Here is a 55,759-nt window from a genome sequence, read left to right on the forward strand (position 1 = left end):
GCCTTCCAGAAGAATCCGACCCTCGACCCGCGCCGAGGCGACGGTGTCGTTCATCCGGTTCAGGCAGCGCAGGAAGGTCGATTTGCCGCAGCCCGACGGCCCGATGAAGGCCGTGACCGCCCGGTCGAGGATCTCGACCGAGACATCCTTCAGCGCGTGGTTCTGACCGTAGTAGACCTGAACCCCCGTGGCCGAGATCTTGGCGGCGGTCGTCCCGGCTTCCAGTCCGGTGCGGGTCATGTCGTTCATGGCATCCATTTCCTTTACCAGCGGCGTTCGAATTTGCGGCGAAGCCAGATCGCAAGGCCGTTCATCATCACGAGGATCGCCAGAAGCACAAGGATCGCGGCCGAGGTGCGGCTGACGAAGCCGCGTTCGGGGCTGTCGGCCCAGATGAAGATCTGGGTCGGCAGGGTCGTCGCGCTTTCGAACGGTGTCGAGGGCGCGGAGGTCATGAAGGCGTTCATCCCGATCAGGAGGAGCGGCGCGGTCTCGCCGATGGCCTGGGCCATCGCGATGATCGTCCCGGTCATGATCCCGGGCATCGCCAGGGGCAGGACATGATGGAAGACCACTTGCTGGCGCGAGGCACCGACGCCAAGCGCTGCTTCACGGATCGACGGCGGCACGGCCTTCAGAGCCGCGCGGGTGGCGATGATGATCGTGGGCAACGACATCAGGGCCAGCGTCATGCCTCCGACCAGAGGCGAGCCGCGGGTCAGGCCGAACCAGTTCAGGAAGACCGACAGCGCCAAGAGGCCGAAGACGACCGAGGGCACGGCGGCAAGGTTGTTGATGTTGACTTCGATCAGGTCGCTGAAGCGGGTCTTCGGTGCGAATTCCTCAAGGTAGATGGCGGCGCCGATGCCGATGGGCAGGGCGATCGCGAAGCAGACAAGGAGGAGGTAGCCCGAACCGATGAAAGCGCCTTTAAGGCCCGCAAGCTCGGGAAAGCGCGAGTCGGGGCTGGTGAACAGGCCCCAGGAGAAGGGTGTCGAAATCCGACCCTCGGCGACGAGTTTGTCGAACGCCGCGATCTGTGCGTCAGTCACCCGGCGGTTGCCTTCAGGCGTATCGCGGTCGACGAGGCCCTTGTTCAGCTGGTCGAAAGGGTCCGAGGTGGGAACGGTTATGGTCAGCACCCCGCCGATCAGCGAAGGGTCGGCGATGACGGCGTCACGGACCAGGAACTGCGCTCCGTTCGACAGGATGGCGCCCGCCTCCTTGAGCCCGGCCTGGTCGAGATCGGGGAACATGTTGGCGATCGATGCCTGCATCACGCGCCGCCAGTTGCTGCCGAAGATGTCCGCAGAGTCGACGTTGTCAGGCGAGATCGGGACCTCGATGGTCACATGCGTCTGCGTGAACGCCTTGTAGCCGGTTGCCGTCAGCGCGACGAGCATCAGGGCCAGAAACCCCAGCGCGAGGCTGATCGAGACGAGCCCGGCGGTCTTCAGCCAGACCTCGCTTCTGCGGCGCTTGCGGATCAGCGCCTCATAGGCCGGCGCTTTCCAGTCGAACCTGGGGCGCGCTGTCGTGGGGTTGGTCATGTCCGACATGTCCGGCACCTAGTCGTACTGCTCGCGGTATTTCCGCACGATGCGGAGCGCGAGGATGTTGATGCAAAGCGTGATGAGGAAGAGGAGCGAGCCAAGCGCGAAGGCCGCCAGCGTCTTGGGGTTGTCGAATTCCGTGTCGCCGATCAACAGCGTCACGATCTGGACGGTCACGGTGGTCACGCTGTCCAGCGGGTTCAGCGTGAGCGAGGCGATGATGCCTGCGGCCATCACCACGATCATCGTCTCGCCGATGGCGCGGCTGACGGCCAGAAGGATGCCGCCGACGATCCCGGGAACGGCGGCGGGGAAGAGGATCTTCTGCATCGTCTCGCCCCGCGTCGCGCCAAGGGCGAGCGAGCCGTCCGACAGCGCGCGCGGCACGGCCGACAGGGCGTCGTCCGCGAAGGAGGAGATGAAGGGGATCAGCATGATCGCCATGCAGATGCCGGCAGCGAGCGCGGTGTTGGGCGAAATCTCCAGCCCCATGCTTGCGCCGGCGCCCCGCAGGAAAGGTGCGACCACAAGGATGGCGAAGAAGCCGTAGACGATGGTCGGCACCCCGGCCAGGACTTCCAGCGTCGGCTTGATGATGTTTCGGGCACGGGGCGAGGCGAATTCGTTCAGGTAGATCGCCGAGAACAGCCCGATCGGCACGGCGACCACAAGGGCGATCATCATGATGACGACCGAGCCGAGGATCACCGGGACGACCCCGAAGGCGCCCTGACCGGCAACCTGGTCGGCGCGGATGGCGATCTGCGGCTCCCACCGGAGGCCGAAGAGAAACTCGTTCAGCGGCACCATGCGGAAGAACTTGATGCTTTCGAACAGCAGCGACAGCACGATCCCGACGGTGGTGAAGATCGCGACGGTCGAGCAGAAGATCATCAGGCCCATGACGATCTTTTCGACGCCATGCCGGGCCCGGAAATCGGCAGAGACGCGCGACCGTGCGAAGAAGATGATGGCAAGCGACATCACCGCGATCAGGACGACGAGGGCCAGCGAGGCTGCGGCATTGCGCGCCGCCAGCGTCTCGGCGGCGGCCAGTTTCCAGTCCTCTGGCGTGCCGAAGACCTGCCCTCGCGCAATCGACTTGATTTCGGCCAGCACCAGCGAAGCGGCACCCTTGTCCAGCCCGTCCAGCACGCCGTCCGGCAGGCCCGCCATGACGCTGCGGTCAACGATCACGGGCTGAAGGATCAGCCAGCCAAGGATGACGACAAAGCCGGGAACGGCGACAAGCAGGGCAGAGTAAAGGCCATGAAAGCCAGTCAGCGAATGCATCCGGGCGCCCTGGGACTTGATCTGCAATGCGGCCTTGCGGTTCAGGACATAGCCCAGGATCACCGCGGCGAAGAGGATAAGGAAAGCAAGCCCGGTCATGTCGGCCCCTTTGCGAAAGGCTGCTGCCCGGGGCTGTCACGCCCCGGGCAGCGGTGGTCAGGTCTTACTTCTCGGGAGCGGCCATGTTCACGGCGTTGGTCAGCGCGTCCTGCACTTCCTTCAGCTTGGCGTCGTCCAGAGCGACAAGGCCACGCTCGGCCAGATAGCCACCGGCGCCCATCGCTTCTTCCGAGGCGTATTCCGCGATGAACTCGTTCAGGCCCGGAATCACGCCGCGGTGGGCGTTCTTCACGTAGAAGTAAAGCGGGCGAGAGATCGGATATTCGAACGAGGCGATCGTTTCCTGCGTGGCCTCGACGCCGTTGATCTTGACATCCTTCAGCTTGTCGAGGTTCTCGTAGAGGAACGAGTAGCCGAAGATGCCGACGGCGTTCGGGTCAGCTTCCAGGCGCTGGACGATCAGGTTGTCGTTCTCGCCCGCTTCGACGAAGGGACCATCCTGACGCATGCGCGAGCAGTCTTCCTCGACGAACTTGGCATAGTCCTCTTTCGTGGCGGTTTCCTTCAGCGACTTGGCATAGTCGGTCGCCTCGCAGCCCTTGTGCATCGCAAGTTCGACGAAGGCGTCACGGGTGCCCGAGGTGGGCGGCGGGCCGTAGGCGAGGATCGGAGTTGCGGGCAGCGCGGGGTCGACGTCCGACCACATCTTGTAGGGGTTGTCCACCAGCTTGCCGTCGACCGGAACCTTGGCGGCCAGCGCCTTGTAGACCTGCTCCAGGGTGAGGTCCCAGTCGGTGGTGTTGGCACGGCTCACGGCAATGGCCAGCCCGTCATAGCCGATCAGCGCCTCGGTGATGTCGGTCACGCCGTTCTGGACGCACAGCTCGTATTCCGACTTCTTCATCGCGCGCGAGGCGCCGGTGATATCGGGGAAGTCTGCGCCGACGCCGCCGCAGAAGATCTGCATCCCGCCGCCGGTGCCGGTCGATTCCACGATCGGCGCCGTGCCGCCCTGGTTGGCGAATTCTTCGGCAACAGCCTGGGTGTAGGGGAACACGGTCGAGGACCCGACGATGCGGATCTGGTCGCGGGCTTCAGCCATCGTGGCCGAGGCGGCAAGCGCCAGGACCGAAGCGGTGATCTTGAAGGATTTCATTGGTGCACTCCTGCATTGCGTGCGGCCATCGTTGGCAGCGTGCGACAGGCTCTAGCCCTGTGGCGTGACGCTTAGATTGCAAGTTTGTAAAAGCTGTATGACAGTTCTTGCCGCGAGCCGATCTCAGACCAGCATCATCCGCGCGATGTTTTCGGCGATCATCATGGTCGGTGCGTTGGTGTTTCCCGCGATGATCTGCGGCATCAGCGAGGCATCGACCACACGCAGGCCATCGACACCACGAACCCGGCCCTGACCATCGGTCACCGCCTGCGGATCCGTTCCCATCCGGCAGGTTCCGACCGGGTGATAGATCGTCTCGGCCCGGGCGCGGATGTCGGCTTCCAGCTGGGCATCGGTGTCAACGCCTTGTCCCGGAAGGGTTTCCCGCGCGATGTATCGTTGCAGGGCGGGGGCCTTGACGATCCGGCGGGCAATCTTGAGGCCGTTCAGCAGGGTCGGCAGGTCGTCGGGATGATCCAGGTAATTGGCGGCGATCCGGGGGGCAGCCGCCGGGTCGGGCGAGGCCAGGCTGATCCGGCCCCGGCTTTTCGGCAACAGGTCGCAGACATGCAGCGTCAGGCCATAGCCCAGCGACAACCGGCGCCCGTGGTCGTGCAGATAGGCCGGAATGAAGTGGAACTGCAGGTTCGGCCGGTCGCGGGTCAAGTCCGATGTCACAAACCCCCCGGCTTCGGCGATGTTCGAGGTGAACTCGCCGCTGCCCCTGCGCAGATAGGCCCAGCTGGCCCGCAAGGCGCGCGGCAGGAAACTGGGGGCGATGCCGATCGCGTCGCGCGTCTTCAGCGCGGCCTGCACGGTGATGTCCAGATGATCGGCCAGGTTTGCCCCGACCTCCGGCGCGTCGTGGACGACGGGAATCCCCATCGCCTGCAGGTGCGCGCCCGGCCCGATGCCCGACAGCATCAAGAGCTGCGGCGAGTTGATCGCCCCGCCGGCCAGAAGGATCTCGCCCCCCTCGCGCAGGCGGATCTCGCGGGTGGCCAGGGCGACACCAACGGCGCGCCGGTTCTCGATCAGGACGCGGTGCACCTGAGCCCCGGTCAGCAGCGTCAGGTTCGGGCGCGACAGCGCGGGCTCCAGAAAGGCGCGGGCGCTGCTGAAGCGGCGACCGTCGCGTTGGGTCACCTGATACAGCCCGACACCCGCCTGCGTGGCGCCGTTGAAGTCGGGGTTGACGGGGAACTGGCATTCCGCCCCTGCCTGCACGAAGGCAAGGCTCAGCGGATTGGGCTGGCGCAGGTTGCTCACGCTGAGCGGGCCGCCCTGTCCGTGATGGTCGTCGGCGATCGCCTGATTGTCCTCCAGGTCCTTGAAGATTGCGCGGACCCGGGGCCAGTCCCACTCCGGCCCCGCCGCCGCCGCCCAGTCGCGGTAATCCTGCGGATGCCCGCGCATGTAGATCATCGCATTGATCGAGGAGGACCCGCCCAGCACCCGGCCCCTGGGCCAGAAGAGACGACGGTTCTGCAACTGCGGTTCGGGTTCGGTCTCGTAGCCCCAGTTCAGCCAGCGCATATGCGCCAGGGCGGCAAGGCCGAAGGGCATATGGATCATCGGGTTGCGGTCCGGCGGTCCGGCCTCGATCAGGCAGACCCGGACGGCCGGATCGGCCGACAGCCTGTTGGCCAGAACGCAGCCCGCCGATCCCGCGCCGACGATGATATGGTCGAAATCGTTCATCCCAGGAACCGCTTGACCAGGCCGATCAGCCGCAGCACGCGGGGCGTGTAGGGCGGGAACAGGATCGGCAGGAGAAGGAAGCGGTTGCGCAGCACGGCGCGTTCGTGACTGAAGGCCAGGAACCCCGCGTGGCCATGCGCCGCCCCGATGCCCGAGCCGTTGACCCCGCCGAAGGGCAGGTTCAACTGGCTGTAGTGCACCAGCGTGAGGTTCACCCCGACCGCGCCCGAAGTGGTGCGCCGGGTGATCTCGGCAATACGCGCGGCGTCGCGGTCGAAGACATACAGCGCCAGCGGCTTTTCGCGCGCGTTGATCGCGTCGATCACACTGTCGATGCTGTCGAAGGAATGGATCGGCAGGATCGGGCCGAAGATCTCCTCCTGCGCAAGTCGCATGTCGGGGGTGATGCCCTCCATCAGCTGCGGACCGACAGCCTGGCCATCCTGCCCGCCGGACAGCAGCACCCTTGCCCCCTTGTCCAGCCCGTCGGCGATCAGCGCAGCCAGGCGCGCGGCGTGACCGGGCGAGACGATGCGGGTCAGATGCGGACTGGCCTCGCCGTTGCCATAGGCGCGGGCGATGCGGTTACGCAGGGCGGCGACCAGGCCCTCCTTCACCGAGACATGGACGTAAAGGTGGTCGGGCGAGATGCAGTTCTGGCCCGCGTTCAGGAACTTGCCGAAAGTGATCCAGTCGGCCGCCTGTTTCAGGTCGGCGTCCGGCCCGACGATGACCGGCGACTTGCCGCCCAGCTCCAGCGTCACCGAGGCCAGCGTTCGCGCCGCCGCCGCCATCACGATCCTGCCGACCGCAGGTGAGCCGGTGAAGAAGATGTGATCGAAGGGCAGCGCCAGCAGCTCTTCGGCCACAACCTTGTCACCCTCGACCACGGCGACCAGGTCCGGCGGGAAGGTCTCGGCAATCATCCGGGCGATCAGCGCGCTGCTGGCGGGGGTCAGTTCCGAAGGCTTGACGATGGCGGCATTGCCCGCCGCAAGGCAGGAGGCCAGCGGCCCCAGCGCCAGATGGAACGGCAGGTTCCAGGGCGCGATGATGAGACAGGTCCCGCGCGGTTGCACCTCGATCCGGCCGGATGCGCCAAGGGTTGCCAGCGTCGGCCAGACCCGGCGCGGTTTCATCCAGCGGTGCAGATGCGACCGGGCATGGCGGATTTCCTGCAGGGTGTTGAGGTAATCCATCAGGACTGCCTCTGCCTCGGGGCGTCCCAGATCCGCCCGCAGCGCCGCGATGATCGCGGTTTCGTTGCGGCGGACCATGTCGGCCAGCCGGTCCAGCGCTGCCCGACGTTCCGCCAGGCCGAAAGAGGTCCGACGGGCATCATTCCCGGCCTTCATCCGGGCAAAGATCGTCGCGGTGGCCGACTGCGCGCTCGTCATGCGGCGACATTAACTGTCCTGCCGCCAATTCCCAGAGCGACGCAACGTCAGTTCCGGTCAGGCCAGTTCGGGCAGGAAGGCAAGGCAGGCCAGCTCCAGCCCCTCGGCGTAGATCACCTCGTCCTCGTCGAAGCGGAGGGTGAACAGCCGGGCGTTGCGGTGCGGCTCGACGCAGACGAATTCGCCATCGGCCAAGCGGGCCGCCGGTATCGCGGCCACCGGGACGCCATAAAGCGCCCTGGCCCGCCAGTCGCGGATCAGAACCGGCTGGCCGGGGGACAGAAGAAGGTCCTGATCCGGCCGGTCATGGCCCATGGTCGAGGCCTTGACCCGCACGAGGTCAACCTGCTTGCGCACAACGACCGACACCGAGGTCAGCCTGCGGGCACCCGCACGGGTGACGATGCGGTCGCCGGGCGTCAGGAATTCGACCGGGATCAGCCCGTCCAGCGTGCGCACCATGGTTCCGGCCAGCATGCCCGGGGCCTGAGCTGTCCCGGCGCCGTCAGCAGAGCGAGAAAAGGGTGCGTTGGCGTCCACGGATCGTGCCTTTCCCAGTCGGTCGAACGAGTCTTGGACCCGGTTTGTGGTCGACATTCGATGCCAGTCAGGTCATTTCTGGGCAGTTGTGGCCCGATCTCGCTGTGGTTGTGGCGGGAATGGGGCGGCGGTTTTGCCTCTCGCCCCCGGATGAGGGGTTTGCTAGAAGGAACGCCGTGCGGGTGTGGCGAAATTGGCAGACGCACCAGATTTAGGTTCTGGCGCCGCAAGGCGTGGGGGTTCAAGTCCCTTCACCCGCACCAGTCGATCCCGCACCGCGGCGGGCGATTCCCCCTTACATCGGACCGAAGGCTTTGCTAGAAGCCCGCCCAACGCGCGCAAGGTCCTGCCTTGTGCCGGTGGAGTATTGCGCGAATAGCGCCCGAGACAGCTTAGGAAGGACGTCCCCCCATGCAGGTCACCGAGACCCTGAACGAAGGCCTCAAGCGCGGCTACACCATCACGGTGACGGCGGCCGAACTGGACGCGAAGGTCCAGGAAAAGCTGCTCGAGGCGCAGCCCGAGGTCGAGATCAAGGGCTTCCGCAAGGGCAAGGTCCCGCTGGCGATCCTGAAAAAGCAGTTCGGCACCCGCATCCTGGGCGATGCCATGCAGGAAGCCATCGACACCGCCATGAAGGACCATTTCGACAAGACCGGCGACCGCCCGGCGCTCCAGCCCGAGGTCAGGATGGTCGGCGGCGAGACCTGGAAAGAGGGCCAGGATGTCGTGGTCGAGATGACCTATGACGCGCTGCCTCCGATCCCGGATGTCGATGCCTCGAAGATCAAGCTGGAACGCCTGATCGTGAAGGCCGACGACAAGGCCATCGAAGAGGCGCTGGAGAACCTGGCCAAGTCGGCCAAGTCCTTCGAGGACCGCAAGAAGGGCTCGAAGGCCAAGTCGGGCGACCAGGTCGTGATCGACTTCAAGGGCTCGGTCGATGGTGAGCTGTTCGAGGGCGGCTCGGCCGAGGATTACCCGCTGGAACTGGGTTCGGGGTCCTTCATCCCCGGCTTCGAGGACCAGCTGATCGGCGCCAAGGTCGGCGACGAGGTGTCGGTGAACGTCTCCTTCCCGGACAATTACGGTGCCGCGCATCTGGCCGGGAAGTCCGCGGTCTTTGCCTGCACGGTGAAGGCGGTCAAGGAACCGAAGCCGGCCGAGATCGACGACGAGCTGGCCAAGAAGTTCGGCGTCGAGGATCTTGCCACGCTGAAGGCCCAGATCGCCGAGCGGCTTGAGGCAGAGTACAAGGGTGCCGCGCGTGCGGTCCTGAAGCGCTCGCTCCTGGATCAGCTGGACGGCATGGTCAAGTTCGACCTGCCCGCCAACCTGGTCGAGGCCGAGGCCAACCAGATCGCGCACCAGCTCTGGCACGAAGAAAATCCGCACGAGCATGGCCACAACCACGGCGACATCGAAACCACGGACGAGCACAAGAAACTGGCCGAACGCCGCGTGCGTCTGGGCCTGCTTCTCGCCGAGATCGGCCGCAAGGCCGAAGTCACCGTGACCGATGCCGAGATGACGCAGGCCGTGCTGTCCGCTGCCCGCCAGTATCCGGGGCAGGAACGCCAGTTCTTCGAATTCGTGCAGAAGAACCCGCAGATGCAGCAGCAGCTGCGTGCTCCGGTGTTCGAGAACAAGGTGGTCGATCACCTGGTGAGCCTGGCCGATGTGACCGAGAAGGAGGTCTCGAAAGAGGCCCTTCAGAAGGCCGTCGAGGCGCTGGACGAGATGTAAGGACCGGCCAAAGTCCGGCAGGGAGTATCAGGCCGCGCCTTCGGGGGCGGCCTTTTCCCTTTGCGCCTCGGCGCGGATCACCAGAAGGCCTGCGCCGATCAGCAGGGCGATGCCGCCCCAGGCGAGAAGGGTGGGAAGCTGCGCCCAGAACAGCCAGCCCCAGAGCACACCCCAGATGATGAAGCTGTATTCGAAGGGCGCCACCGAGGACGAGGGCGCAACCCGGTAGGCATAGGTCAGCAGCGACAGTCCGACCGAGGCGATGAGCCCGCAGGCCATGAACAGCAACAGGTCGCGCAGCGGCATCTCCTGCCAGCCCCGAGTCAGGAAGGCGAGCGACGGATGCGTCGCGCCCTCATGGGCCCCCGAACCGAAGACCGCCGCCAGGGCCAGGGCGCTGGCAAGGAAGGTCAGGTTCCCCCAGAAGGTCATCGCCCCCGCCGTCTCCGTCCGGCCCAGGACCCGGGTGGCAAGCTGGGTCAACGCATAGCCGAAGGCACCCAGCACCGGCAGCAGCGCGGCAGGGTCGAAGACGCGGGCGCTGGGGTTGAAGATCATCAGCATCCCCGCAAAGCCCGCCAGCAGCGCCAGCAGGTTCATCGGCCCGATGCGTTCCTTGAAGATCAGGGCGGCTGCAAGGGTGATGAACAGGGGGGCGGTGAAGAACAGGGCCACCGTGTCCGCCATCGGCATGGCGGCAAGGCCCAGGTAATAGGCCGTGTAGGCGGTGAAGTTCAGGAACCCGCGCGCCAGCATCCAGCCCCAGTTCGGCGAGGTGATCGTGGTCAGCCGCCCATCCAGCACCCGCACGATGACAAGAAGGAGGGGCACGGCGGTCAGGCTGCGGATGATCATCGCCTGATACAGCGGATAGTCCCCCGACAGCCGTTTCAGGATCACGTCCTGCAACGAAAAGACCGCGATCCCCACGACAAGGGCAAGGATACCGCGCTGGGTGGCTGACAGGTGCATGGGTGCGACGCTAGCCGGGGCAAGGGCCGTGGCTATCCCGCCCCCGACACGCGCGCGTCAAAGCGCGTCAAGCCTTGCACTGGCCGACGCAGCGGCCTTGCCCGCGACAGGGCACACCCCGTCCTGCAAAGACAAACCGCGCCCGGTTGCCCGGACGCGGCTGCCAGTTCCCCGCAGGGGACTGCTTATTCTTCGCTGGCTGCTGCGCCCATTTCGTCGAACAGCTCGGCGATCTCGAATTCGGCCTGGGCCTCCGCTTCGGCCGCCAGTTCGGCAACCGACTTGCCCGAGGCTTGCAGCTCTGCCTCTTCGACCGACCGGGCGACGTTCAGCTTGATCTTCACCGCGACGTCCGGGTGCAGACGCACTGTCACCGTGTGCAGCCCAAGGTCCTTGATCGGCTTGTCCAGCACGATCTGCGTGCGGTTGACGGTAAAGCCCGCCTGCGTCGCAGCCTCGGCCGCGTCGCGCGGCGTGACCGAGCCATAAAGCGCACCCGCGTCCGACGCCGACCGGATCACGATGAAGGTCTGGCCGTCGAGCTTGGCGCCCACGGCTTCGGCCTCTTTCCTCGTTTCCAGGTTCTGCGCTTCCAGCTGGGCCTTCTTCGCCTCGAACGACTTGATGTTGGCCTCGTTCGCGCGCAGCGCCTTGCCCTGCGGCAGCAGGAAGTTGCGGGCGTAACCGTCCTTGACGTTCACGACCTCGCCCATCTGGCCAAGTTTGGCCACGCGTTCCAGAAGGATCACTTGCATGTCCTGTGCTCCTTATTTCACGGCATAGGGCAGCAGGGCCAGGAAGCGGGCGCGCTTGATGGCCTGGGCCAGTTCACGCTGCTTCTTCGCCGAGACTGCGGTGATGCGGCTGGGCACGATCTTGCCGCGCTCGGAGATGTAGCGCTGGAGAAGACGGGTGTCCTTGTAGTCGATTGCCGGTGCGTTGTCGCCCGAGAAGGGGCAAACCTTGCGGCGGCGGAAAAACGGCTTGTTCGCCATGGTCTATTCCTTTCTCGGATCAACGACGCGGAGCGCCGAACGACGGACGCTCGCCACGATCGGCGCCACGGTCCGGGCGGTCGCCGAACGACGGGCGCTCACGGCGTTCGCCGCCGCCAAAGCCACCACGGTCGCCCCGCTCTTCGCGGTCGTCACGCTTCTGCATCTGGACCGACGGGCCTTCGGAATGCTTGTCCACCTTGATGGTCAGCACGCGCATCACGTCGTCATGCAGGCGCATCAGGCGTTCCATCTCCTGCACGGCCGCGGCGGGCGCGTCCGATTTCAGGAAGGCATAATGGCCCTTGCGGTTCTTGTTGATCTTGTAGGCCATCGTCTTGACGCCCCAGTACTCGTTCTCGACGACCTTGCCGCCGTTGTCTGCGAGGACTGTGGAGAAATGTTCGATAAGGCCTTCGGCTTGCGCGTTGGACAGGTCCTGGCGCGCAATAAAGACATGCTCGTAAAGAGGCATGCGGGCTTCCTTCGTTTCGGGGCGGCTTCATAGGACGGGCGAAACCTTTTCCGCAGCCCGTCCACGAGAGGCATCGCCGGTTCATGGATAAGCGGAAAGGATGCGGCCTTATACAGGCAATCCCCCGGGATGCAAGCACCGGCAATCCCGATCATCTCAGGGGTCCCGCACCCCGCCGATCCCGTTCGTCGCCGGCGCGGATTGCGCGTCCAACGGCAGAAGAGCGAAAGCCCCGACCGCGACACCCCACCCGTCCGGCGGGACGGCGGGTGCCCGGACGACCCTTTCACAAATTGATCGTGACCCGACGCCATGTTACGGCCCGGTGCCAGCAGAATCCGGCCAGCGGATTCGCGTCAGGGGACCAGGGTGGGAAATCGGCGGCGTGTACCGGCTTGAAGAAGAGACCGAGGATGACTGGTGGGAGGTGGAGGCCCTCCTTGACCTCTGTTTCGCCCCCGGCCGCACGGCGCTTTCGTCCTATCGCCTGCGCGAAGGCGTGCCGACGGTTGCCCCGCTTTGCCTGACGCTCCGCGACGAAGAGGGCGCGCTCGCCGCCGTGATCCGCTATTGGCCCGCGCTGATCGGCGAACATGACGTGCTGCTTCTCGGCCCGGTGGCCGTGCACCCGACGCATCAGGGCGAAGGCCTGGGGGCGCTTCTCATCAACGAAAGTCTGGCCGAGGCGCGGCGCCTGGGTTGGGAAAGGGTGATGCTGGTCGGCGACGCGCCCTATTACTCCCGGTTCGGGTTCAGAAAACTCGAGGGCGTCGAGATGCCCCCGCCCACCAACCCTGACCGGGTTCTCGGGCTGGAGCTGAAGGCCGGGGCCTGGGAGGGCGTGACCGGAAAGGTCACCAAGGCGACCTGATTGCCCCGACGGGCCTTTGCAGGGGCGGCAGACCGTCCCATATCGGTGGCATGGACCAGATCATTCCTGCCACGTCCGACCTCGCGGCCCAGGTCGCCGAACTTGCCCGCCGCTACAAGCGTGCCAACGGGCCGGTGATCCGGCTGGTCAACCGGCTTGGTTCGACGCTGGAGCACCAGCTGACCGCCTTGCCCGATCCGCTGCGCCTCCAGATCGAGCGGTTGGCCGCCCAGGCGCTTGCGGCCTCCTACGGGATCGCCGCCCGGGCCCCGGACCTGGGTGCGCGCGGGCCGATGGCGGCCGTGATTGCCAGCGGCGCTGCCGGTGGGGCAGGGGGGGTGCCGACTGCCCTGGCCGAACTGCCGGTGACGGTCACCCTGTTCCTGAACGCGATCCGGGCCGAGGCGCGCGCTGCGGGCCTTGATCCTGACGAGGACTGGGTCCGCGCCGAATGTTTGCAGGTCTTTTCGGCGGGCAGTCCGCTGGCGCAGGACGACGGGGTGAACACCTCGTTCATCGGCTCGCGCCTCGCGCTGACGGGCTCGACGGTGCAGAACCTGATCGCCTCCATCGCGCCAAGACTTGCGGCCGTGTTGGGCCAGAAGCTCGCGGCCCAGGCCGTGCCCGTCATCGGCGCAGTCTCGGGTGCTGCGCTGAATGCGGCCTTCCTGTCCTACTACCGCGAAATCGCGCGTGTCCGCTTCGGGCTGGCGCTCTTGGCCAGGGTCCACGGAACCGAAGCCGTCGAGGCCGAATTCCGCATCGCCACCACTCCGCCCAAGGTGATCCAGGCCTGACCCGGTTGCACTCTGCCCCGCCGCCTGGGTAGATGCTTCTGTCCAGGATTGGGGGGCGGCATGAGCACCGATGTCATCACACGGCTAAAGCAGATGGCGGTCGATCCGGGCCGGGTCTGGATTCAGGACGGGACCAGCTATGCTGCCCTTCTGGACGAAACCGGGCGGCTTGCCCACACGCTGCTGTCGCTTGGGCTGGGGAAGGGCGACCGGCTGTTGATGCAGGTCGAGAAGTCCGAAACGGTCCTGTCGCTCTACCTCGCCTGCCTGCGGACCGGAGTGATCTTCCTGCCGGTGAACCCGGGCTACACCGTGACCGAGACCGAACATTTCCTTAGCGATGCCGAGCCTGCGCTGGCCGTGACCGACCCGGATCGGGTCACGGGCCTTTCCGCCCTGGGCGCGCGGGTGCTGGACCTTCCGGCGCTGATCGCCCTGTCGGCCGACCAGCCCGCCGCATTTGTCGATCCCGTCCACGCGCCGGACGACCTTGCGGCGATCCTCTACACTTCGGGCACCACGGGTCGGTCGAAAGGCGTGATGCTGACGCGGGAAAACCTTGCTTCGAATGCCGAGGCGCTGGTCGGCCTGTGGCGGTTCACCGAAGCCGACGTTCTTCTGCATGCGCTGCCGGTCTTCCATACGCACGGGCTTTTCGTGGCGACGAACTGTGTCCTTTACTCCGGTGCCTCGATGATCTTCCAGCGCACATTCCAGCCCGCCTCGGTGCTGGCCGCCTTGCCGCGAGCGACGGTGATGATGGGCGTGCCGACCTTCTACACCCGCCTTCTGTCCGACCCCGGCCTGACCCGGGAGGCGACCGCGCATATGCGGCTCTTCATCTCCGGCTCCGCCCCCCTGTCGCCCGCGACCCATGCCGCGTGGCGCGAGAGGACGGGTCACGCGATCCTGGAACGCTACGGGATGACCGAGACCAACATGATCGCCTCGAACCCCTACGACGGCGCCCGTCGCGCGGGGACCGTGGGGATGCCCTTGCCGGGGGTCGAGGTGCGGATCACCGGGCCGGACGGCGCGGTGCTGCCGCAAGGCGAGGCGGGGGCGATCGAGGTGCGGGGGCCGAATGTGTTCAAGGGCTACTGGCGGCTGCCCGAGAAGACGGCCGAGGAGTTCCGGGATGGCTGGTTCGTCACCGGCGACGTCGGGGCCTTCGATGCGGAGGGCTACCTGTCGATCCTTGGCCGGGCGAAGGACCTGGTCATCACCGGGGGGCTGAATGTCTATCCCGCCGAGGTCGAGGCGGCGCTGGATGACCTTCCGGGCGTCGCAGCCAGCGCGGTGATCGGGGTGCCGCATCCCGATTTCGGCGAGGCGGTGGTGGCCTGTCTGGTGGCTGCGAAGGGGGCGGCTCTGGACGAGGGCTCGGTGCGGGCGGCGCTGCGGGACCGGCTGGCGGCCTTCAAGCTGCCGAAGCGGGTGCTAGTGCTGCCGGACCTGCCGAGGAACGCGATGGGGAAGGTCCAGAAGGCCGAGCTGCGGCGGGTGTATGCGGGACTTTTTGCCGGGACGTGAGCGGACCTGTCCGCGCGCGGTCACTTTTTGAGTCACAATGAAATCAATGGCTTGTCTGTGGGCGTTAGGGTTTCGTTAGGAATTTCCGGGCCCGGCCGCAGGCCTGACGGCAGAGCGGCGACGGTGGGGCCGGGGTATCGGGGGCGGGCACTCCTGGGCTCGTCGCGGCCTTGCAGCTGTCGCGCGCAAGCCTGGCGGCAAGCCCCTGGCCCTCGGCTCGGGACCGGATGGGCAGGGCGCCGCACCCCGAGGGGCAGGCAGACGAACGATGCGCTGGCACGGACCCGGTTCGAGGCCCGTGCCGATCGACGCCGGGCCGCACCGGACAGCCGATCCGCGTTTCGCCCGCGAACGGACAGCCCCGCGCCGGGAGCCTTCGCGTCTAGACGGTCTCTTGCGTCGCCAGCCACTCCATCAGCATCGGACGCGCGCTTTCCTCGCCCGCAGCGCGCGCGCGGTCGATTGCGGCGCGGGCCTCGGCCAGGTTCACGCGGCGCAACAGCGCCTTGACCGGGCCGATCGAGGCGGGGCGCATCGACAGGGACCGGAAGCCGATGGCGGCAAGGGCCAAAGCCTCGATCGGGCGGCCGGCATCCTCGCCGCAGAAGGACAGGGGCGTCGATGTCTCGGCGCAGCGGGCGATGATGAGCTCGAGGAAGGACAGGAACGACAGGTTCAGCGTGTCATAGCGGCGGCGGACCAGTTCGTTCTCGCGGTCGGCGGCGAAGAAGAACTGTTTCAGGTCATTGCCGCCGACGCTGACGAAATCGGTCAGCTCGAAGAAGGCCTTCGGCGCATAGGCGAGGGAGGGGGTCTCCAGCATCGCGCCGATCTCGATCCGTTCGGGGACAGGATGTCCCAGCGACTTTTCGCGGTGCAATTCGCGCAAGGTATGGCTGCGGGCCTGCTGGAACTCGCTCAGCTCGGTGATGAGCGGGAACATGATCGTCAGGGGCCGCCCCTTTGCGGCGCGGATCAGGGCCTGAAGCTGCATCCGCAGCACGCCCGGCTTGTCGAGGCCCACGCGGACCGCGCGCCAGCCCATCGCCGGGTTCGGCTCTTCGGGCGGCTTCATGTAGGGCAGAACCTTGTCCGACCCGATGTCCAGCGTGCGGAAGGCGACGCGCTTGCCCTTGGCGGCATCCATCACCCGGGCATAAAGTGCGGCAAGCTCTGCCCGTTGCGGCATCTTGGAGCGGACGAGGAACTGAAGCTCGGTGCGGAACAGCCCCACGCCTTCGGCGCCCGACCCTTCGAGACTGGGCAGATCGGCCATCAGCCCCGCGTTCATGTGCAAGGCAATGGTGGTGCCGCACAGGGTGGTCGCTGGCAGGTTGCGCAAGCTGGCGTAGCGTTTCTGCGCCTCGGCCTGCATGGCGATCTTGTCACGGAAGGCGCGGGCGACGGTTTCCTCGGGGCGCAGATGGACGATGCCCTGGTCGCCGTCGACAAGGATGTGGTCGCCGTTCAGGGCCTCGGTCACCACGCGGCTGGCGTTGATGACAAGGGGAATGGCCAGCGCCCGGGCGACGATGGCGGCGTGGCTGCCGACCGAGCCTTCCTCGAGCACGACGCCCTTCAGCTTGCGACCATAGTCCAGAAGTTCCGCCGGGCCGATGTTGCGGGCGACGAGGACCGGGTTGTCGGGCATTTCCGCCCCGGTGTCCCTGCCCTGGCCGGTCAGGATGCGCAAGAGCCGGTTCGACAGGTCGTCGAGGTCTTGCAGACGTTCGCGCAGATACTGGTCGGGGACCTGCTCCATCCGGGCGCGGGCGGCGGATTGTTCCTTTTCCACCGCCGCCTCGGCCGAGAGGCCGCGCATGATGTCTTCCTCCATCCGCCGCAGCCAGCCGCGGGAATGGGCGAACATCCGATAGGCTTCGAGAACCTGCTTCTGGTCCTTGTCAAGCTGCTGCGCCTCAAGCAGATCGTCGATGGACACGCGCAACTCGCCCACGGCGGCGCGGATGCGGTCGATCTCGGTCAGGGGGTCGTCGGCGACCGGATTGGTCACGACGACGCGCGGTTCATGCAGCCAGACCCGACCCTCGGCGGCGCCCTCCTGGCCCGAGGTGCCGCGGATCATCACCGGCTGCTTGTGCAGGGCCCGCATTGCCCCGTCGCCCGAGGTGAAGGCGCCGAGTTCGGTCATCTCGGCCAGCACCATCGCCACGACGTCCAGCGCATAGATCTCGTCATCGGAAAACTGCCGGGCGGTCCTGGACTGGACCACGAGCACGCCCAGCTTTTCGCCGACCCGCTGGATCGGCACGCCGAGGAACGAGGAATACAGCTCCTCTCCGGTCTCGGGCATGTAGCGGAAGCCCTTTTCGCTGGGGGCATCCGCGGTGTTGACCGGCTGGCCGGTGCGGGCGACGCGGCCGACCAGGCCCTCGCCCAGTTTCATGCGCGTCTGGTGGACGGCTTCCTTCTTGAGGCCCTCGGTGGCGCAAAGCTCCAGCGTCTCGGGGTCGCGGAAGAGGTAGATCGAGCAGACCTCGGTCCCCATGCTGTCGGCGATCAGATGCGTGATGCGGTCCAGCCGGTCCTGCCCCCCGCCCGAGACCGACAGCACGTCGCGCAGGCGGCGCAGAAGTTTCCGGCTGTCGCTTTCGCTGCGTTCGGGCATCAGGGCGTTCCTTCGGTCATGCCCCCTCTATAGGCGATGCAACCTTGGGTGGGGAAGGGGAATGCCGCGTCGCCCGGCAAACCCCGCTGCGGGCTGCCCGCGATCTGTGCAGATCCGCCGGTGGGGCGTCGAGGCTCAGGCCTTTTCCAGCTCGAACGTGTCGTGGAGCGCCTGGACGGCGAGTTCCATGTACTTGCGGTCGATCAGGACGCTGATCTTGATCTCGGAGGTGGTGATGACCTTGATGTTCACGTTTTCCGCCGCCAGCGCCGCGAACATCCTGGCGGCGACGCCGACCTGGGACCGCATCCCGATGCCCACGACCGAGACCTTGGCGACGTCGCTGTCGGTGACAAGCTCCGAAAAGACGAACTTGCCCGCAGCCGTGGCATCGTCGATGGCCTTCTTCGCGCGGTCCACCTGGTTGGTGGGCAGGCTGAAGGTCATGTCGGTGTAGGCGCGCTTGTCCGCGGGGTCGTCGCGTTCCGAGATGTTCTGGACGATCATGTCCACGTTGACGCCCGCATCGGCCAGCGCGCCGAAGATCGCGGCGGCGACGCCGGGGCGGTCTTCGACCTTCAGAAGCGTCATCTTCGCCTCGTCGCGGCTGTAGGCGACGCCGGACACTACTTTCGATTCCATGATTTCATCCTCGTCGCAGACCAGGGTTCCGGAGGTCTCGTCGACCTCCTCGAAGGAAGACACGACCCGCAGGCGCACCTTGTAGCGCATGGCCAGTTCGACCGACCGGGTCTGGAGGACCTTGGCGCCCAGGCTGGCCAGTTCCAGCATCTCCTCGAAGGCGATCCTGTCGAGCTTGCGCGCCTTGGCGCAGATGCGGGGGTCGGTGGTGTAGACGCCGTCGACATCGGTGTAGATGTCGCAGCGTTCGGCGCCGAAGGCGGCGGCGAAGGCGACTGCGGTGGTGTCGGACCCGCCCCGGCCGAGCGTGGTGATCCGGCCTTCGGGCGACAGGCCCTGGAAGCCCGCGACGACCGCGACCTTGAAGCCCTCGGCGAATTTCTGGTCGATGTTGTCGCGCGGGATCGAGACGAACCGTGCCTGACCGTGCGCCGAGGTGGTGTTGATCGGCACCTGCCAGCCCTGCCAGCTGCGCGCGGGGATGCCCATTTCCTGCAGGCGCAGGGCCATGAGGCCAGCCGTCACGTTCTCGCCCGACGACACCACGGCGTCATATTCGCGGGCGTCGTAGAGTTTCGAGGTCTGCTCGACCCAGCCGACAAGCTCGTTCGTCTTGCCGGACATGGCGCTGACGATGACGATGACGTCATAGCCGCGTTCGACCTCTGCGCGCACCTTCCGGGCGGCGTTCTCGATCCGCGCCAGATCGGCGACCGAGGTCCCGCCGAATTTCATCACCAGAAGCGGCATCCACCCTCTCCGCGCACTGAAGTCGCGCGGTGTTTAGGCGGGAGGCGCGGCTGGCGCAAGGGGGTGGGTAGGGTGGGCAATACTGCCCACCCTGCGTTTCGGTCACGCGCCGATCACACCGCCGTCTTCGCGGGTGATGACCAGCGTGGCCGAACGCGGCGGGGTGCCGTTGTAGTCCGGGAAGCCCGAGCCGTAATCCTTGGCAGCGAACTGTTCGGCCGAGGCATGGCCGCCCGGGTGCTGGACGTTGACGAACATCGTGGTGCCGTCCGGCGTGGTGATGACGCCGGTGATCTCCTGCCCCCAGGGACCGGTGAGGAAGCGGCGGATCTCGCCCGTCGCCGGATCGGCGGCCAGCATCATGTTCACCCCGAACGGCTCCAGCGGGCCCTTCTGGTCGGGGCCGATGTCGCCCATGTCGGTCTGGATCCAGAGCCGCGAATTCTGGTCGCACCAGATCCCGTCCGGGCAGGCGAAGGTGCTGTCATCCCCCAGCGTCTCGCCCTTGAAGGTCAGCGACTGTCGCGGCGTCCCGGCGATGACGAACAGGTCCCAGGCAAAGCCGGTCGCCGCGTGATCGTTGCCTTCGTAGCGCCAGCGCACGATCTGGCCGAAGTTGTTCTCGGCGCGGGGGTTGACCGCGTCGATCTGGGTCATGTCGCGGCGGTTGTTGTTGGTCAGCGTGAAGTAGACCTCGCCGGTCTTCGGGTCGATGGTGCCCCATTCCGGACGGTCCATCTTGGTTGCACCCGCCTTGTCCGCCGCAGCACGGGTGTTGACCAGGATGTCGGCGAGATCGGCAAAGCCGTTTTCCGGCGTCAGGCCGTTCTGGCCCGGCGCCAGCGCCAGCCATTCGCCGGTGCCGTCCTCGTTGAACCTGGCAACGTAGAGCGTGCCCTCGTCCAGCAGCGCGCCCGAGGCCGTGGCCGGGTCGTAAGGCGCCGCCGAGACGAACTTGTAGATGTATTCGAAGCGGCTGTCGTCGCCCGAGTAGCAGACGACCGGCTTGCCCGGGACGGCAGGCGCAAAGACCACGCCTTCATGGGCAAAGCGGCCGAGATGCGTGCGCTTGACCGGCACCGAGGCCGGGTCGAAGGGGTCGAACTCGACCATCCAGCCGAAGGTGTTCGGCTCATTGCGGTAGTCCTCGGCGGCGCTGGCGCCGGTCGCGGCGGCGTTGAAGCGGATGTATTCGTCCGCGCCGGATGCGGCCTTTTCCCAGCCGTAGCGCGAGGCCTTGTCCGAGACGCCGTACCGTTTGTGCTCGCGCGGCATCTCGGCGTCGGCGTTCACGAAATAGCCCGCCCAGTTCTCTTCGGCGGTCAGGTAGGTGTTCCAGGGCGTGACGCCATGGGCGCAGTTGTTCAGCGTGCCGCGGGTCCTGGTCCCATCGGGGCTGAACTTGGTCACGAGATGCGCCGAACCGGCGGCGGGGCCGGAGATCGTCATCTCGGTCAGGCCGGTGATGCGACGGTTCATCGGGTCGCCCTTGACCACCGACCACTGGCCATCGGCGCCACGGGTGATCCGGGCGACCGTGCAGCCATGGGCGTTGATCTCGGCCAGCACCTCGTCATCGTCGCGCATGCCGTTGGCGTCGAAGACCACGGTGTCGCCGTCGATCGCCTGACCGGCCCATTTCACCGCATGCATGAAGCGCGGCTCGATGTATTCGTGGTTCATGACCAGAAGGCCATCGGTCGAGGAGCCGTCGATCGGGAAGAAATGCATCCCGTCATGGTGGCTGCCGACCTGCACGGCCTGTGCGGCCCCGGTCATCGCGCCCGGCGTGTAGTCAGGGGCATCGGCGGTCAGCGGGGTGCCCCAGGGGGCAAGGATCTGCACCTTGTAGCCTTCGGGAACGACGACGGTATCCTCCTTGGACAGCGGCACGGGCTTGAAGCCCAGAAGCCCGGACGCAGCCGTGGTCTGCGCCAGCGCCGCGCGCGGGGTCAGGCCCGATCCGAACAGGCCGGTCGCCAGCGCGGCCAGCCCGCCGACCAGAAAGCCCCGGCGCGAGGTGCGGGCGTCGATCACGTCATACATCGTGGGGTTGGCGGAATGATTCGAGGGAATCTCGTCGCCGTGTTCATGGAACGGAGTGCTGCGGTAATCGGGATAGTCGTGTTCGTATCTGGACATGCCTTGCTCCATCGCGAGGAAGTGGTGGGACAAGGGGCAGCCGCCCGGCAACAGGCGCCTGTTGAAACCCCTGCCGAACGATGCAGGCGGCGGGATTCAGAGAAATTGCAGTTTGCTGACAGATTTGCGAAGGCGAGATGTCAGAGCGCCCGCCAGCCGATGTCGCGGCGGCAGAAGCCACCCGGCCAGTCGATGCGGTCCACCATGGCATAGGCGGCGTCGCGGGCCTCGCGCAGCGTCTTGCCGCGGGCGGTCACGTTCAGGACCCGCCCGCCCGAGGCGATGATCCCGGCGTCGCGGCTGGCGGTTCCGGCATGAAAGACCATGTGGCGGCTGTCCTCGGGCAATTCCTCCAGCCCGCGGATCTGGCTGCCTTTGGCGTAGGCGCCGGGATAGCCCTTCGCGGCCATCACCACGGTCAGGGCGTGATCGTCCGCCCAGTTGACCTGGGCCTCGTTCAGGCGGCCCTCGGCGGTCGCCAGCATCAGGTCCAGCGCCTGCGCGCCAAGGCGCATCATCAGGACCTGCGCCTCGGGGTCGCCGAAGCGGCAGTTGTATTCCACAAGGCGCGCCTGGCCGTCCCTTATCATCAGGCCCGCGTAGAGCACCCCCTGATAGGGCGTGCCGCGACGGGCCATCTCGCGGATCGTGGGCAGGACGATCCGATCCATCGCCTGTTGTTGCAGGCTGTCGGTCAGGACCGGGGCCGGGGAATAGGCGCCCATGCCGCCCGTATTGGGGCCGGTATCGCCATCCCCCACGCGCTTGTGGTCCTGCGCCGTACCGATGGGAAGCGCGTTCGTCCCGTCGGTGAGGATGAAGAAGCTGGCTTCCTCTCCGTCCATGAAGTCCTCGATGACCACCTCGGCCCCGGCCGCGCCGAACTCGCCGCCGAACATGTCGTCGATGGCGGCCAGGGCCTCGGCCTCGGTCATCGCGACGATGACGCCCTTGCCGGCGGCGAGGCCGTCAGCCTTGACGACGATGGGGGCGCCTTGCGCGCGGATGTAGTCGCGGGCGGCGACAGGTTCGGTGAAGCGGGCGTAAGCCGCGGTCGGCGCCCCGCAGGCGTCGCAGATCTCCTTGGTGAAGGCTTTCGATGCCTCCAGTCTGGCGGCGGCTGCCGAGGGGCCGAAGGCCAGAAGGCCCGCAGCGCGGCAGGCGTCGGCGACACCGGCGGCGAGGGGGGCCTCGGGGCCGACGATCACGAAGTCGATGGCGTTCTCCTCGCAGAACGTCACCACCGCCGCGCCGTCGAGGATGTCGATGTCGGCGTTCTCGGCCAGCATCGCGGTGCCCGCGTTGCCGGGGGCGACGATCAGCCGGTCGGTCTTGGGGTTCTGCTTCACCGCCCAGGCCAGCGCATGTTCGCGCCCGCCGGAGCCCAGGATCAGGATGTTCATCGCCGCGCCCCCGCTTGGACTTTCCTTCCGCGCGTCATAGGGTCGGGGGCGACGGAGGGCAAGCGCCATGGACCTGATCGACGACGGCCCCGCGCCGCAGGGCAATCAGCCGGAATATACCGTGTCGGAGCTTTCCGGGGCGGTGAAGCGGGTGATCGAGGGGGAGTTCGGCCTTGTCCGCGTGCGCGGAGAGGTGGGGCGGGTGTCGCGGCCCTCGTCGGGGCATCTCTACTTCGACCTGAAGGATGATCGTGCGGTGATCGCGGCGGTCAGCTGGAAGGGGCAGGTCGCGCGGATGCAGGTGCGCCCCGAGGAGGGGATGGAGGTCGTGGCCACGGGGCGGATGACCACCTTTCCGGGGCAGTCGAAGTATCAGCTGATCGTCGAGGATGTGGCCCCAGCGGGGGCGGGTGCGCTGATGGCGATGCTGGAGAAGCGGAAGGCGGCGCTTCAGGCCGAAGGGCTGTTCGATCCCGCGCGGAAGAAGCCGATTCCCTATCTGCCGCGCGTGATCGGGGTGGTGACATCCCCGAGTGGGGCGGTGATCCGGGACATCCTGCATCGTCTGCGCGACCGGTTTCCCCGGCATGTGCTGATCTGGCCGGTGGCGGTGCAGGGGCAGGACTGTGCGGCGCAGGTGGCGGCGGCGATCCGGGGGTTCAACGCGATCGAGCCCGGCGGGCCGATCCCGCGGCCCGATGTGCTGATCGTCGCGCGCGGCGGCGGGAGTCTGGAGGACCTGTGGGGGTTCAACGAGGAGGTCGTGGTGCGCGCGGCGGCGGAGTCGCGCATCCCGCTGATCTCGGCCGTGGGGCATGAGACCGACGCCACGCTGATCGACCATGCCGCCGACCTGCGGGCGCCCACGCCCACGGCGGCGGCGGAGCTGGCGGTGCCGGTGCGGCTGGAGCTTCTGGCGGCGCTGGACGCTCTGGGGGCGCGGCTGACGCGCGGGATCGGGCAGGGGCTGATCCTGCGGCGGCAGCGGCTGCGGGACCTGTCGCGCGCGCTGCCGAGGGTGGAGACGCTGGTCTCGACACCCCGGCAACGGCTGGACGCGGCGGGGCTGCGGCTGGGGGCGGGGCTGGGGCTGGCGGTGGCGCGGAAGCACCGCGACTACGACCGGGTGGCAGGGCGGCTGCAGCCGGCGGCGCTTCGGGGCCTGGTCGCGCGGCAGGCGGACCAGGTGGCGGTGAAGGGCGAGCGGTTGCGCCGGGCGATCCTGCTGCGGCTGGAGCGGCGGGGAGAGCGTCTGGAGGCGCTGGCGGCGCGGCTGGCCCCGGCCCTTGCGCGGATGCTGGGCGATGCGGGGCGGAAGGTGGCGGACGGGCGGCGGGACCTTGCGCGGCTTGCCGAGCGTCTGGAGGCAGCGCCCCGGCAGCAGCTTGCCCGGCTGGCGGACCGGCTGGAGGCGCTGGACCGGACCCGGGTGACGCTGGGCTACCACGAGACCCTGAAGCGGGGCTATGCGGTGGTGCGGGGGGATGGGGCGGTCGTCACCTCGAAGGCGGGGGCGGAGAAGGCGGCGGCGCTGGAGATCGAGTTCCGGGATGGGCGGCTTTTGGTCGGGGGACGGGCCGGGAAGCGGACGAAGGGCGAAGGCGAGAGCGGGCAAGGCAGCCTGTTCTGACGGGGGCGCCCTGCGCGCGGTGCGGGGCCGTGCGCAGGTTTCTGGCTTGAGAACTCCGGGCAGCGCGCTTCGATACCGGCGGCGCGCGGGATGGATGTGTCTGCCTCCGGCGGGAGTATTTGGAAAAAGAGCAAGCCGGAGCGGTGTCTGTCGCCGTCGCAAGACCAGCGCAGTCGCGTGCCGAAGCAGCCGTCGCAGGTGACGTCTGGCGAGGGGCAAGGCAGGATCGGGGCAGCAGCCGGCTGCCGCGGTCGTGGCAGCTATGGCGCCAAGGGGACGGTTCGCCCTGGTCGTCGAAGCTGATCCGGTCGGCTTCGGCGCGCGAGGCACCCTTGCGGCATTGCGCGGCGTCGCGTCAGATCGCGCCGCCTTTGACGAAGGGTTCGACCTCTTGCTGGGTCATCGGGGGGCCGGACTGCGCCCCCGCGGGCCGCGCGAGGCACGGGATGTCAGAGCGGTCTGGAGCAGGCCCCGCATCAGGTGCCGACCTCGGGGCCGGGGCAGGCGGGCGGATCGGGCGTCTCGGCGACCGCCACGGGCTCGGTCCCGGGCGGGCTGGTGGTGTAGCTTGCGCTGAAGCCCCGTGCGCTGCGCGTGATGATCCAGCAGTCGGGATCCCTGTCGGTTTCGTATTTGAAGCAGATCGCCGGGCCGTCCTCGTACCAGTGGCCAGGCGTGCAGTCCCGGCCCGTGGCGGCCCAGCGGACCTTGCGGTTCGGCAGGTAGTGTTCGACGCCGTAGACCATCCCGAATTCGGACCAGGTCATGCTGCGGCCAAGGGTCAGGGCGTCGAACTCGGCGCCGGTAAGCGGGGGGTCGGCGAGGGCGGGGCCGGTGGCCGACAGAAGGGCGGCGAGCGCGCGCATGGTCAGACCCCCAGGACGGGGCCGGGGCAGGGCAGGGGCCTGTCGTCGGCCGAGACCTCGTGCAGTTCCTCGCCGGGCTGGGCATGGACCGACAGCGCCACCAGCGCGCCGTCCTTCAGCCAGAAGGTCCAGCAGGCCGGGGTGGGGTCGTATTCGTAGACAAAGCAGATGTGGGTGTCCTGCGGATACCAGCTGCCGTATTGGCATTCGTTGGGTGCGGTGCTCCAGCGGACCTTTCGGCCGGGCAGGTATTCCTCGATCCCGAAGACATGGTCGAACTGTCGGTAGGTGAGGGTCTTGCCGGTGACATGGGCCTCGAACGCCTCGGCGGTGATCGGGGGTTCGGCGGCGGCGAGCGCCGGCCAGAGCGCGCAGAGGAGTGCAAGGCGGCGCATCGGGTCAGGCGCCGACATCCGGCCCTGCGCAGGGCAGCGGGCCGCCGTCGCGGGAAGATTCCAGGATCTCCCACCCGCCGCCCTCGCCCATGAAGCGGCCCCGGATCTTGCCGTTGTCCAGGAAGTAGAGCCAGCAGGCGGGCGTCGGGTCGGTTTCGTATTCGAAGCAGATCTGGTCGTTCTTCTGGTACCAGACGCCGTAGATGCAGAGATCGCCCTCGAAGGCCCAGCGGACGCGGCGGTTGGGCAGATATTCCTCGGTGCCGAAGAGGCCGCCGCCGTAGTCGTAGGTAATGGTCTGGTTCACTGTGGCGGCGTCGAATTCCTCGGCGTTCAGCGGGGTTTCGGCCAGGGCCGGGGTGGCAGCAAGGATCAGGGGCAGAAGGAAGGCACGCATCGGGGGCTCCGTTCGGTCTGGGTGCGAGAGTGCCAGAGGCCGGGCAGGTTGACCAGTCACGCGGGCGTGTCCGGCGGGGCGTCGGCGGGTCGGGTATTCCGCCATTGGGCGAGATGGGGGCCGATGGCGCGGCGCCAGGTGCGGGGGGCAAGGGCCAGGGCGCAGGCGAGGGGCAGGGGCCAGGGCAGGCGGGGGGCCTCGGTCGCGGGCGGCAGGTCCAGCGCGGGGAAGGCGCGCGCGGGGTGGACGTGGTGGTCGGAATGGCGCGGGGCGTTCAGCATCATGGCGGAGGTGAACCAATGCGCGGTGTTCCAGCTGTGGGCGGGGCCGACGGGCTCCAGCTTGCCGTCGGCGCGTCGGGCGCGGGTGAGGCCGTAGTGCTGGACGTAGTCGGACAGGAGGATCTGGCTTTGGGCGTGGAGTGCGAGGGCAGTCCAGGTCAGAAGGCCGGGAAGCCCCGCGATCAGGGCGGCGAGGGTCAGGGCCAGCGCGCTGATCCCGAGGTAGAGCGCGTAGGGATGCGGGCCGGAGTGGCCCTTGCGCCGCGCGGTTTCGGCCAGAAGGCCCTCGCGGAAGCTGCCGATCCAGGCACGGGGGGCAAAGCGGTAGAAGCTTTCGCCCGGTCGCGCGGTATTGGGATCGTCGCGGCTGGCGACGCGGGCGTGGTGGACCAGCCGGTGGGCGCTGGCGTGCTGGCCGAAGAGGAGCCAGGCGTAGACAGCCGCACCAAGGCGGAACAGCCAGCGGTTGGGGCGGTGGATCAGCTCATGCGCCGCGGGGTGGGCGACCTGGCCCAGCCAGAAGCCGGTGGCGAGGAAGAGAAGGACCCGTTCCAGGCTAGTGAGTGCCGAGGGACCGGCGATGGCCCAGGTGGCCAGGGGCAGGAGGACAAGCGCCCCGAGGCCCGCAGCCACCAGCAGGGCATTGGCGGCGGGAAACTCGGCATCCTCGGTCCGGCCCGGGGTGAGCGGGATCAGCTGGTCGAGGAGGAGGGTCAGCACTGCCATGTAAAGGAAGGCAGACCAGAGCCAGAGCCCGCCGAAGCCCGCGCCAAGCCCGATCAGCGCCACGGGGCCGAGGGCGGCGGTGGCGAAGGCGGCAAGGGGCAGGGGGCGGGCTTGCAACGGGGCCTGGTCCGGTTGAGGCTGGGGGACGGAGACTGCGGAGGTGGCTATGCCGGACAAGTTGGTCGAAACGCTGGCGCTTGCAACTGCCTTCTTGTCGCTGGCGTCGGCGCTGGCCTACTGGCTGGCCTTTGCCACGCGGGAGGTCAAGGGGATGGCGGGGGCGGTGGTCAAGACCGCCTCGACGGCGCTTATGGCCGGGCTGGCGCTGGCGATGTCGCCGGGCGGCTGGTTCTGGCTGATCCCCCTTGGCCTCGCGCTGGGGGCGCTGGGCGATCTGTTCCTGGCGCTGGGCGGGGTGCGGCGGTTCCTGGCCGGCGTCGCGGCCTTCGGGCTGGGGCATCTGGCCTATGCGGGGGGCTTTCTGTGGCGGTCGGGAGAGATCGGCCCTGACGGGGTGTCGTTGCCCGAGGGGATGGTGCTGGCGGGGCTTCTGGCGCTGCTTGGCTCGACCGAGGTCTGGCTGGCCCCGCGCACGGGCGCCTTGCGCCAGCCGGTGCGCGGCTATGTCGGGCTGATCGGCCTGATGGGGGTGTCGGCCCTTTTCCTGCCGGCGCATCCGGGGCAGGGGGTGCTGCGGCTGGGGGCGGGGCTGTTCATCCTGTCGGATCTGATGCTGGCGTTGCAGCTTTTCGTGGTGACGGCGCCCGCGACGCGGCGGGCTTTGGCCCTGGCGCTCTGGCCCGCCTACTGGGCCGGTCAGGCGCTGATCCTGCGGGGTGCGCTGGACTACGCGGGCCTCGGTCCGGGCTGATGGCCTTCCAAAGACCGGGCAAAGCGACTAGGTGAAGGGAAACAGCCGGGAGAGCCTGCCCATGTCGTTCTTCAAGAAGCTCAAGGAGCGGATGTTCCGGTCTTCGGACAAGATCGGTGAGGGGCTGGAGGCGCTGGTCGCCGAGGGCGCGGACGACCCGAAAGAGCCGCCGCGCGAGGTGCCCGACGCGGTGCCGGAACTGCCCGAGCCCCCGGCCCCCGAACTGCCCGAACCCGATCTGCCGGAAGTGCCGGTGCCGGAGCTGCCCGAGCCCGATCTGCCCGGACCGGAGGAGCCGATGCCTTTCGCACGCGCGGCAACGGTCTCGGTTCCTTCCCCCGACCGCGACCCCGAACCGGCCAGGCCCGGCCTGCTGGGGCGGCTGTTCGGGCGGACGGTGGCGGATGAGCCCCGGCGCGTGCTGGACGACGCGATGCTGGAAAGCCTGGAGGAGCTTCTGATCCGGGCCGACATGGGCGTGGATACCGCCGTTCGGGTCACGGCAAACATCGCCGAGGGACGCTTTGGGCGGAAGGTCTCGACCCGCGAGTTGCGCGCGGCGCTGGCCTCGGAAGTGGCGCGGATCATGGAGCCGGTGGCGCGGCCGATGCCCTTGTATCCGCAGAAGCCGCAGGTCGTGCTGGTGGTGGGGGTGAACGGGTCGGGCAAGACGACCACGATCGGCAAGCTGGCCAGCCAGTTCAAGGCCGCCGGCAAGAAGGTGGTGATCGCGGCGGGCGACACCTTCCGTGCGGCGGCGGTGGAACAGTTGCAGATCTGGGGACAGCGCGCCGGGGTGCCGGTGCTGACCGCGCCGGAAGGGTCGGATCCGGCGAGCCTTGCCTTCGATGCGCTGACCAGGGCGCGGGCCGAGGGGGCGGACCTTCTGCTGATCGACACGGCGGGCAGGCTGCAGAACCGGCAGGACCTGATGGAGGAACTGGCCAAGATCGTGCGCGTCATCCGCAAGGTCGATCCGACCGCGCCGCACAACACGCTGCTGGTGCTGGACGCGACCACGGGCCAGAACGCCGTGACGCAGGTCGAGATCTTCCGCAAGATCGCGGATGTCTCGGGTCTGGTGATGACCAAGCTGGACGGGACGGCCAAGGGCGGTGTGCTGGTGGCGCTGGCCGACAGGTTCGGTCTGCCGATCCATGCCATCGGCGTGGGCGAGCAGATCGACGATCTTGCACCCTTCGACCCCGACGACTTCGCCAGGGCGCTGGTCGGAGCCGAGGGATGATCCGCGCGGGTCTTCTGACTTTGGCGCTGGCCGGTCGGGCGCCGAGCGGGGGGGCGGACAATCTGGCAGAGGCTGCCCCCCTGTTGCAGGGCGTCGTGCTGGATGTGGACTGGACACATTCCGATGCGCCGTGAACTGGGCCTTGTCCTTGCGCTTTTGTGCGGGCCGGTCATGGCCGAACCGGCCGCTTGCCCGCAGCTTCTGGCCGCGCTGGAAAGCGCGACCGGCACCCGCATCACGGCACCGCCATCGGGGACGGAAGACGGCTGGTGCGTCTTCGACCGGGCGGTGCTGAAGGCTGACGGGGCGCCCGATCTGGTGGCCGAACGGCTGAGACTGCGCGGCGACCTGGACGAGGGTGCGCTGGTGAGCCTTGCGGTCAGGGCGGGTGGCGTCCGCGTCTCGCCCGGCCTCGGGCAGCGCGACCTGGACCCGGTGCTGCGCGAGGCTCTGCGCTTGCAGACGGCCGAGGTGGCCCTTGACGCGACGGTCGGGCCGGAGGGAATCGCGCTGCGCGATGGGGTGGTGCGGCTGTCGGGCGGCTCGGAGCTGGCGGTCGCGGCGGATATCGCCGGGGTGGGGATCTCGGCGGGGTCGCTGATGCTGGGGCGGCTGACCTGGGCGAGGCTGGACTGGCGCAACGACGGCAAGCTGCTGCGTCCGGTGCTGCAAGCCTGGGGCGAGGGTCTGGCCGACGGCGCGGCGCGCGGGGCGGCGGCGATCGACGCAAGCCGGGCGACGCTGCGGCAGATCGTCGGCAACCTGCCCGAGGCCCTTGTGCCCGAGGACGGGGCGGGGCAGCTGAAGCGGCTGATCGACGCGCTGCCGCAGGGTCGGGGGCGGCTTGTGCTGGAGCTGTCGCGGCCCGGAGGGATCGGCGCGGCAGAGCTGGGGGTTGCGGCGCTGTCCCGGGACCCGCTTGGCCCCGAAGCGCTGGCGCGGCTGTTCTCTGGCGCGGTGCTGGCGGTGGACTGGCAGCCGGGACTGGCCCCTTGAGCGAGATCCTGCGGTCGGTCCAGGGGACCGCAGCGGGGCATGACCTTGCGCTGGCGCTGGCGCTGCTGGCGGCGGTGCTGCACGCGCTCTTCGGAGCCTTGCAGAAGGGGCGGCACGATCCCTGGCTGAGCCGTGCGGCGATCGACGTGAGCTACGGGGTGATCGCCGCGCCTTTCGCGCTGTTCGTGGTGCCCTGGCCGGAGCCGCACATGTGGCCGATCTTCGCGGGCGCCTTCGCGATCCATGCGGTCTACAAGGTCTTGCAGGCGATGACCTACACGCGGGGGGCCTTCACCGTGGTCTATCCGGTGGTGCGCGGCACGGGGCCGTTCTTTACCGTGATCGGGGCGGGGATCGTCTTCGGCGAGAGTTTCGCCCCCGGCCAGTGGGCGGGGCTGGCGCTGCTGGTCGGCGGCATCCTTGGGCTGGCGGCCTGGAACCTGCGCCATGTCACGGTGGATCGGGCGACGATGGTGCCCGCGCTGGGTCTGGCGGTGGCGACAGGGGCGATGGTGGCGGCCTATACCACCTGTGACGCCTATGGCATCCGCGCGACGGCGGACCCGTTCACCTTTCTCGCCTGGTTCTTCATGCTGGACGGGATATTCATCCCGATCGTCACTCACCGGCGCTGGCGGCAGCTTCCGGCCGCCGAGATCGTTCCCTTGCTCAAGCGGGGTGTATCTGGCGCCTTCGTCGCCTATTTCAGCTTTGGCGCGATCATGCTGGCCACACGGCTGGACAAGGTCGGCGAGGCGGCGGTCTTGCGCGAGACTTCGACCGTCTTTGCCGCCTTGATCGGCTGGCTGGTTCTGGGCGAGAAGGTGGGGCCGGTGCGGACCGGACTGATGGCAGTGATCGCGGCGGGCGCGGTCGTGATGGAATGGGCGGGATAGGCAATGGCGGAACGCAGGATCAACCCGATTCTCAAGCAGGTGCTGGAACTGGGGCCGACCGTGGTCTTCTTCCTGATCTACATGCGGATCAAGGACGAGACCTACACTCTGGGCGGGACCGACTATTCCGGCTTCATTGTGGCAGCCCTGATCCTGATCCCGCTGCTTCTTGCCGCAATTTTCACGCTCTGGTTGTTGACGGGCACGATCAGCCGGATGCAGATATTCGTCGGCGTGATGGTGGTGGTCTTCGGCGGGCTGACGGCCTGGTTCAACGACGAGCGCTTTTTCAAGATGAAGACGACCATTGTCTACGGCGTCTTCGCGCTGATCCTGGGTGCGGGGCTGTTGCGCGGGAAAAGCCTGCTGCAATGGGTGATGGCCGAGGCTTTGCCCATGAAACCAGAGGGTTGGATGATCCTGACCCGCAGGCTGGCGCTGATGTTCGCGGGCCTTGCCATCGCCAACGAGATCATCTGGCGCACGCAGTCGACCGAATTGTGGGTCAAGCTGGAAACCTTTGCCATGCCCGCGGCATTGTTTCTGTTCCTGATGCTGAACCTCATGGCGCTGCAACGCTACATCATGGAAGAGCCCGAGGACAAAACCTGACGCCTTCCACAGGAATGCCCCGTAACGGGCAGGGTTCTGCCCCAGACCTGCCTTGAAGCATCGCTAAACCCAAGGCTGAGCCTGAGGGAGAAGACCGATGCACCGCACCCCGTTCGATCTGGTCCGCCTGTTCCTGAGCCTGTTCCAGGACCTGCCGCCGCTGTCGCGGTCGCTTTACCTGCCGGGTGCGGTTCTTCTGCTGGGTTATCCGCTGCTGTCGGTGGCCTTCGGATCCGATCATTCGGCCAACGCCTTCGCCACGGCCTTTCTGGCCGCGCTGGCCGTGCGGATCGCGATGGGCTTCGAAGGCATGGTGCGGCGGCTGCTGACCCGCTATTCGGTCGGCCGGACCATCGTCTTCGCGCTGGCCTTCGCGGGTGTGCCGCTGGTGGTGCTGGCGCTGGCCAATGATCCGCTGTGGTGCCAGCGGATGCAGAGCCTGTTCTATGTGGTGATCGGCGGCATCTTCCTGCAGGACGTGCTGAACGGCCGCACCGCCACTGCCGCAAGTTTCTGGCCGGACGCAGAGATGCGCGACCACCTGCCGAACCTGACCCGGATCATGGTGGTCTACAACTTCACCTTCCTGCTTCTGAACGAGACCATGATCCGCATCACCGAGCCGTCGCATTGGCTGCTGTTCTGGGCCGTGCTGCCGGTCATCGGGCACATGGTGCTGCGGGCGATGGTGCTGACGGTGATCAACCTGGACGACAATGGTCACAGGGCCTGAGCCGCTCGGCCCCCGGAATTCAGCCGAAGGACTTTAACCCCAAAGACCTTTGCCAAGGGCGCCGCAGGGCGCCCTTTCTTATTGCGGCAGCACGCAGGCGGTCCTTTTCACATCCATGCACCGCCGCAGCGCGGTCAGGACGGCGGCCGGAGTGTTCGACAGGGGCAGGAAGCCCAGTTCGGACAGCTTTCGGGCATAGGTCTTCGACAAGGCCGGATCGAGCCCGAGTGCCGCGTCATAGTTCGCATAGGCATCGTCCATCCGCCCCAGCGCAGCGTCGATCCGGGCAAGGGTGTCGTGGTAGGCCGCCTCCATCCGCCGGCCGTTCGGGTTCCGGCGCAGGCTCTGACTGACCTGATCCGCCTCGGCCGCCTTGCCGTCGGCAAGCAGCGCGCGGGCCTGCACATTGGCTGCGGCAAGGCTGTCGGGATAGCGCTGCAACAGGGCGGCGGCTTCGGCGGCAAGCTGGGCAGGGGGGGCATATTCGCCAAGCGCGAGCAGTCGGCGCGACAGGATGTCTTCCTCGATGGCGGGATTGCTGGCGGTGACCACGCCGGGGCGCAGCGCCTCGTCCGCGACGGCGACCAGGTCCTGCGGGCGCCCCAGGGCCGCCAGCGCCGCAAGCTTGTTGCGATAGGCGTTCTGGTAGCCGGGTGCCAGCGCGATGGCGGTGTCGAAATAGGACAGCGCCTCTTCCGCGCGACCAAGGTCGATCAGGCAGCGGCCCTTGATCTCGTTGGCATAGGCATATTGCGGGTCCAGCCGCAGCGCGTTGTCGGCGTCATCCGAACAGCGCTGCCCCTCGCGCAACTGCCACCAGGCCTCGGCCCGGTTGGCCCAGGCGGAAATGTAGTCCTCGGTCGCCAGCGCGGCCGAGTAATGTGCCAGCGCCCCCGCCACGTCGCCCTGGTCATAGCGGACATTGCCCAGTTCCACCCAGATCCAGGCATTGGCCGCCGAGAGCGCGATGGCCTGTTGCAGCGTGGCCGCGGCCTCGTCCAGCTGGCCGAGCATCCGCTGCGCCTCGCCCTTCAGCGCAAGGGCCATGGCGGCGCTGTCGGAGCTGTCGGCGGCCTGAAAGGCCTGGTCGCACAGCGTGATCTGGGTCTCAAAGTCGGCGCTGCGGTCTTCGCAGGTCTGCGCGACGGCGGGAAGGGTGGGGGACACTGTCGCAAGGACAAGGAGAAGGCGGCGCATGGGGGCTTTCGCGGCTGGGTCCGGGACGGTGGGGCGAGCGTCCTTCAGCCGGTGGGGAAAATCAAGTGCGGCCAGGCGGCGTCAGGCGGCGGGCAGGCCCGGGCCGACACCCATCCCGCGCGCGCCGAGGATCAGCCGCGACCATCGGCGGCCGGGGCGATGGCGCGGCAGGTCCGCCGCCGCCAGCCGCCCCTCGATCAGCGCGCGATAGAGCGCGATGGTGCCGGGGCGCAGGTAGGGCGACCAGTGGCAGATGCGCCGGGGCGGGTCGGCCAGCGGATGGCCAAGGGCCGCCAGCCCGGCCAGCGTGCGGGGCTGGTCGATCCAGAGGTCATGCCAGCGCGCAAGGCCGCGCCCAAGCCCCTGACCGATCGAGGTGCGCAGCCCCAGGTGGATGCCCCATTCGAAACAGGCGTCGAACAGGTCGTTCTCGCGGGTGGTGACGTTGACCACCTCGACCGCGCGACCTGCCGGAGAGGCGAGCGCCGCCAGAGTGCGCCCCCGGGTCTCGGCGGCGGCCAGCAGGATCATCCGGTCGATCTGGCCTGGGTCCACCAGGGGCAGGGCGGCCAAGGCGACGCGGGCACCCATGGAATGGGCGATGATCTGGACCCCGCGGCCCGAGAGGCCGTGGACAGTGCGCGCGATCTCGGCCAGGGCGGCGCCGGTGCGCCAGGCCCGCAGATGCGCGCGCCAGGGGTCGCATTTCGCGTTCCAGCCAAGCGCGATCCCCAGCCCCTGCCGCCCGTCCAGCCCCAGGTGACGCGGCCAGCTCACGGCGCGGCGGTCGGCGGGGGCAGGGTCCAGCGACAGGATCGAGCCATGCGGGCAATCGCGGGCGAAACCGGGGGCATAGCGCCAGCCGTGGATCATGACGACGACCGGGGCTTCCGGGGGCAGGGCCGCGAGCTTCCTCGCCAGCCGGTCCCGGTCAAGGACCAGGCCGCAGTCTGTTGCATCGGCGCGGATCGGACGGGGATCGTCGGTCATGGCCTGTTTCGCCTGTTGCCTGTTTTCCCCGTGCATGCCGCAGCGCGGAAACGGCGGGATGACGGGCGGGTGACGGCTGCATGACAGTCCGGCCCTGTGGCTGCTTGACCACGCCCGGCGGCGGGCGTATGCAGACGTCCGTGGCGCTTTGTTACCGGATTGCGGGCCACGTTAAACAAGCCGCTAAAGAGGTGAAGGGCATGGCCCCGGCACCTTTGGTATGCCGGGGTTTTTTATTGGCCGGAGGGCCGGAACGATGACCAGGGACTGGAAGACACGCACGCGATCGGTGCACGAGGGCAGCCGCCGCAGCCAGTATGGCGAGATGGCCGAGGCGATCTTCCTGACCCAGGGCTTCGTCTATCCCACCGCCGAGGCCGCCGAGGCGCGGTTCGTCAAGGCGGGCGAGGACGAGTTCATCTATGCCCGCTACGGCAACCCCACGACGCGGATGTTCGAGGACCGCATCGCCGCTCTGGAGGGGACCGAGGACGCCTTTGCCACCGCAAGCGGCATGGCGGCGGTCAGTGGCGCGCTGATGTCGCTGGTGCGGGCGGGGGACCATGTTGTCAGCTCTCGTGCGCTGTTCGGGTCCTGCCTTTATGTGCTGGAGGAGGTGCTGCAGAAGTTCGGGGTGCGCGTGACCTTTGTCGATGGTGCCGACCTGGACCAGTGGCGCGCGGCGGTGACACCGGGGACGAAGGCGGTCTTCTTCGAATCCATGTCGAACCCGACGCTGGAGCTGGTGGACATCCGCGCGGTCTCCGAGATCGCCCACAGGGCCGGGGCGCTGGTGATCTGCGACAATGTCTTTGCCACGCCGATCTTTTCCCGCGCGGTCGAGCAGGGTGCGGATGTGGTGGTCTATTCCACGACCAAGCACATCGACGGCCAGGGCCGGGCGCTGGGGGGGGTCGTCTGCGGCACGCGCGATTACGTGCGCAAGGTGCTGGAACCCTACATGAAGCACACCGGCGGCTCGATGAGCCCGTTCACCGCCTGGATGCATCTGAATGGCCTGGCGACGCTGGACCTGCGCTGCCGGGCGATGGCGGCTTCGGCGCTGAAGATCGCCGAGGCGCTGTCGAGCTGGTCGCAGGTGGGCCGGGTGATCTATCCCGGGCTTGCCACGCATCCGCAGCACGCTCTGGCCATGGCGCAGATGGGCAACGGCGGGACGCTGGTGGCCTTCGAGGTGGCGGGCGGCAAGGAGGCGGCGTTCCGCTTCATGAACGCGCTGGAGATCGTCAAGATTTCCAACAACCTGGGCGATGCCAGGACGATCGCGACCCATTCCGCGACGACGACGCACCAGCGGCTGCCGCAAGAGCAGAAGGATGCCCTGGGGATCACTCCGGGGCTGATCCGGCTGTCGGTGGGGCTGGAGGACACGGACGACCTGATCGCCGACCTTGCACAGGCGCTGGGACGCCCCTGACGCAGAAAGTGCCCTTGCGGCAGGGTGAAAAACGGCTCATCATCTGCTTCTGCCCCGGACCAGGGTGATCCGGCGGCGGCTTTCCTGCGTAGAACTCTCCGGAAATTGACGGCCCGGCCACATGGCCCGCCCGAACCGAAAGGACCTGCCCCCATGAATATCCATACCCCCGAGATCGACCGCCTTCCCACGCGCGAAGAGGCCGAGGCGGCCCTGGCCGTCCTGCGGCAATGGGCGGGGAAGGTGTCGGACGAGGAAATCTCGCGGCTGGATTCGGCGGTGGGCTGGCTGGTGCCGGGGCAGGGCTATCCCGCCCTGTCGCGGGAGTATCCGGGCGGGTTCAGGGCCGATGCCGCCTATCGCAGCACGCTGCCCGATCTGCAGAACGGCCCCGCCAGCCTGATCCGGGGCGCGAAGTCGCGGATCCAGCATGTCGGCATCTCGAACTTCCGCCTGCCGATCCGCTATGCGACCCGCGACGGCGGCGCGCAGGTGCTGGAGACCAGCGTGACCGGCACGGTCAGCCTGGAAGCCGAGCAGAAGGGCATCAACATGAGCCGCATCATGCGGTCGTTCTATGCCCATGCCGAGCGCGAGTTTTCCTTCGGCGTGATCGAGGCGGCGCTGGACGACTACAAGGCCGACCTCGGGGCCTTCGACGCGCGCATCCAGCTGCGGCTGTCCTTCCCGATGCAGGTGACGTCGCTGCGTTCGGGCCTGAAGGGATGGCAGTATTACGACATCGCGCTGGAACTGGTCGAGGCGGCGGGGGTGCGCAAGCGGATCGTGCATCTGGACTATGTCTATTCCTCGACCTGCCCGTGCAGCCTGGAGCTGTCCGAACATGCCCGGATGACGCGCGGCCAGCTGGCGACGCCGCATTCGCAGCGGTCCGTCGCGCGGCTGTCGGTGGAACTGACCGGCGAGATGGCCTTTGAGGACCTGATCGACCTGGCCCGTTCGGCGGTCGTCACCGAGACGCAGGTCATGGTCAAGCGCGAGGACGAGCAGGCCTTTGCCGAGCTGAACGCCGCCAACCCGATCTTTGTCGAGGACGCGGCGCGGCTGTTCTGCGAGGCGCTGCGGGCCGACGCGCGTATCGGGGATTTCCGGGTGATCGCCAGCCACCAGGAAAGCCTGCACAGTCACGACGCGATCAGCCTTCTGACCGAGGGCGAGACCTTCGCCGCCGAAAGTCTGGACCCGCGCCTGTTCCAGGGTCTGATCCACGCGGGCTGACTGGTGGATTGACCAAAGGCGCGGGGCCGCGTAGCCATGCCCGACCATGGTTGACTTCCGCCCCGTCGCCTATGTCATCGGCCGCATCCTGATCGTGCTTGCGATCCTGATGCTGGCCCCCGCCATCGTTGACTGGCGCGCGGGGCTGGCCAATGGCTTTGCCTTCCTTGCCTCGGCCGCGCTGACCGGGGTGACAGGGGTGGCTCTGGCGCTGTCCACCGGCAATGCCCTGGGCCGGGCGCTGGATACTCGGCAGGCTTATCTTCTGACGGCGGGCATCTGGTTTGCCGTGCCCTTCTTCGGCGCGCTGCCGTTCTGGATCGGCGCGCCGGGGCTGAGCCTGCAACTGGCCTATTTCGAAGCCGTGTCCGGCATCACGACGACCGGGTCCTCGGTGATCTCGGGGCTGGCCGATCTGCCGCGGGGCATGATCCTGTGGCGGGGGATGCTGAACTGGCTGGGGGGCCTTGGGATCGCTTTCATCGCGATGATCTTCCTGCCGCTGATGCGGATCGGCGGGATGCAGTTCTTCCGCACCGAGGGCTTCGACACCTTCGGCAAGGTCCTGCCAAGGGCTACCGACATCGCCCAGCAGCTTTTGATCGTGTACCTGGTGCTCTCCGTGGCCACGATGACGGTCTATGCGATCCTGGGGATGCCCGCCTTCGATGCCGTGGTGCATGGCATGGCGACGGTGGCCACGGGAGGCTTTTCCAGCAAGGACGATTCCTTCACCGGCTACAGCGCCGCGATCCAGTATGCCTCGGCCCTGTTCATGTTCCTGGCCAGCCTGCCCTACATCCGCTTTGTTCAGCTTCTGAACGGATCCGTCCTGCCGCTGTGGCAGGATTCGCAGATCCGCGCCTACGCCCGCTGGTTGGCCATGGCGGTCGTCTCTGTCGCGCTTTGGCGCATCTGGACCACCAATACCGGGATGGAAGAGGCATTCCGGCAAAGCCTGTTCAACCTGACCTCGATCATGTCCTCGACCGGCTTCGGCACCGCCAGTTTCACGGGCTGGGGCGGGTTCATGCTGGTTGTGGCCTTCGTGATCGGGGTCATCGGGGCCTGTTCGGGGTCATCGGCGGCGGGGCTTTCGGTGTTCCGCGTGCAGCTTGTCATTGCCGTGCTGAAGCGTGAGGTGCGGCGGATCGGCAATCCCTCGACCATCGACCCGATCCGCTATCAGGGCCGCGTCGTGGAAGAGGACGTGCTGAACGCGCTGATCCTTTTCGTGTCCAGCTTCATCCTGATCCTGGGCGTGATGAGCGTGGCGATGACGCTGATGGGAGTCGATACCGTATCGGCTGTGTTCGCGGTCTGGACGTCGCTGGGAAATATCGGCTTCGGCTTCGGCCCCCTCGTCGAACGGACGGGCACCTTCATCGACTTTCCCCCCGGCGCCATCGCCATCATGACGCTGTGCATGATCCTGGGTCGCCTTGGGCTGCTTGCGATCCTCGTCATGGTGCTGCCCAGCTTCTGGCGGCGCTAGGGCCGGGCAGCGGGCGCGAGGCGGTCACTCCCAGCAGGAGACCAGCGCGGTCATGCCGGTGGCCCGATCCGACAGCGCGGCGGGGTCCAGCGGCGCCGTTTCGGTCGTCGGCGTGGTTGCAAGACCCGTCGGTGTCAGCAGCCGGGCGATCTCGGCCGCAGGCAGCGCAAAGGTCACGCCTGCGGGCAGCTGTCTGCCGCCTTGCGGCCGGGTGGCGGACAGAAGCATCCCCAGAACGCTGCCCGAGGCGTCCAGCACCGGGCCGCCGGCATCGCCGGGGAGCGACTGGAGCGCGAGGCGGTTGAGGGTAGTCTCGCCGTTCAGGCCGGTCAGGTCCTCCAGCGTGCCGAAGGTGATGACCGGGGCGGGCAGGCGGTCTTCGTAGGAATAGCCGGGCACGGCGACTTCGCTGCCCGGGCGCGAGGGGGCGGTGGCGAACCCTGCGACCGCGCGCGGGGCAAGCGCGGTCTTCGGGCGCAGGACAGCCAGCCCGCTGGCCCTGTCGGCCAAGGTGACGGTCGCTTCGGTCGCGCGGTCGATGGTGACGCGGGCGCATCCCTCGACCGCCTCGACCGTGGTCAGGACCGCGCCGTCGGGCGTTATGAAGAACCCGGTCCGGCTGAGACGGGGCTTGCGCAGCTCAAGCCCCGCCAGCAGTCCGGCGCGCGTTTCGGCGCCCATCGCCGCCATTCCGGGGTCCAGCACCCCATCGCCATCGGGACGGAAGCTGTCGCCGATCACCTTGAGGATGCGGGCATCGCGGGTCTCGTTGCCGGGGGTCGAGATCAGCATCCAGCCCTTGATCCGGTTGCCCTTGAGTTCGGCAAAGACCGTGGTGTCGACCTTGCCCGAGGTGCCGCGGATGCGGAACGAGCGGTCGCCCCGGTCGCGCGGGCCGTCCAGCGGCACCGAGTCGAGCGTCTGGAGCACGTCGTACAGTCCGTAAAGCGCCGCCTGGTCGCCGGGCTGCGAGATGAGGACGATGCGCGGCGCCGTTTCCGTCCGGGGGCGATAATGGACGAAGGGCGGTTCGTAGTGGTCGAACTCGACCAGGCCCAGCGGCAGGGTGACGGTGATGCCGGACTCCCGATCGGTGATCTCGGTGAAGCCGAAGGCGGAGATCTCGCCCTGCCAGGCGTCCAGAAGCGCGCGGCGCTGGCGGGACGTCAGGATTCCGGTCGGCTCCAGCCCCTGCGCCTCTTGCCAGGCGGCCATCGAATTGCGGGTGCCGGGGCCGAAGGCGCCGTCGATGGCGCTGTTGTAGAAGCCGAACCATTGCAGCGCGGTTTGCAGGTCGCGCCTCTCTTCCGGGGTCAGAAGCGCCTCGCTGTCGCGGGCCTGCTGGCGGTCCTCGTCGGGCGCAGCGACGGGGGCGGGCTCGGGCGTTTCGACCGCGGCGGCGATCTCGGCGGCAAGGTCGGTCGCCGGGGCGGGCCTGGGTGCAAGGGCCGCAGCACCGTCCTCGGGGAAGACCTGCTCGCCATAGCGCGAGCCGTCGTCGATGAAGCTGTCCGGGGGGATCTGCCGGTCGCGCCTCAGGGCGCCAAGGCGCTGGCGCGCCTCATCGGCCGGGTAGGGGCCAAGCGTGATGCCATACCAGCCCGAGCGGAGCCGGAACGCCGCCGTCTCGGGAAACCGCGCGGCATAGGCGCGGGCCCGGTCCAGGGCGGTGGCCATGTCGGGATGCGCCTCGACCTGCAACCAGACCCGGCCCTCCTGCGCGGCCGCCTGTTGCCCGGGGGCAAGGATCACGGCGGCGAACAGAAGGACAATCAACGCAAGCGGTCTGAACATGAACAGGTCCTGAAGGCGGTTTCCGGCTGGCGCCGACATTAGCCATGACGCGCGCGGCGACAAGGGCGAAACTCCCGGCCATCCGGTCACGATTGCGCCGGTCCTTATCGGAATTGACCCTGTGCGCCCCAGTGGATAGGGAAGGCGCGACTTTGCCTTTGTCCGGGTCCCCCCCATGTCCGACGCCACCACCACGCCGAAAAGCTTTCAGGAAATCATCCTGCGGTTGCAGACCTACTGGGCCGCGCAGGGCTGTGCCGTGCTGCAACCCTATGACATGGAAGTGGGCGCGGGCACCTTCCACCCCGCGACCACGCTGCGCAGCCTTGGCACGAAGCCCTGGGCCGCGGCCTATGTGCAGCCCTCGCGCCGCCCCACGGACGGCCGCTATGGCGAGAACCCCAACCGTCTGCAGCACTATTACCAGTATCAGGTCATCATCAAACCCTCGCCGCCGAACCTGCAGGACCTGTATCTGGGGTCGCTGGCGGCCATCGGGATCGACCTGGGCCTGCACGACATCCGCTTTGTCGAGGACGACTGGGAAAGCCCGACGCTGGGCGCCTGGGGCCTGGGCTGGGAGGTCTGGTGCGACGGGATGGAAGTCAGCCAGTTCACCTATTTCCAGCAGGTCGGCGGGCATGACTGCAAGCCGGTCTCTGGCGAGCTGACCTATGGCCTCGAACGGCTGGCGATGTACGTGATGGGCATCGATCATGTGATGGAGATGCCCTTCAACGACCCCGACAGCCCGATCCCGTTGAAATACGGCGACATCTTCCGCCAGACGGAAGAGGAATACAGCCGTCACAACTTCGACGGCGCCTCGACCGGGATGCTTTTGCAGCACTTCAAGGACGCCGAGGCAGAATGCGAACGACTGCTCGCTTTTGAACCGGAGGACCCGAAGTCCGGCAAGCGGATCATCATGGCGCATCCGGCCTATGACCAGACGATCAAGGCCAGCCACCTGTTCAACCTGCTGGACGCGCGGGGGGTGATCTCGGTCACCGAACGGCAGGCCTATATCGGACGGGTGCGGGCGCTGGCGAAGAAATGCGCCGATGCCTTCCGGCTGACCGAAGCGGGGGCGGACCTGTGAATGCGGGCAAGGTCATCGTGGGGGCCATCGTGATTGTCGCCGCCGTCGCGGGTGGTTTGCTGTGGTACACGGCCGAACGCGCCTTCTACCGGGACGTGGCCTTCACGCCGGGGCAGGAAATCCGTCTGGTGCCGCTGACCTCGGACCAGCCCGAGCCGATCGTGGTCGACACCATCCAGGGGATCGACGCGGACAGCTCTCCCATCAAGTTCCGCGCCTGTTTCACCACGCCCCTGTCGCTGGCCATGCTGACCGAGACCTATCGTCCCTATGAGGGCGCCGAGCCGCTGGTTGCGCCGCGCGGGTTCGACTGCTTTGACGCCGCTGCCATCGGCCGCGCGCTGGAAACCGGCGAGGCGCTGGCCTTTCTCTCGGAACGCAACATCCACCCCGGCGTCGACCGGGTGGTTGCCGTTTTCGGCGACGGGCGGGCCTATGCCTGGCAGCAGCTGAACGGGAGCCTTGCGGAATAGATGGCCGAGACCGAGGATCCTCTGCGGAAGCTCAGGCGCCGTCACAAGCGCGACCTGCGCCATGCGCGGGCCGCGGGGATGCTGGCGGGTGTCGCCTCGATGTTGCGGCCTGGGGATGTGGCGGTGGATTGCGGGGCGAACCGGGGGGATGTGACGGCGGTCCTTGCTGTCAGCGGGGCCGAGGTCCATGCCTTCGAGCCGGACCCCTACAACATCGAAAAGCCGACCGACCGCTTTGCCGGAGTGGCGAACGTGCATCTGCATGCCGCTGCCGTGGGGACCGAGGCGGGGACCCTCCGCCTGATGCGGGCCGCGAACTGGGAGGCGAACCCCGAGCTCGCTTCGGTCAAAAGCACCGTTGTCGCTGGCGGGCAGAACATCGCGGAAGGGCAGGGGATCGAGGTGGCGGTCGTCGATTTCCCGGCCTTCCTGCATGGGCTTGTGGCGGCGCATGGCCGGGTGGCCTTCGTCAAGATGGACATCGAGGGGGCCGAGCTGGACCTTCTGGCTGCAATGCTGGACCGGCGGGCATTCGACGACATCCAGCTGACGGTCGCCGAAACGCATGAACGCAAGTTCAAGGACCTGCGCCCCCGCTTTGCCGCGCTGCGCGAGGCCATCGCCGCCGCCTATCCGCCGTCCCGTGTGAACCTCGACTGGATCTAGGACCCCAACATGCCCGACTTGCTGATCGAACTCTTTTCCGAGGAAATCCCGGCCCGGATGCAGGGAAAGGCCCGCGAGGACCTGCGGAAGCTGGTGACCGACGGTCTGGTCGAGGCGGGCCTCACCTATGCCTCGGCGGGGGCCTTTTCCACGCCGCGCCGTCTGGTGCTGTCGGTCGAGGGGCTGACGGCGGAAAGCCGCCCGGTGCGGGAAGAGCGGAAGGGGCCCTCGGTGTCGGCCCCGGCGCAGGCGATCGAGGGGTTCCTGCGGTCGACGGGCCTGACGCTGGACCAGCTGGAACGCCGGGCCGACAGGAAGGGCGAGACCTTCTATGCCGTGGTGGAGCGCCCCGGTCGGGCGGCCTCGGAGATCGTGGCCGAGGTGCTGGAGACCACGATCCGCACTTTCCCCTGGCCGAAGTCGATGCGCTGGGGCTCGGGCAGCTTGCGCTGGGTGCGGCCGTTGCAGTCGATCCTGTGCATCCTGTCCGATGAGGGCGGCGCGCATGTGGTGCCCTTGTCGGTGGACGGGATCGAGGCGGGCAACACGACCGAGGGCCACCGTTTCATGGGGATCGGGCGGTTCACCGTGACGGGCTTCGACGATTATGTGGTGAAGCTGAAGCGCGCGAAAGTGGTGCTGGACAGCGCGGAACGCGAGGCCGCGATCTGGCAGGGCGCGCAGAACCTGGCCTTTGCCGCCGGGATGGAGGTCGTGCCCGACCCGGGCCTTCTGACCGAGGTCGCGGGGCTGGTGGAATGGCCGGTCCCCCTGATGGGCCGGATTTCCGACGATTTCCTCGGCCTGCCGCCGGAGGTGTTGCAGACCTCGATGAAGGAGCATCAGAAGTTCTTTTCCGTGAAGAACCCCCGGACGGGCCGGATCGAGGGCTTCGTGACCGTCGCAAACATCGAGGCGGCGGATGGTGGCGAGGTGATCCTGAAGGGCAACCAGAAGGTGCTGGCCGCCCGGCTGTCGGATGCGAAATTCTTCTGGGAGAACGACTTGCGCGTGGCGAAGGCCGGGATGGGTGAGTGGGCCGAGGGGCTGAAGGCCGTGACCTTCCATGCGAAGCTTGGTAGCCAGGCGGAGCGGGTGGAGCGGATCGCGACGCTCGCGCGCGAGATTGCGCCGCTGGTCGGGGCGGATGCCGATGACGCCGAACGTGCGGCGCGGCTGGCGAAGCTGGACCTGCGGTCGGCGATGGTGGGCGAGTTCCCGGAATTGCAGGGGGTCATGGGGCGGTATTACGCGCTGGAGGCGTTGCAGGCAAACCCCGCCCCGGACTTGATCCGGGGCCTCGGGGAGGCAAGCGGAGGCCCCGGGTCAAGCCCGGGGCGGGTATCCGCGATTGCCGACGCCGCGCGCGACCACTGGCGCCCGAAGGGCGAGAGCGACGCGGTGCCCACTGAGCCGGTCTCGGTTGCCGTGGCGCTGGCCGACAAGATCGACACGCTGACCGGGTTCTGGGCGATCGACGAGAAGCCGACGGGGTCGAAGGACCCGTTTGCGCTGCGGCGGGCGGCGTTGGGGGTGATCCGGTTGGTGCTGGGGAATGGGGTGCGGATGCACCTTGTGCCAGTTGCTTCGGATCAAATGGACCTAGCGATTTTCGACGCAATCCAAGGCAAGTTTGCTGTTGGAGAACAACGAGACGCGCTTAAGAGAGCAAGGATGGCACTTGCTCACGCGCACTCAACTACAAACCTGAATCGAAACGCGATTGCCACGCTGCAAGCCGAAATCAAGAAGTTGGAAGATGCAGCTGCGAAGGCTGAGCTTGAGAGAGAAGTGGCTACAAGGTTTGGGCATCGAGACGACCAAACTTCAGACCTCCTCTCCTTCTTCCACGACCGCCTCAAGGTCTACCTCAGGGACCAGGGCATCCGGCACGACATCATCGATGCCTGCCTCGCCATGCCGGGGAATGACGACCTGACGCTGCTGGTGAAGCGAGCCGAGGCGCTGGCGGCGGTGATGAAGACCGAGGACGGGGCGAACCTGATCCAGGGCTACAAGCGCGCCGCCAATATCCTGGCGCAGGCCGAGGCGAAGGACGGCGTCGAATACTCCTTTGGTGCGGACCCGAAATTCGCCGAGACCGACGAGGAACGCGCGTTGTTCGCCGCCCTCGACCGGGCCGAGGCCGAGATCGCCCCCGCAATGCAGGCCGAGGATTTCCCGCGCGCCATGGCCGCGATGGCCACCCTCCGCGCGCCCATCGACGCCTTCTTCACCGCCGTCCAGGTGAACAGCGACAACGAGATCATCCGCCGCAACCGGCTGAACCTTCTGCACCGCATCCGCAAGGTCTGTTCCGGTGTGGCGGACCTCAGCCGGATCGAGGGCTGATACCGCCCAAAGATTCGTCACAGTGCTGACATGTCACGCTTGCGCGACAGGTCATTCGGGGTATGCTGCGGCCGAACATCAGGTGCTGCAGTGCAGAAACACGACCCCATCGCCGACTTCACGCAGATCTCGCCCTCGGCGCAGATCGCGGCGGCGTCGCATGGGTGGCGGGCAAAATGCCTGCAACGGCTGGTGCGGCTGGACCTGCCGGTGCCGAAATCCGTGGCGCTGCCCGCCTCGACAGTCCGGGCCATCGCCGCAGGCCATGCCGTGGACGCGCGCGGCATCCTGGACCATTTCGGCGACGGCCCCCTCATCAGCGTGCGCCCAAGCCCCGCCAACCCGGACTGGGGTGGCCCGGCGACGATCCTCAACATCGGGCTGAACGCCAAGCGTCACGCCCGCCTGGCCGAAACCCACGGCGAAGCGGCGGCGGATGCGCTGTATCTGCGCTTTGTGCAGGCCTATGCGATCCATGTGGCGCGGCTTGACCCCGAAGTCTTCGACGGGCTGAAGCCGGGGCCGGGCGCGTTGAAGGAGGCGCTGCGCCAATACGAGGTCGAGACCGACGAGCCCTTCCCGCAGGACGCTGCAAGGCAGCTGTCCGAAGTCCTCCGCAGCATGGCGCGGGCCTGGGAGGGGACATCGGCCCGCCTGCTCCGCCAGGCCAAGGGTGCGCCCGAAGAGGCGGCGCTGGGGCTGGTCGTGCAGGAGATGGCGCAAGGCATCGGGCAGGGGATTTCAGGCTCGGGCGTGATCCAGTTCGTCGATCCGGTCACCGGCCAGCCGCAGATCACCGGGCGCTATCTGGGCCAGAGCCAGGGCCGCGATGCGCTGAAGACGACCGAGGCGCTGTATCTGACACGCGACCCGCGCGGCCCGTCGCTGGAGGACGTGGCGCCCGACGTCTTTGCGACCCTGGTCGAATACGGGGCAATCTGCCGCGCCCGCCTGCGCGAGGAGATGCAGATCGAATTCACCGTGGAGGACGGCCGCCTGGCCGTGCTGGATGCGGTCAAGGTGCAACGCTCGGCCCGGGCAGGCCTGCGGATCGCGGTGGCGCTGGCCGAGGACGGGATCATCCGACGCGACGAGGCAGTGCTGCGGGTCGAACCGCGGGCCCTGTCGGAGCTTCTTCACCATCAGGTGGACCCTCGCGGGGACCGCGACGTGATCGCCCGGGGCATCGCGGCCTCGCCCGGGGCGGCGACGGGGATTCTGGTGTTCTCCTCCTCCGAGGCGCAGGCCGCAGCGGCGCGGGGCGAGGCCTGCATCCTGGTGCGCCGCGAGACCGCGCCCGAGGACATTCGCGGGATGCATTCGGCCGCAGCGGTGCTGACCGAACGCGGCGGCATGACCAGCCACGCGGCGGTGATCGCGCGCGGGCTTGGGCTGCCCTGTGTGGTGGGCGCGTCCGAAGTGCGGCTGGATGCCCGCGAAGGAAAGCTGACCACCGCCGATGGCCGCGTCTTCCGCGCGGGCGATGTGGTGACTCTGGACGGGACCAAGGGCGAGGCGCTGGCAGGTGCGGCGGAAATGCTGCCCCCTGCGCTGGACGACAGTTTCCGCCGGCTTCTGTCCTGGGCCGACGAGGTGCGCGACATCGGCGTTCGGGCCAATGCCGACACGCCCGCCGACGCCGAAACCGCGCGGAAGTTCGAGGCCGAGGGGATCGGGCTCTGCCGGACCGAACACATGTTCTTCGACGAGGACCGCCTTGTCGTCATGCGCGAGATGATCTTTGCCGACACGCCCGGCGACCGCGCGGCGGCGCTGGCGCGGCTGTTGCCGATGCAGCGGGCGGATTTCGTGCAGCTTTTTGAAATCATGCAGGGATTGCCGGTCTGCATCCGCCTGTTCGATCCGCCCCTGCACGAATTCCTGCCGTCCGACCGCGAGGGCCTGCGCGGGCTGGCCGAGGCGCTGGACCGGCCCCTGTCCGAAGTCACCCGCCGGGCCGAGGCGCTGACCGAGGTGAACCCGATGCTGGGCATGCGCGGGGTGCGGCTGGGCGTCGTGCTGCCGGAAATCTACGACATGCAGGCCCAGGCGATCTTCGAGGCGACGCTGGAATCCGCCCGCCGCGGTGCCCCCGTGGTGCCCGAGATCATGATCCCCCTCGTCAGCGCCCGGCGCGAGGTGGAGCTGGTCAAGACCCGCATCGACGCCGTGGCCGCGATGGTCCGCACCAAGGCCGGGGCCGGGTTCGACTACAAGCTGGGCGTGATGGTGGAAACCCCGCGCGCGGCGCTGCGGGCCGGAGAGATCGCCCAGCACGCGGCCTTCCTGTCCTTCGGCACCAACGACCTGACCCAGATGACCTACGGCCTGTCGCGCGACGACGCGGGGCGGTTCATGAACACCTATGTCCGGCTGGGTGTCTTCCCCGAGGACCCGTTCCACATCCTGGACATCGACGGGGTGGGCGAACTGCTTCACATCGGGGCGGAACGCGGCCGCAAGACTCGCAGCGACCTCACGCTTTCGATCTGCGGAGAGCATGGCGGCAACCCGGAATCCATCGACTTCTGCCGCCGCGCCGGGTTCGACTATGTCTCGTGTTCGCCCTACCGAGTGCCCATGGCCCGGCTTGCGGCGGCGCACCTGGCCCTGGCGGATCGTGGTAAAAACATTTAAAATCAGTTAATTGCAAGGCTTTCTTCGCGAATTTCCGCCTGTTTTTCGGCGGCATTTCGCTCATGCAGCATTGATTTTCGTTGCAATTCTGCAACAGTGCTGGACCCCCCGGATCGCTTCGCCTACCCCCCCGGCTGCTTGCCAAGGCGGGGAAACTTCCGCCGGGAAACAATGACGGAAGAGCAGAATGAAACGCAACCTGGCGACTCTTGCGCTGGTGACGGTCCTTGCGGCCGGCACCGCGACGGCGGATTCCAGCTGGAATACGGGCATGTTCGGGCTGATGGCCAGCCCGGCCTCCTTTGCCCTGAACCTTCGGCTGCTGCCTGCGCCGGACCTTGACGCGCCGGTGCCCGCCTCGGGGATGACCGAGGGGCTGACCGAGGATTGGCTGATGGCCCAGCCCAAGCCTACAGGCGACGCCGAATGGCAATGCCTGACCGAGGCGCTGTATTTCGAAGCGCGGGGCGAAAGCCTGGAGGGCCAGATTGCCGTGGCCGAAGTGATCCTGAACCGGGTCGACAGCCCGCTTTACCCCCGCACGGTCTGCGGCGTGGTCAGGCAGCGCGTGGGCGGTGACTGCCAGTTCTCCTATGTCTGCGCCGGTCGCAAGAAGATGCGCGAGGCCGACGCCGCCGATCTTGCCGGCCGCATCGCCCGGGCCATGCTGGACGGTGCCCCGCGTGTCCTGACCGCGGGCGCCACGCATTTCCACACTCGGGGCGTCAAGCCCAGCTGGTCCAGGCGCTTTGCCCGCACGGCGCGGATCGGCGACCATCTGTTCTACCGCCAGCCCGGCGCAAGCGGCTGATGTCGCCAATGGCGGCTTCCGTGACGCCTTCTCGCTTGGCCGCCGCGCGCCGCGTGCTATGAGGGGCCGAACGGCGGAGGACCCCAGATGAGCGATATCGACCTGGCATTCGCCCATCCGGAAGCCCGGGCCGAGGCCTCTGCCGGCGCGGCCATGCGGGACCGGATTTCCTTGCGCGACCATGTGGTCGAAGCCGACATCGGCGCCTTCCAGCAAGAGCGCGGCCACAAGCAGCGCCTGCGCTTCAACGTCGTCGTCGAAGTCCGCCCGGTGACCGAGCCGCTGGAGGATGACGTCGACCGCATCCTGTCCTACGACCGGATCACCGAAGCCATCGCGGCGGAACTGGCGGCGGAACGGCTGAACCTGCTTGAAACGCTGGCCGAAAGGGTGGCCGAGCGGATCCTGGCCGAGCCCGCCGCCATGCGGGTCTTCATCCGGATTGAAAAGCTGGATATCGGCCCCTATGCCCTGGGGGTGGAGATCGTGCGGTCCCGCGCCGAACGCCCGGTGCAGAGGACGGGGGAGGAGGGGCTGGAGGCGGTGCACCCGCTGGTCGTCTTCCTTGACAACGCGACGGTCCGGGCTGCCGATCTGTCCGCGCGGCTGGATGCGTTGCAGGCCGAGGGGCTGCCGCTGATCCTGACCGTGGGGCCGCCCGACCTGCCGCGTCCGGTGACCGGCCACAAGCCGACCCAGCGCCGCATCGACCTTCTGGCGATGGAGCAGAACGCCTGGGCGCTCGCCGCGCGGGATGCCCGCTGCGTGGTGGTGGCGACGCGGACCGAGATCGACTGGGCGATCAAGCGCGGCCAGTCGGTGGTCTGGGCGCCGTCGAAGCTGGTGCTGGATGCGGTGGACGGGCCGAAGGGCAGCGACCCGGTCGGCCTTGCGCTGTGGCTTGCGGAAACCATGTCGGCCGCGGCGCTGGTCGTTCACGGCGAGGTTGCAGTCCCGGCAGGAAGCCGCGTTCCGGTGCGGCGGGCCTGACGCTTCCCCCTTGAAAACCGGAGGGCGTTCGGCCACTCCGAACCCCATGGACTATTTCCGACCGATTGCGATGACCGATCCGGCGCGGCCACGGGACGCGTTGCCGCTGGCCGGTGGCTGGTGCTGGTTCGACCGGGTGGAGGTTCTGTCGCGCGCAGCCCCGGCCCGGATCATCGCGGCACATGAAGTGCCCGCGCCGGTCCTGCATAGGCTGACCGCCGCGCGGCCCGCCTTTGCCGGGCTGACCATGGACCGGCCAAGGCTGATGGGCATCCTGAACGTGACCCCGGACAGCTTTTCCGACGGCGGCCGCTTCCTTGGCGCCGAAGCCGCCGTGGCGCAGGCAACGGCCATGGCCATGGGCGCCGAGATCATCGACATCGGCGGCGAAAGCACCCGCCCCGGCGCGGTCGAGGTGCCCGTGGACGAGGAAATCGCCCGCACCGTCCCGGTGATCCGGGCGCTGCGCTCGGGCAGGCTTGCGGCGCCGCTCAGCATCGACACCCGCAAGGCCCCGGTGGCCCAGGCGGCGCTGGAGGCGGGGGCGACCATCGTCAATGACGTCTCGGCCTTCGACTTCGACCCCGCGCTCGGGCCTCTGGTTGCCCGCATGGCGGCGCCTGTCATCCTGATGCATGCCCAGGGCGTCCCGGCCACGATGCAGGACAACCCGCTCTATTCCGACGTGCTTCTGGACGTCTACGATGCGCTGGCCGCGCGGCTGGCCCGGGCCGAGGCCCTGGGCATCGACCGCGCCCGCATCGTGCTTGACCCCGGCATCGGCTTTGGCAAGACGCTGGAGCACAACCTGTCGCTGATCCGTGGCCTGTCGCTGTTCCACGGTCTCGGCTGTCCGATCCTGCTGGGAACCTCGCGCAAGCGGTTCATCGGCAGCATCGGACAGGCCCCCGATCCGCAGGACCGCGCGCCCGGCTCGATCGCCACCGCGCTGGCCGGCATCGCGCAGGGGGTGCAGATTGTCCGGGTGCACGACGTGCCCGAAACCCGCCAGGCCTTGTGGCTGTGGCAGGCGTTGAACACCGATCATCTGGAGACTGACACATGACGCGCAAGCTCTTTGGCACCGACGGCGTCCGGGGACGGGCGAACAGCTGGCCGATGACGGCGGAACTGGCGCTGAAGCTGGGGGCGGCGGCGGGGCGCTATTTCCGCCGCGACGGGTCGGCGGCGCACCGGGTGGTGATCGGCAAGGACACGCGGCTGTCGGGCTACATGCTGGAAAACGCGCTGACGGCGGGGTTCTGTTCGACGGGGATGAACGTGCTGCTGCTGGGCCCCGTGCCGACCCCGGCGGTGGGGTTCCTGACCAAGTCGATGCGGGCGGATGTCGGCGTGATGATCTCGGCCAGCCACAACCCGCATCAGGACAACGGGATCAAGTTCTTCGGGCCGGACGGGTTCAAGCTGTCGGATGCGGCCGAGGCCGAGATCGAGGCGATGATCGAGGGCGAGATCGCGCCCGCCAAACCGGAAACCATCGGTCGCGCCAAGCGGATCGACGACGGGCGCGGGCGGTATGAGGAGTTCGTGAAGACGAGCTTCCCCACGGGTCTGCGGCTGGACGGGCTGAAGGTCGTGGTCGATTGCGCGAACGGCGCGGCCTACCGGACGGCGCCCGAGGTGCTGTGGGAGCTGGGGGCCGAGGTGATCCCGATCGGGACCGCTCCGAACGGGACCAACATCAACGACCGCTGCGGGTCGACCCATACCGAAACGGCGGCGGCGGCGGTGGTGACCCATGGCGCGCATGTCGGGATCGCGCTGGATGGTGACGCTGACCGGATCATGATCATCGACGAGACCGGGCAGGTCGCCGACGGCGATCAGATCATGGCGCTGCTTGCCGCCCGCTGGGCCGAGGAGGGGCGGTTGCAGGGCGGGGCGCTGGTGGCCACGGTGATGTCGAACCTGGGGCTGGAGCGGTTCCTGCAAGAGCGCGGCCTGCGGCTGGAACGGACGGCGGTGGGCGACCGCTATGTGGTGGAACGGATGCGGGAGGGAGGCTTCAATCTGGGAGGCGAGCAGTCGGGGCACATCGTGATGACCGACTATGCGACCACGGGCGACGGGCTGGTGGCCGGCTTGCAGTTCCTGGCCGAGATGGTCCGCACCGGGCGGCCCGCGTCCGAGCTGACCCGCAGCTTCGAGACGGTCCCGCAGATGCTGAAGAACGTCCGCTTCACCGCTGGGGCGCAGCCTTTGGACGTGCCCGCGGTGCAGGCGGTGATCCGGGCCTCGGAGGCGCGGATCGAGGGGCTGGGGCGCATCCTGATCCGGAAATCGGGGACCGAACCGCTGATCCGGGTCATGGCGGAATGCGAGGACGAGGCGCTGCTGGCCGCCGTGGTGGACGAGATCGTGGGGGCGGTGGAAGCCGCGGTCTGATCGCGGCTGTCCACGCGTGGCCAGTTTTTCCATCGTTTGATTTCAAGCACTTGGCCGTGGGCATTTACCGAACGGTAACTTTGCCCCGGCGCAGCCTTCAGCGCGTGTCGGTCCGACTTTGCAAAGGAAAGGTGGTCGGGGCGGAGGGATTCGAACTCTCGACCTACGGTACCCAAAACCGTCGCGCTACCAGGCTGCGCTACGCCCCGACTGCGGACCGTTTAGCGGGATCGGTCGGGAATGAAAAGCCTTCCTGTTCGCCGCCGCATGGCGCCTTCGGGTGGAAAACGGAAGACCAGCGGTCGCGGCGGCAGGCAGGGCCGGACGGGTCGGGCAGGGCCTGGCCATCCCGGCGACCTTGGCCCGCAAGACTGCGCAGGGCCGACGGCTAGGGGTCGCAGGGCCAGGCGGCGGTTGCGGCCGGGATCGCCGGATGGCGCAGGACGGCGCCGGGAGCGATCCCCAGCTTTCCCGCGAGGCCGCCATTGATTTCCAGCACGAACATCACGCCGTCGCCGCCGTCGATCGGGGTCAGGTCGCCGGGGATCGCATTGGCATGGACCCGCGTCACGGTTCCGGTCGCATCGGCAAAGATCATGTCGAGCGGGATCAGCGTGTTCTTCATCCAGAAGCTGGCCTGACGTGGCGACTCGTAGACGAACAGCATCCCCTGCGACAACGGCATCGTCTTGCGGAACATCAGCCCCCGGGCCCGTTCGGCGGTGTCGTCGGCCACTTCGACGACAAAGTTCTCGCGCCCCTCTGGCCAGCGGATGTCGATCCGGCCGGGCGAGCAGGCGGCGTCGGCCCAGGCGCTGCCCGGGACAAGCAGCAGGACCAGCGCAAGGGCACGGCGCAGTCCGGTCACGATTTCGTCCGGTTGGCGGCTTCCCATGACACGACCTGCACCGCCATCCGCCCGCGACGACCTTCGATGATCCGCAGGGCCACGGCCTCGCCCGCGGTCAGGTCGGCAAAGCCCGACACCCGCAGCACCTCGGCATGGACGAAGACATCCTCGGCGCGGCCGAAGACATTGGCAAAGCCGAAGCCCTTGCCCTTGTCGTACCATTTGACCCGGGCAGGCTCGAGCGGCAAGAGAAGGATGTCTTCGCCGACCATCTGGGCCGCATCCTCGCCGAACGCGAGGGCGGTGCCTTCGGGCGGTTCAATGCCAAGCACCTCCACAGCCTGGACACCCCTTTGGGTGCGCTGGATACGCACGTCGATCCCGGCGCCATCGGCGACCGAGCCCTGGCCGAAGTTCCGAAGAACATTGGCGTGCAACAATATGTCCGCATCCGTCTGATCGGAAACGATGAAACCGAAACCCTTGGATGGATCAAACCACTTAACCCGACCATGCACGATCTGCATGACCTCTTCTTTATCCGTCATCGACAGAGCCTTCTCCCCAGAATGAGCCCCCAGCCGCACAGATGGCGGAAATCGTCGGCCGGGATCAAGGGCAATTCAACAACCGGTTAGTAAAAACTGACCCAAAGGTTTGAACTCACGGGTTCAGACGCGTGATCTCCCAGGGTTTCGTCGGGTCAGTTCTGCGCCACCTGAAACGGTCATGCAACCGGAATGCTCCGTCGGCCCAGAACTCGATCTCGACCGGATGGATGCGGAAGCCGCCCCAGTAGGGCGGGCGGGGCGGATTCGGGCCTTTGGCGATGGCCATCTTTGCCGCCTCGGCCAACAGCGCCTCGCGCGAGCTGAGCGGCTGCGACTGCTGGCTGGCCCAGGCGCCAAGGCGCGATTTCAGGCTGCGGCTGGCGAAATAGGCATCCGCCTTTGGGCCATCCTCGCGCGTCACGCTGCCCCGCACCCGGATCTGGCGGCGCAGCGACTTCCAGTGCAGCACGAAAGCCGCCTTGCCCGAGGCTGCGATCTCCTGCCCCTTGGCCGAGCCGTAATTGGTGTAGAAGACGAAGGCGTCCGCCTCGATTTCCTTGAGCAGGACCATGCGGACGTTGGGCATGCCTTCGGGATCGACCGTGGCCAGAGCGATGGCATTGGGGTCGTTCGGCTCTGACGCCTCGGCCTCGGTCAGCCAGGCGCGCGCGATCGCGAACGGGTCGCTGCCTGCGAAAATGCCGGTCCGGTCCATGGATACTCCTTCAGGTGTGCAGTCGGGGGACGCTTGCCGCAGGCGGAGGACCTGCCTTGAAGGAAGGCCGCGCTTCGCCTACACGTCGGTGTCAACGAAAAGTGGGCGAGGGGCCGGGAATGTCAACTGGACTGATGCAGGGCAAACGCGGGCTGATCATGGGCCTTGCCAACGACAAGTCGATTGCCTGGGGCATCGCGCAGGCGGTGGCGGCGCAGGGGGCGGAGCTGGCGTTTTCCTATCAGGGCGAGCAGCTGAAAAAGCGGGTGGAGCCCCTGGCGGAAAGCCTGGGCGTGCCGAAGCTGTTCGAGTGCGACGTGGCCAGCGACGCCAGCATCGACGCGCTGTTTGCGGCGCTGAAGGCCGAGTGGGGGCAGCTGGACTTTCTGGTCCACGCCATCGGGTTCGCCGACAAGAACGAGCTGCGCGGCCGCTATGTGGACACCAGCCGCGCGGGGTTCGCGCTGGCGATGGACATCTCGGTCTATTCCTTCACGGCCGTCTGTCAGCGCGCGGCGGCGATGATGCCCGCCGGGGGCAGCCTGCTGACGCTGACCTATTACGGGGCCGAGAAGGTCATGCCGCATTACAACGTGATGGGCGTGGCGAAGGCGGGGCTGGAGGCCTCGGTCAAGTATCTGGCCGAGGATCTGGGCAAGGATGGTATCCGCGTCAATGCGATCAGCGCCGGGCCGATCAAGACGCTGGCGGCCAGCGGGATCGGCGATTTCCGCTATATCATGAAGTGGAACGAACTGAACTCGCCCCTGCGGCGCAACGTGACGCAGGAAGAGGTCGGCAAGGCGGCGCTGTATCTGTTGTCCGATCTGGGCAGCGGGACCACGGGCGAGAACCTGCATGTCGATGCGGGCTATCATGTGGTCGGCATGAAGGCGATAGAGGCGCCGGACATCGACCTGGTGACGGGCCGGAAGGACGGCGGGCCATGACGCTTGCGGGCTTTTCGGTCTTTGTCGGGCTGGTGCTGTTCGCCGTGATCTCTCCCGGACCGGCGGTGCTGATGTCGGCGCGCACTGGCCTTGGCGAAGGGTTCCGCACCGGGGTGATGCTGGCGCTTGGCATTGCCTGCGGGGCGGTGATCTGGGCCCTGGCGGCGATGTTCGGGCTGCACCTGATCTTCGACGCGGTGCCCTCGCTGCTCTGGGCGCTGAAGATCGGCGGGGCGGCCTATCTGATGTGGATGGCCTGGCACCTGTGGCGCGACGCGAAAGCGCCGTTCATCGCCGAGGACACCCGGCCCGTGCCGCGCTCCTCCCTTGGCGCGTTCCGGCTGGGGCTGTGGACCAACCTGTCGAATCCGAAGGCCGTGGTGATGTATTCCTCGATCTTCCTGGGCACGATCGGCCCCGGCACCCCGGTCTGGGTGCTGGCCTGCCTGATCGCGGTCATCCTGGTCGCCGAGACCGCCTGGAACAGCCTTGTCGCCCGCATCTTCTCGATGGACCGCACGCGGGCGGCCTATATCAGTCTGAAAACCGTGATCGACCGCTGCTTCGGGGCCGCGCTGGCCCTGCTGGGCGTGAAGATCGTCGCCACCTGAGAGGTAAAGTCCGATGCCCGCCGAACGCCTGCCGCACGAAAAGGGGTTTCACGTCAGTTGGGACCAGATCCATCGCGATGCCCGGGCGCTGGCCTGGCGGCTGGACGGCAAGGGACCGGGCGAGGGGGGGACCTGGAAGGCCGTGGTCGGGATCACGCGCGGCGGGCTGGTGCCTGCGATGATCG

At 67.7% G+C, this 55,759-nt stretch carries 52 protein-coding genes, 2 tRNA genes and 1 riboswitch (1 of these 55 cut by a window edge); of the genes, 28 read left to right on the forward strand and 26 right to left on the reverse strand.

All coding sequences use genetic code 11. The features are described 5' to 3' along the window. From D5084_RS11325 to D5084_RS11355, 7 genes are all read right to left on the reverse strand, one after another. On the reverse strand, positions 1–249 hold a 249-nt coding region (locus D5084_RS11325; protein WP_128515603.1), incomplete at its 3' end, for an ATP-binding cassette domain-containing protein. A 14-nt stretch (positions 250–263) separates the two neighbouring features. After that, on the reverse strand, positions 264–1,559 hold the full coding sequence (pstA, locus tag D5084_RS11330; protein ID WP_128515604.1) for a phosphate ABC transporter permease PstA: 1,296 nt from the start codon (positions 1,557–1,559) through the stop codon (positions 264–266). Between the two features lie 9 nt (positions 1,560–1,568). Then, a complete protein-coding gene (pstC, locus tag D5084_RS11335; RefSeq protein ID WP_128515605.1) occupies positions 1,569–2,945 on the reverse strand; it encodes a phosphate ABC transporter permease subunit PstC in 1,377 nt (458 codons plus the stop codon). A gap of 64 nt (positions 2,946–3,009) precedes the next feature. Continuing rightward, entirely contained in the window at positions 3,010–4,062 is a 1,053-nt protein-coding gene (locus tag D5084_RS11340) for a PstS family phosphate ABC transporter substrate-binding protein (RefSeq protein ID WP_128515606.1), read from the reverse strand. Positions 4,063–4,185: 123 nt separating this feature from the next. Continuing rightward, positions 4,186–5,766: a GMC family oxidoreductase gene (locus D5084_RS11345; protein WP_128515607.1), complete on the reverse strand. Its 1,581-nt coding sequence runs from the start codon at positions 5,764–5,766 to the stop codon at positions 4,186–4,188. Beyond that, entirely contained in the window at positions 5,763–7,163 is a 1,401-nt protein-coding gene (locus D5084_RS11350; protein WP_128515608.1) for an aldehyde dehydrogenase family protein, read from the reverse strand. Before D5084_RS11350 ends, D5084_RS11345 begins: the two co-directional genes overlap by 4 nt. A 57-nt stretch (positions 7,164–7,220) precedes the next feature. Then, positions 7,221–7,640, reverse strand: coding sequence for a Hint domain-containing protein (locus tag D5084_RS11355; RefSeq protein ID WP_162302424.1), 420 nt, complete (start codon positions 7,638–7,640; stop codon positions 7,221–7,223). Between the two features lie 241 nt (positions 7,641–7,881). Here D5084_RS11355 and D5084_RS11360 point away from each other — a divergent pair. Together D5084_RS11360 and tig are read left to right on the forward strand one after the other, a co-directional pair. Next, a tRNA-Leu gene (locus tag D5084_RS11360) sits at positions 7,882–7,966 on the forward strand. 148 nt (positions 7,967–8,114) lie between these two features. Further along, entirely contained in the window at positions 8,115–9,449 is a 1,335-nt protein-coding gene (gene tig, locus D5084_RS11365; RefSeq protein ID WP_128515610.1) for a trigger factor, read from the forward strand. A 27-nt stretch (positions 9,450–9,476) separates the two neighbouring features. Here tig and D5084_RS11370 read toward each other — a convergent pair whose 3' ends face one another. The 4 genes from D5084_RS11370 to rpsF all read right to left on the reverse strand — a co-directional run bounded on the left by D5084_RS11370 (position 9,477) and on the right by rpsF (position 11,891). Beyond that, positions 9,477–10,421 carry a DMT family transporter gene (locus tag D5084_RS11370; protein WP_128515611.1) on the reverse strand — a complete coding sequence of 315 codons (945 nt, stop codon included), beginning with the start codon at positions 10,419–10,421 and terminating at the stop codon, positions 9,477–9,479. A gap of 185 nt (positions 10,422–10,606) precedes the next feature. Continuing rightward, positions 10,607–11,176, reverse strand: a complete 570-nt coding sequence (rplI, locus tag D5084_RS11375; protein WP_128515612.1) for a 50S ribosomal protein L9 — start codon at positions 11,174–11,176, stop codon at positions 10,607–10,609. A gap of 12 nt (positions 11,177–11,188) precedes the next feature. Further along, positions 11,189–11,416, reverse strand: a complete 228-nt coding sequence (rpsR, locus tag D5084_RS11380) for a 30S ribosomal protein S18 (protein WP_103256213.1) — start codon at positions 11,414–11,416, stop codon at positions 11,189–11,191. A 19-nt stretch (positions 11,417–11,435) separates the two neighbouring features. Then, positions 11,436–11,891 carry a 30S ribosomal protein S6 gene (rpsF, locus tag D5084_RS11385; protein WP_128515613.1) on the reverse strand — a complete coding sequence of 152 codons (456 nt, stop codon included), beginning with the start codon at positions 11,889–11,891 and terminating at the stop codon, positions 11,436–11,438. Positions 11,892–12,276: 385 nt separating this feature from the next. On the opposite strand from rpsF, the gene D5084_RS11390 reads away from it, so the two are divergent. From D5084_RS11390 to D5084_RS11400, 3 genes are read left to right on the forward strand one after another with little or no spacing between them, the layout of a single operon-like run. Next, complete coding sequence (locus tag D5084_RS11390) at positions 12,277–12,762, forward strand: GNAT family N-acetyltransferase (protein WP_128515614.1); 486 nt, start codon at positions 12,277–12,279, stop codon at positions 12,760–12,762. 50 nt (positions 12,763–12,812) lie between these two features. Next, positions 12,813–13,559 (forward strand): EcsC family protein, encoded by a 747-nt coding sequence (locus D5084_RS11395; RefSeq protein WP_128515615.1) that lies wholly within the window; start codon positions 12,813–12,815, stop codon positions 13,557–13,559. Positions 13,560–13,619: 60 nt separating this feature from the next. Further along, positions 13,620–15,092, forward strand: a complete 1,473-nt coding sequence (locus D5084_RS11400; protein ID WP_128515616.1) for an AMP-binding protein — start codon at positions 13,620–13,622, stop codon at positions 15,090–15,092. A 382-nt stretch (positions 15,093–15,474) separates the two neighbouring features. Here the strand turns inward: D5084_RS11400 and ptsP are convergent, their stop codons facing one another. The 4 genes from ptsP to purD all read right to left on the reverse strand — a co-directional run bounded on the left by ptsP (position 15,475) and on the right by purD (position 22,658). After that, entirely contained in the window at positions 15,475–17,721 is a 2,247-nt protein-coding gene (gene ptsP / locus D5084_RS11405; RefSeq protein ID WP_128515617.1) for a phosphoenolpyruvate--protein phosphotransferase, read from the reverse strand. A gap of 135 nt (positions 17,722–17,856) precedes the next feature. After that, a complete protein-coding gene (locus D5084_RS11410; protein ID WP_128515618.1) occupies positions 17,857–19,113 on the reverse strand; it encodes an aspartate kinase in 1,257 nt (418 codons plus the stop codon). A gap of 102 nt (positions 19,114–19,215) precedes the next feature. Beyond that, a complete protein-coding gene (locus D5084_RS11415; RefSeq protein WP_128515619.1) occupies positions 19,216–21,255 on the reverse strand; it encodes a PhoX family protein in 2,040 nt (679 codons plus the stop codon). 140 nt (positions 21,256–21,395) lie between these two features. Continuing rightward, on the reverse strand, positions 21,396–22,658 hold the full coding sequence (gene purD / locus D5084_RS11420; RefSeq protein ID WP_128515661.1) for a phosphoribosylamine--glycine ligase: 1,263 nt from the start codon (positions 22,656–22,658) through the stop codon (positions 21,396–21,398). A 67-nt stretch (positions 22,659–22,725) separates the two neighbouring features. Between purD and xseA the strand changes: the two genes are divergently transcribed. After that, positions 22,726–24,288 carry an exodeoxyribonuclease VII large subunit gene (gene xseA / locus D5084_RS11425; protein ID WP_128515620.1) on the forward strand — a complete coding sequence of 521 codons (1,563 nt, stop codon included), beginning with the start codon at positions 22,726–22,728 and terminating at the stop codon, positions 24,286–24,288. A gap of 476 nt (positions 24,289–24,764) precedes the next feature. Here the strand turns inward: xseA and D5084_RS11430 are convergent, their stop codons facing one another. The 4 genes from D5084_RS11430 to D5084_RS11445 are packed head-to-tail and all read right to left on the reverse strand — an operon-like array spanning position 24,765 to position 27,070. After that, a complete protein-coding gene (locus D5084_RS11430) occupies positions 24,765–25,154 on the reverse strand; it encodes a hypothetical protein (RefSeq protein WP_128515621.1) in 390 nt (129 codons plus the stop codon). A 2-nt stretch (positions 25,155–25,156) separates the two neighbouring features. Then, entirely contained in the window at positions 25,157–25,549 is a 393-nt protein-coding gene (locus D5084_RS11435; RefSeq protein WP_128515622.1) for a hypothetical protein, read from the reverse strand. A 4-nt stretch (positions 25,550–25,553) separates the two neighbouring features. Then, positions 25,554–25,946 carry a hypothetical protein gene (locus D5084_RS11440; RefSeq protein WP_128515623.1) on the reverse strand — a complete coding sequence of 131 codons (393 nt, stop codon included), beginning with the start codon at positions 25,944–25,946 and terminating at the stop codon, positions 25,554–25,556. Positions 25,947–26,002: 56 nt separating this feature from the next. Then, entirely contained in the window at positions 26,003–27,070 is a 1,068-nt protein-coding gene (locus D5084_RS11445) for an alkane 1-monooxygenase (protein WP_238382616.1), read from the reverse strand. A 49-nt stretch (positions 27,071–27,119) separates the two neighbouring features. On the opposite strand from D5084_RS11445, the gene D5084_RS11450 reads away from it, so the two are divergent. From D5084_RS11450 to D5084_RS11475, 7 genes are all read left to right on the forward strand, one after another. After that, complete coding sequence (locus D5084_RS11450; RefSeq protein WP_128515624.1) at positions 27,120–27,824, forward strand: lysoplasmalogenase family protein; 705 nt, start codon at positions 27,120–27,122, stop codon at positions 27,822–27,824. A gap of 61 nt (positions 27,825–27,885) precedes the next feature. Continuing rightward, complete coding sequence (gene ftsY, locus D5084_RS11455) at positions 27,886–29,070, forward strand: signal recognition particle-docking protein FtsY (RefSeq protein WP_128515625.1); 1,185 nt, start codon at positions 27,886–27,888, stop codon at positions 29,068–29,070. Next, on the forward strand, positions 29,067–29,204 hold the full coding sequence (locus D5084_RS18375; RefSeq protein ID WP_155523133.1) for a hypothetical protein: 138 nt from the start codon (positions 29,067–29,069) through the stop codon (positions 29,202–29,204). The genes ftsY and D5084_RS18375 overlap by 4 nt, the downstream gene beginning before the upstream one ends. Beyond that, positions 29,194–30,066, forward strand: a complete 873-nt coding sequence (locus tag D5084_RS11460; RefSeq protein WP_128515626.1) for a hypothetical protein — start codon at positions 29,194–29,196, stop codon at positions 30,064–30,066. The genes D5084_RS18375 and D5084_RS11460 overlap by 11 nt, the downstream gene beginning before the upstream one ends. Next, complete coding sequence (locus D5084_RS11465) at positions 30,063–30,962, forward strand: EamA family transporter (protein ID WP_128515627.1); 900 nt, start codon at positions 30,063–30,065, stop codon at positions 30,960–30,962. The genes D5084_RS11460 and D5084_RS11465 overlap by 4 nt, the downstream gene beginning before the upstream one ends. Positions 30,963–30,965: 3 nt before the next feature. Then, positions 30,966–31,574 carry an inner membrane-spanning protein YciB gene (locus D5084_RS11470; protein ID WP_128515628.1) on the forward strand — a complete coding sequence of 203 codons (609 nt, stop codon included), beginning with the start codon at positions 30,966–30,968 and terminating at the stop codon, positions 31,572–31,574. A gap of 97 nt (positions 31,575–31,671) precedes the next feature. Continuing rightward, positions 31,672–32,307 (forward strand): hypothetical protein, encoded by a 636-nt coding sequence (locus D5084_RS11475; RefSeq protein WP_128515629.1) that lies wholly within the window; start codon positions 31,672–31,674, stop codon positions 32,305–32,307. A gap of 78 nt (positions 32,308–32,385) precedes the next feature. Here D5084_RS11475 and D5084_RS11480 read toward each other — a convergent pair whose 3' ends face one another. Next, a complete protein-coding gene (locus D5084_RS11480; protein WP_128515630.1) occupies positions 32,386–33,504 on the reverse strand; it encodes a tetratricopeptide repeat protein in 1,119 nt (372 codons plus the stop codon). Between the two features lie 81 nt (positions 33,505–33,585). After that, entirely contained in the window at positions 33,586–34,494 is a 909-nt protein-coding gene (locus tag D5084_RS11485) for an alpha/beta fold hydrolase (RefSeq protein WP_128515631.1), read from the reverse strand. 130 nt (positions 34,495–34,624) lie between these two features. Further along, positions 34,625–34,702: riboswitch (SAM riboswitch) on the forward strand. A 48-nt stretch (positions 34,703–34,750) separates the two neighbouring features. Here D5084_RS11485 and metZ point away from each other — a divergent pair. The 3 genes from metZ (at position 34,751) to D5084_RS11500 (ending at position 38,666) form a co-directional block, all read left to right on the forward strand. Continuing rightward, positions 34,751–35,932, forward strand: a complete 1,182-nt coding sequence (metZ, locus tag D5084_RS11490; protein WP_128515632.1) for an O-succinylhomoserine sulfhydrylase — start codon at positions 34,751–34,753, stop codon at positions 35,930–35,932. A 153-nt stretch (positions 35,933–36,085) separates the two neighbouring features. Then, a complete protein-coding gene (folE2, locus tag D5084_RS11495; RefSeq protein WP_128515633.1) occupies positions 36,086–37,171 on the forward strand; it encodes a GTP cyclohydrolase FolE2 in 1,086 nt (361 codons plus the stop codon). 46 nt (positions 37,172–37,217) lie between these two features. Beyond that, positions 37,218–38,666 (forward strand): TrkH family potassium uptake protein, encoded by a 1,449-nt coding sequence (locus D5084_RS11500; RefSeq protein ID WP_128515634.1) that lies wholly within the window; start codon positions 37,218–37,220, stop codon positions 38,664–38,666. Between the two features lie 24 nt (positions 38,667–38,690). Here D5084_RS11500 and D5084_RS11505 read toward each other — a convergent pair whose 3' ends face one another. Further along, on the reverse strand, positions 38,691–40,460 hold the full coding sequence (locus tag D5084_RS11505; RefSeq protein WP_128515635.1) for a serine protease: 1,770 nt from the start codon (positions 40,458–40,460) through the stop codon (positions 38,691–38,693). A gap of 175 nt (positions 40,461–40,635) precedes the next feature. Between D5084_RS11505 and D5084_RS11510 the strand changes: the two genes are divergently transcribed. The 9 genes from D5084_RS11510 (at position 40,636) to glmM (ending at position 51,897) form a co-directional block, all read left to right on the forward strand. Further along, positions 40,636–41,562 carry a glycine--tRNA ligase subunit alpha gene (locus D5084_RS11510; protein WP_128515636.1) on the forward strand — a complete coding sequence of 309 codons (927 nt, stop codon included), beginning with the start codon at positions 40,636–40,638 and terminating at the stop codon, positions 41,560–41,562. After that, the gene (locus D5084_RS11515; protein ID WP_238382617.1) at positions 41,559–42,035 is read left to right on the forward strand and encodes a DUF6446 family protein; all 477 of its coding nucleotides are present in this window, start codon (positions 41,559–41,561) and stop codon (positions 42,033–42,035) included. Before D5084_RS11510 ends, D5084_RS11515 begins: the two co-directional genes overlap by 4 nt. Beyond that, positions 42,036–42,701 (forward strand): FkbM family methyltransferase, encoded by a 666-nt coding sequence (locus tag D5084_RS11520; protein WP_128515638.1) that lies wholly within the window; start codon positions 42,036–42,038, stop codon positions 42,699–42,701. A gap of 9 nt (positions 42,702–42,710) precedes the next feature. Next, a complete protein-coding gene (gene glyS / locus D5084_RS11525; RefSeq protein ID WP_128515639.1) occupies positions 42,711–45,053 on the forward strand; it encodes a glycine--tRNA ligase subunit beta in 2,343 nt (780 codons plus the stop codon). A 90-nt stretch (positions 45,054–45,143) separates the two neighbouring features. Further along, entirely contained in the window at positions 45,144–47,690 is a 2,547-nt protein-coding gene (locus tag D5084_RS11530) for a putative PEP-binding protein (RefSeq protein ID WP_128515640.1), read from the forward strand. 187 nt (positions 47,691–47,877) lie between these two features. Beyond that, positions 47,878–48,501 carry a cell wall hydrolase gene (locus D5084_RS11535; protein WP_238382619.1) on the forward strand — a complete coding sequence of 208 codons (624 nt, stop codon included), beginning with the start codon at positions 47,878–47,880 and terminating at the stop codon, positions 48,499–48,501. 87 nt (positions 48,502–48,588) lie between these two features. Beyond that, entirely contained in the window at positions 48,589–49,491 is a 903-nt protein-coding gene (locus D5084_RS11540) for a dihydroneopterin aldolase (protein ID WP_128515641.1), read from the forward strand. Between the two features lie 46 nt (positions 49,492–49,537). Then, entirely contained in the window at positions 49,538–50,557 is a 1,020-nt protein-coding gene (gene folP / locus D5084_RS11545; RefSeq protein WP_128515642.1) for a dihydropteroate synthase, read from the forward strand. Continuing rightward, positions 50,554–51,897 carry a phosphoglucosamine mutase gene (gene glmM / locus D5084_RS11550; protein WP_128515643.1) on the forward strand — a complete coding sequence of 448 codons (1,344 nt, stop codon included), beginning with the start codon at positions 50,554–50,556 and terminating at the stop codon, positions 51,895–51,897. Before folP ends, glmM begins: the two co-directional genes overlap by 4 nt. A 132-nt stretch (positions 51,898–52,029) precedes the next feature. On the opposite strand, the gene D5084_RS11555 is transcribed toward glmM, so the two are convergent. The 4 genes from D5084_RS11555 to pdxH form a co-directional block, all read right to left on the reverse strand. Further along, a tRNA-Pro gene (locus tag D5084_RS11555) sits at positions 52,030–52,106 on the reverse strand. Between the two features lie 179 nt (positions 52,107–52,285). After that, a complete protein-coding gene (locus D5084_RS11560) occupies positions 52,286–52,792 on the reverse strand; it encodes a DUF192 domain-containing protein (protein ID WP_128515644.1) in 507 nt (168 codons plus the stop codon). Next, complete coding sequence (locus D5084_RS11565; protein WP_128515645.1) at positions 52,762–53,295, reverse strand: cold-shock protein; 534 nt, start codon at positions 53,293–53,295, stop codon at positions 52,762–52,764. The genes D5084_RS11560 and D5084_RS11565 overlap by 31 nt, the downstream gene beginning before the upstream one ends. A 115-nt stretch (positions 53,296–53,410) precedes the next feature. Further along, complete coding sequence (gene pdxH / locus D5084_RS11570; RefSeq protein ID WP_128515646.1) at positions 53,411–54,013, reverse strand: pyridoxamine 5'-phosphate oxidase; 603 nt, start codon at positions 54,011–54,013, stop codon at positions 53,411–53,413. A 119-nt stretch (positions 54,014–54,132) separates the two neighbouring features. Here pdxH and fabI point away from each other — a divergent pair, with 119 nt between their 5' ends. The 3 genes in view from fabI to gpt are tightly spaced (at most 13 nt apart) and all read left to right on the forward strand, a layout consistent with a single transcriptional unit that may run on beyond the window. Continuing rightward, the gene (gene fabI, locus D5084_RS11575) at positions 54,133–54,963 is read left to right on the forward strand and encodes an enoyl-ACP reductase FabI (protein WP_128515647.1); all 831 of its coding nucleotides are present in this window, start codon (positions 54,133–54,135) and stop codon (positions 54,961–54,963) included. Next, positions 54,960–55,574 carry a LysE family translocator gene (locus D5084_RS11580; RefSeq protein WP_128515648.1) on the forward strand — a complete coding sequence of 205 codons (615 nt, stop codon included), beginning with the start codon at positions 54,960–54,962 and terminating at the stop codon, positions 55,572–55,574. Before fabI ends, D5084_RS11580 begins: the two co-directional genes overlap by 4 nt. A 13-nt stretch (positions 55,575–55,587) precedes the next feature. Then, positions 55,588–55,759, forward strand: partial view of a xanthine phosphoribosyltransferase gene (gpt, locus tag D5084_RS11585; protein ID WP_128515649.1) — the 5' end (the start) only. The gene runs 353 nt beyond the window's last position; only the first 172 of its 525 coding nucleotides appear in the window; it begins with the start codon at positions 55,588–55,590; its stop codon lies off the right edge, out of view.

This window comes from Tabrizicola thermarum, assembly GCF_003574395.1.
Classification (GTDB): Bacteria; Pseudomonadota; Alphaproteobacteria; order Rhodobacterales; family Rhodobacteraceae; genus Tabrizicola; species Tabrizicola thermarum.

Bases quoted from the DNA above. Each gene is read 5' to 3' on its own strand.
- pstA (WP_128515604.1), bottom strand. From the start codon at position 1,559: ATGTCGGACATGACCAACCCCACGACAGCGCGCCCCAGGTTCGACTGG.
- pstC (WP_128515605.1), bottom strand. From the start codon at position 2,945: ATGACCGGGCTTGCTTTCCTTATCCTCTTCGCCGCGGTGATCCTGGGC.
- D5084_RS11340 (WP_128515606.1), bottom strand. From the start codon at position 4,062: ATGAAATCCTTCAAGATCACCGCTTCGGTCCTGGCGCTTGCCGCCTCG.
- D5084_RS11345 (WP_128515607.1), bottom strand. From the start codon at position 5,766: ATGAACGATTTCGACCATATCATCGTCGGCGCGGGATCGGCGGGCTGC.
- D5084_RS11350 (WP_128515608.1), bottom strand. From the start codon at position 7,163: ATGACGAGCGCGCAGTCGGCCACCGCGACGATCTTTGCCCGGATGAAG.
- D5084_RS11355 (WP_162302424.1), bottom strand. From the start codon at position 7,640: ATGCTGGCCGGAACCATGGTGCGCACGCTGGACGGGCTGATCCCGGTC.
- tig (WP_128515610.1), top strand. From the start codon at position 8,115: ATGCAGGTCACCGAGACCCTGAACGAAGGCCTCAAGCGCGGCTACACC.
- D5084_RS11370 (WP_128515611.1), bottom strand. From the start codon at position 10,421: ATGCACCTGTCAGCCACCCAGCGCGGTATCCTTGCCCTTGTCGTGGGG.
- rplI (WP_128515612.1), bottom strand. From the start codon at position 11,176: ATGCAAGTGATCCTTCTGGAACGCGTGGCCAAACTTGGCCAGATGGGC.
- rpsR (WP_103256213.1), bottom strand. From the start codon at position 11,416: ATGGCGAACAAGCCGTTTTTCCGCCGCCGCAAGGTTTGCCCCTTCTCG.
- rpsF (WP_128515613.1), bottom strand. From the start codon at position 11,891: ATGCCTCTTTACGAGCATGTCTTTATTGCGCGCCAGGACCTGTCCAAC.
- D5084_RS11395 (WP_128515615.1), top strand. From the start codon at position 12,813: ATGGACCAGATCATTCCTGCCACGTCCGACCTCGCGGCCCAGGTCGCC.
- D5084_RS11400 (WP_128515616.1), top strand. From the start codon at position 13,620: ATGAGCACCGATGTCATCACACGGCTAAAGCAGATGGCGGTCGATCCG.
- ptsP (WP_128515617.1), bottom strand. From the start codon at position 17,721: ATGCCCGAACGCAGCGAAAGCGACAGCCGGAAACTTCTGCGCCGCCTG.
- D5084_RS11410 (WP_128515618.1), bottom strand. From the start codon at position 19,113: ATGCCGCTTCTGGTGATGAAATTCGGCGGGACCTCGGTCGCCGATCTG.
- D5084_RS11415 (WP_128515619.1), bottom strand. From the start codon at position 21,255: ATGTCCAGATACGAACACGACTATCCCGATTACCGCAGCACTCCGTTC.
- purD (WP_128515661.1), bottom strand. From the start codon at position 22,658: ATGAACATCCTGATCCTGGGCTCCGGCGGGCGCGAACATGCGCTGGCC.
- xseA (WP_128515620.1), top strand. From the start codon at position 22,726: ATGGACCTGATCGACGACGGCCCCGCGCCGCAGGGCAATCAGCCGGAA.
- D5084_RS11430 (WP_128515621.1), bottom strand. From the start codon at position 25,154: ATGCGCGCGCTCGCCGCCCTTCTGTCGGCCACCGGCCCCGCCCTCGCC.
- D5084_RS11435 (WP_128515622.1), bottom strand. From the start codon at position 25,549: ATGCGCCGCCTTGCACTCCTCTGCGCGCTCTGGCCGGCGCTCGCCGCC.
- D5084_RS11440 (WP_128515623.1), bottom strand. From the start codon at position 25,946: ATGCGTGCCTTCCTTCTGCCCCTGATCCTTGCTGCCACCCCGGCCCTG.
- D5084_RS11450 (WP_128515624.1), top strand. From the start codon at position 27,120: ATGCCGGACAAGTTGGTCGAAACGCTGGCGCTTGCAACTGCCTTCTTG.
- ftsY (WP_128515625.1), top strand. From the start codon at position 27,886: ATGTCGTTCTTCAAGAAGCTCAAGGAGCGGATGTTCCGGTCTTCGGAC.
- D5084_RS18375 (WP_155523133.1), top strand. From the start codon at position 29,067: ATGATCCGCGCGGGTCTTCTGACTTTGGCGCTGGCCGGTCGGGCGCCG.
- D5084_RS11460 (WP_128515626.1), top strand. From the start codon at position 29,194: ATGCGCCGTGAACTGGGCCTTGTCCTTGCGCTTTTGTGCGGGCCGGTC.
- D5084_RS11470 (WP_128515628.1), top strand. From the start codon at position 30,966: ATGGCGGAACGCAGGATCAACCCGATTCTCAAGCAGGTGCTGGAACTG.
- D5084_RS11475 (WP_128515629.1), top strand. From the start codon at position 31,672: ATGCACCGCACCCCGTTCGATCTGGTCCGCCTGTTCCTGAGCCTGTTC.
- D5084_RS11480 (WP_128515630.1), bottom strand. From the start codon at position 33,504: ATGCGCCGCCTTCTCCTTGTCCTTGCGACAGTGTCCCCCACCCTTCCC.
- D5084_RS11485 (WP_128515631.1), bottom strand. From the start codon at position 34,494: ATGACCGACGATCCCCGTCCGATCCGCGCCGATGCAACAGACTGCGGC.
- metZ (WP_128515632.1), top strand. From the start codon at position 34,751: ATGACCAGGGACTGGAAGACACGCACGCGATCGGTGCACGAGGGCAGC.
- folE2 (WP_128515633.1), top strand. From the start codon at position 36,086: ATGAATATCCATACCCCCGAGATCGACCGCCTTCCCACGCGCGAAGAG.
- D5084_RS11500 (WP_128515634.1), top strand. From the start codon at position 37,218: ATGGTTGACTTCCGCCCCGTCGCCTATGTCATCGGCCGCATCCTGATC.
- D5084_RS11505 (WP_128515635.1), bottom strand. From the start codon at position 40,460: ATGTTCAGACCGCTTGCGTTGATTGTCCTTCTGTTCGCCGCCGTGATC.
- D5084_RS11510 (WP_128515636.1), top strand. From the start codon at position 40,636: ATGTCCGACGCCACCACCACGCCGAAAAGCTTTCAGGAAATCATCCTG.
- D5084_RS11520 (WP_128515638.1), top strand. From the start codon at position 42,036: ATGGCCGAGACCGAGGATCCTCTGCGGAAGCTCAGGCGCCGTCACAAG.
- glyS (WP_128515639.1), top strand. From the start codon at position 42,711: ATGCCCGACTTGCTGATCGAACTCTTTTCCGAGGAAATCCCGGCCCGG.
- D5084_RS11535 (WP_238382619.1), top strand. From the start codon at position 47,878: ATGAAACGCAACCTGGCGACTCTTGCGCTGGTGACGGTCCTTGCGGCC.
- D5084_RS11540 (WP_128515641.1), top strand. From the start codon at position 48,589: ATGAGCGATATCGACCTGGCATTCGCCCATCCGGAAGCCCGGGCCGAG.
- folP (WP_128515642.1), top strand. From the start codon at position 49,538: ATGGACTATTTCCGACCGATTGCGATGACCGATCCGGCGCGGCCACGG.
- glmM (WP_128515643.1), top strand. From the start codon at position 50,554: ATGACGCGCAAGCTCTTTGGCACCGACGGCGTCCGGGGACGGGCGAAC.
- D5084_RS11560 (WP_128515644.1), bottom strand. From the start codon at position 52,792: ATGGGAAGCCGCCAACCGGACGAAATCGTGACCGGACTGCGCCGTGCC.
- D5084_RS11565 (WP_128515645.1), bottom strand. From the start codon at position 53,295: ATGACGGATAAAGAAGAGGTCATGCAGATCGTGCATGGTCGGGTTAAG.
- pdxH (WP_128515646.1), bottom strand. From the start codon at position 54,013: ATGGACCGGACCGGCATTTTCGCAGGCAGCGACCCGTTCGCGATCGCG.
- fabI (WP_128515647.1), top strand. From the start codon at position 54,133: ATGTCAACTGGACTGATGCAGGGCAAACGCGGGCTGATCATGGGCCTT.
- D5084_RS11580 (WP_128515648.1), top strand. From the start codon at position 54,960: ATGACGCTTGCGGGCTTTTCGGTCTTTGTCGGGCTGGTGCTGTTCGCC.